This window comes from Nonomuraea sp. NPDC049419 (assembly GCF_040676995.1).
In the GTDB taxonomy this organism is placed as follows: Bacteria; Actinomycetota; Actinomycetes; order Streptosporangiales; family Streptosporangiaceae; genus Nonomuraea; species Nonomuraea salmonea.
This window is the reverse complement of the sequence record NZ_JBFAQB010000003.1, coordinates 1-57181: the sequence shown is the minus strand read 5'-3', so window position 1 is coordinate 57181 and position 57181 is coordinate 1. Positions and strand designations below refer to the sequence as shown.

Sequence of the window (57181 nt, the reverse complement as noted above, 5' to 3'; positions counted from 1 at the left end):
GCCCGGCACGCTCTGCGGCAGGTCCGGGGCACGGCCGACCCACGCGATGCGGTCGTTGTGCACCAGGATGGCGGCGTTGCTGAGAACCTCGTTGCCGGTCCAGAGACGGCCGATGTTGGTCAGCAGTCGAACGGTCACCGCATCACCACCCCGCACGACCCCTCGTACGGGTGCAGAGCACAGCGCACGGCCGGCGCCGCGCCCACTGAGTCCGCTCCGGGTCCGGACGACATGGGGGGTCTCCTGCTCTCATCCGCATCGAGTAGTGCGGTGACCGTATCGCCGGACGCATGATCCAGCGATTTCAGTTCAGTTACGTTATTTCACATGTCGGGCCGCTGTACAGGGTTATTCGGAAGAAAGACCATTCATCCCAACCGTCACGCAGCCCTGCCTCGTCCCCATGGCCCCCGCTGACGACGTGAACACTCGCAGTCATCATCCGAAACCTAGAACCCGAACCCAAAAACCAGACCAACGTTAGGTCTGGCTAATCCTAGCAACCTCAGGGGGGTGGGGACCACTGCCGCTTTTGGGGAGGTCTGCACGCTTTGTGGAGAGTGTCGCCCAACCATGGGGATGGGTACGGCCTCGCGCGTTTTAGCAGCGTATGCATATCGCAGGACCGGTCTATCACGGGACCGTTATACGGCATGTGCACGCAGCGCCACCACCCCGCCGCCACACCCACCGGACCGACCCCACACGAAGGCCCGGCCCGCGCACGGGGAGGGAGGAGTCTCGGGCCCCCGAAGGCCACCGGCGACAGGGCTCCGAGGCCCCGAGACGCCCCGCAGGAGCCGGAGCCCGCCATCGGGCCCCAGGGCCACGACAGAGCGCCGCAAGGGGTCTCAAGGCACGCGGGGAGCCAGAGAGGAGGTACCTCGCCTGCGAGGCGGGGCCTCCCCGATCAAGACGTAGCCGCAAGGGCCGGCCATGAGGCCGACAAACGGGGCCGCAAGAGCGCGAGGCCCCAGGGCCGCAAGCGAAGGCGGGGCGCAAGGGCGCAAGGGGGCGGGACTGCAAGGGAGTGGGGCCGCGAGGGCGCAGGGCCGCAAGAAGGCAGGACCGCAAGGGAAGGGGACCGCACGGGGTGGTGGGGTTACGGGGTGGGGCGGAGTTGGCGATGACCGTACGGGACTCCCCGTCGGTCGGGCTCAGTTCGCCGACCGGCGTGCCCAGGTTGCAGTCGCCGCGACAGCCGGTCTCCTCGACCGAGGAACGCGCGGTGGCGGCCCTCCTGGACGGCCCTGGAGGGTCGGGCAGGACGTTCGCGTTCGCGTTCACCTCGGGCACCGGCGTGGTGATCCGCCGCACCGAGGCCGTGGCCAGGGACCTGGGCCGCGACACGCGCAGCCTGACCCCGGACGAGCACCCGCAGCGGACGCCGAGCGCTGATGGCCCACTGACCGACCCGGAGTGCCGCAGACAGGAGTGCGTGAGCGCCTCTCACAGGGAGAAGCGCCCATCCAGGAAAAGAGCGTGAGCGCCTCTCACGCGGAAAGGCGCTCACAAACGTCCGCTCACATGGAGGCGCGCGGAGGTCCTCTCACGTGGAGAGGCGCTCACGAAGCCCCTCCCACGTGAAGAGACGCTCACGAAGGCGTCAGATGGCGTGCTCCACCGGCTTGCCCACGCGCTCCAGCTCCTGCGACAAGCTGGGCAGGACCCGGGCGTGCAGGATGGTGCCGTCCTCGACGTGGTCCACCGAGAGGACCTCGCCCTCCTTGTGGGCCCGCGAGATCAGGTCACCCCTGTCGTAGGGCACCAGCAGGTGGACCTCGTGGTCGAGGCGCGGCAGCCGCTCCTCGATGAGCTCCATCAGCTCGGGAATGCCGGCCCCGGTGCGGGCCGAGACGACGATGCTGTCGCGCTCGCGGCGGGCGATGCGGTCGAGCACCTCCGGGTCGGCCGCGTCGGCCTTGTTGATCACCACGATCTCGGGCACGTCGGGGGCGCCCTCGATGTCGGCGAACACCTCGCGGACGGCCGCGAGCTGCCCCTCGGGGTCGGGGTGCGAGCCGTCGACCACGTGGAGGATCAGGTCGGCGTCGGCGACCTCCTCCAGGGTGGAGCGGAACGCCTCGACGAGCTGGTGGGGCAGGTGGCGCACGAAGCCGACGGTGTCGGCGATCGTGAACAGCCGACCTTCGGACGTGCGGGCCCTGCGCACGGTCGGGTCGAGGGTGGCGAACAGCGCGTCCTCGACCAGCACACCCGCGCCGGTGACGCGGTTGAGCAGCGAGGACTTGCCGGCGTTGGTGTAGCCGGCGATGGCCACGGCGGGCACCTCGCGACGCTGGCGCCGGTGGCGCATGGTGTCGCGCGAGGTGGACATGCCGCTGATCTGGCGGCGGAGCTTGGACATGCGCTCGCGGATGCGGCGCCGGTCGAGCTCGATCTTCGTCTCACCGGGGCCGCGGCCGCCGATGCCGACGCCGCCGGCGGCGCGGCCGCCGACCTGGCGCGACAGGTTGCCGCCCCAGCCGCGCAGGCGGGGCAGCAGGTAGGACAGCTGGGCCAGCTCGACCTGGGCCTTGCCCTCGCGGCTCTTGGCGTGCTGGGCGAAGATGTCGAGGATGAGCGCCGTGCGGTCGATGACCTTGACCTTGACCGTCTCCTCCAGCTGGCGGAGCTGACCGGGGGTCAGCTCGCCGTCGCAGATCACGGTGTCGGCGCCGGTCGATTCGACGACGTCGCGCAGCTCCAGGGCCTTGCCGGAGCCGATGTAGGTGGCCGGGTCCGGCTTCTGACGCCGCTGGATGAGCCCGTCGAGCACCTGTGACCCGGCGGTCTCGGCCAGGAGCTTGAGCTCCAGGAGAGAGTTCTCGGCGTCTTCCGCCGTGCCGTTGGTCCAGACGCCGACGAGGACGACCCGCTCGAGCCGCAGCTGCCGGTATTCGACTTCGGTGACGTCTTGAAGTTCGGTGGACAGGCCCGCCACGCGGCGCAGAGCCTGACGGTCCTCAAGGTCCAGGTCGCCGGTCTCGATCGGGTCGAGCGCGGGAAATTCGTGCATACGTGTCATCTCTATGAGGGAACGTCTGGACACCTCGATGTCTTCCCACGATGGTGGCACGACACCCACGGCGCGAGCACCTGGTTATCAGGCTGACGCCACAGACTGTCAAGAGGGCGAGACGGTGATGTCGCCGGAGCCCGCGGTGACGGAGAGCTTGTTCGGGGCGCCCTTGTCCTGCTTGACGTCGAGGGCGAGGTCGCCGGAGCCGACTTCGCTGTCCACCGCGTACGCCTGGTCGGGGACGTGCAGCCGGATGTCGCCCGAGCCGGTCTTGAGCCTGACGTCCTCGGGTGCGGCGGCGTACTTGAGCTCGATGTTGCCGGAGCCCAGCTCGGCGATGAGCTTCTTGCCGGTCAGCCCGGCCGCGTCCACGTCACCTGAGCCGGCGTTCAGGTCGATCTCGCCGGTGCTGTCCCTGAGGGTGAGGTTGCCGGAGCCCGCCTCCAGATTGAGCCGCAGGCCCTTGGGCACCTCGATCTTGTAGTCGACGCTGCAGCTCCCCCACTCCGACGGGCAGTCATAGGTGACGAACAACTCCTGGCCGTCCACCTTGTGCTCCGGCTTCGGCTTGTCGTCGCCACGCCAGTGAAGGGTCTCGACGACGCGGATGCCGCTGCCGCCGGTCTCGGTGACGACGGCGTCGCCCGACCTGGAGACCAGCCTCAGCGTGGCGACCTTGTCGGTCACCTCGTACGACACCGTGTCCTCATTGTTGGGACCGGCGAGGCTCCCCAGCCCGCAACCGGCCAGCAGCAAGGTCGAGGCCAGCAGCCCGCCAGCGATCGCAATCGTCTTCATGGAGAGGATCCTCCCCTCGCGGGCAGGGGTTCAGCATCGGGGATGACCCCTGGTTGATCCCGGGGACACCCCGACCTTTGACCCGCTGCGCACGTGAGAGTAGTTTCACTTCCACAATCCAGAATTCACTTTCCACCATATGGAAAAGGAAGAGGCCCATGGAGATCACCGGCCCGATGCTCGACCGGTTCGACGAGATCCTCACGCCGGAGGCGCTCGCGTTCGTGGCGACTCTCCAGCGGGAGTTCGGCGCGCGGCGGCTGGAGCTGCTGGAGGCCCGCCAGGCCAGGCAGGCGGAGCTGTCGGCGGGCGGCACGCTCGACTTCCTGCTGGAGACCAAGGAGATCAGGGAGGGCGAGTGGCGGGTCGCGCCGCCGGCGCCCGGCCTGGAGGACCGCCGCGTCGAGATCACCGGGCCGGTCGACAAGAAGATGACCATCAACGCGCTCAACTCGGGCGCGAAGGTGTGGCTGGCCGACTTCGAGGACGCCAACTCCCCGCTGTGGGAGAACTGCGTGGCCGGTCACCTCAACCTGCGTGACGCGCTCGACCGCACGATCGACTTCGAGACCGGCGGCAAGACGTACGCGCTCAAGCCCGACGACGAGCTGGCCACGGTGGTCGTGCGCCCGCGCGGCTGGCACCTCGACGAGAAGCACGCCCTGGTCGACGGGAAGCCGGTGTCGGGGTCGCTGTTCGACTTCGGGCTCTACTTCTTCCACTGCGCGCAGCGGCAGATCGACAAGGGCAAGGGCCCCTACTTCTACCTGCCGAAGATCGAGTCGCACCTGGAGGCGCGGCTCTGGAACGACGTGTTCGTCAGGGCGCAGGAGCTGCTCGGCATCCCGCGGGGCACGATCAGGGCGACGGTGCTCATCGAGACGTACCCGGCGGCGTTCGAGATGGAGGAGATCCTCTACGAGCTGCGCGAGCACTCGGCGGGGCTCAACGCGGGGCGCTGGGACTACCTGTTCAGCGTGATCAAGAAGTTCCGCACGCGGGGGCGGGAGTTCCTGCTGCCCGAGCGCAACGCGGTGACGATGACGGCGCCGTTCATGCGCGCGTACACCGAGCTGCTGGTGCGCACCTGCCACAAGCGGGGCGCGCACGCGATCGGCGGGATGGCGGCGTTCATCCCCTCGCGGCGTGACCCCGAGGTCAACGCGGTGGCGCTGGAGAAGGTGCGGGCCGACAAGACGCGCGAGTCCAACGACGGCTTCGACGGCTCGTGGGTGGCCCACCCCGACCTGGTGCCGATCTGCCGCGAGGTGTTCGACGGGGTGCTCGGCTCGCGGCCCAACCAGCTCGACCGGCTGCGCGAGGACGTCAGCGTCTCGGCGGCCGAGCTGCTCGCGGTGTCGGACACGCCGGGCGAGATCACCGAGGCGGGCCTGCGCAACAACGTGGACGTCGGCCTGCGCTACCTCGCCGCCTGGATGGGCGGGCAGGGCGCGGCGGCCATCCACAACCTCATGGAGGACGCCGCCACCGCCGAGATCTCGCGCTCGCAGATCTGGCAGTGGATCCACAACGACATCACGCTGGCCGACTCGGGCGAGCAGGTGACGAAGGAGCTCGTGGAGCGGATCATCGGGGAGGAGCTGGCCAGGATCTCCGGGGAGCCGGGCTACGACGAAGGGCTGTTCCGGCAGGCGACGGAGCTGTTCAAGCAGGTGGCGCTGGACGACGACTTCGCGGAGTTCCTGACCCTTCCGGCCTATGCTCAAATGCCATAAAGAAGCGTATAAAGGGGGATCGGTGATGGAGACGCTGATCGCGGCGCTGCGCTCGCTGCTGCCTCACGACGCGGTGATCACCGATCCCGTACGCCTGCGCACGTACGAGTGCGACGGCCTGACCTACCACCGCGCCACCCCCGGCGTGGTGGTGCTGCCGGAGACCGCCGAGCAGGTCGCCGCCGTGGTGCGCCTGTGCAACGAGCACGCCGTGCCCTTCGTGGCCCGCGGCTCGGGCACCGGCCTGTCGGGCGGCGCGCTCCCCCGCGAGGACGGCGTGCTCATCGTCACCTCGAAGATGCGCGCGATCCTGGAGATCGACCTGCCCGACCGCAGGGCCGTGGTGGAGCCGGGCGTGACGAACCTGGCCATCACCGAGGCCGTGCGCGCCCAGGGCTACTACTACGCCCCCGACCCCTCCAGCCAGCAGGTCTGCTCGATCGGCGGCAACGTGGCGGAGAACTCGGGCGGCGCCCACTGCCTCAAATACGGCTTCACGGTCAACCACGTCGAGGCGTGCGAGATCGTCACCCCCGACGGCGACCTGGTCACGCTCGACCGCATGGACCCCGGCTACGACCTGCTGGGCGCGTTCATCGGGTCGGAGGGCACGCTGGGCATCGCCACCAAGATCACCGTACGGCTGAGCCGCGCGCCGGAGGCGGTGACCACGGTGCTGGCCGCGTTCGACAGCATCGAGCAGGGCGGCAGGGCGGTGTCGGCGATCATCGGGGCGGGCATCGTGCCCGCCGCGATCGAGATGATGGACGCCCTCGCCATCGAGGCGGCCGAGGCCGCGGTGGCCTGCTCCTATCCCGAGGGCGCGGGCGCGGTGCTGATCGTCGAGCTGGACGGGCCTGCGGCCGAGGTCGAGCGGCAGTTCGCGCGGCTGCGGGAGATCTGCTCCGAGGCGTTCGAGCTGCGGGTGGCGGCCGACCCGGCGGAGCGCGCGGCGATCTGGAAGGGCCGCAAGTCGGCGTTCGCCGCCGTGGGGCGCATCAGCCCGGCGTACATCGTGCAGGACGGCGTGGTCCCCCGCACGTCGCTGCCGGCCGTGCTGGCGGCCATCGACCGGCTGTCGGAGGAGCACGACATCAGGGTGGCCAACGTCTTCCACGCCGGCGACGGCAACCTGCATCCGCTGGTGCTGTTCGACGACGGCGACCCCGGCGCGGGTGAGCGGGCCGAGGTGGTGTCGGGGGCGATCCTCGACCTGTGCATCGAGCACGGCGGCTCGATCACCGGCGAGCACGGGGTGGGGGTGGACAAGTCGCGGTACATGCCGAAGATGTTCAGCGCCGACGACCTCGACACCATGCAGCTGGTCCGCTGCGCGTTCGACCCCGAGGGGCTGGCGAACCCGGGCAAGGTGTTCCCCACCCCGCGCCTGTGCGGCGAGGTGCCGGGGAAGCGCAAGGGCGTGCACCCGCTGGTCGAGTCGGGGAAGGCGGAGCAGTTTTGAGCGACACGATCGGCGGAGTCACGACCCGGCAAGCTGGGCCGGACGACGCGGTGGCCGGGGTGCGGCCCCGCTGGGTGGTGCTGCCGGAGAGCGTCGAGGAGATCGCGGCCGTGCTGCGGGCCTGCGCGGAGCGGGACCTCGCGGTGGTGCCCGCCGGCGGTGGCACGAAGCTGCACTGGGCGCCGCCGCCCGAGCGCTGCGACGTGCTGCTCGACATGTGCTGCATGAACGAGGTGCTGGAACACGCGGCAGGCGACCTGGTGGTGCGCGCGCAGGCCGGGGTGACGATGGCTGCGCTGTCCGGCGTGCTCGCGGGCGAGGGTCAGGAGCTGGCGCTCGACGTGCCGTTCGCCGGGGACGCCACGGTCGGCGGCACGCTGGCCACCGGAGGGCCGGCAGGCCCGCGCGCCTTCCGCTACGGCACCGCCCGCGACCTGCTCATCGGCATCACGGTGGTGCTGCCCGACGGCACGATCGCCCGCTCGGGCGGCAAGGTCGTCAAGAACGTCGCGGGCTACGACCTGGGCAAGCTGTTCACCGGCTCGTACGGCACGCTCGGCGTCATCGCCGAGGCCACGTTCCGCCTGCACCCGCTGCCGCCCGGCCGCCGCTGGGTGGTCGCCCGCCTCGGCGACATCGCGAAGGACGACGTCGCGAAGGCGGCGGAGCTGGCGGCGGAGCTGGCGGCCTCGCAGGCCGAGCCGAGCGCGGTCGAGATCGACAGGCCCGCCCCTGACGCGCCGATCACGCTCGCCGCGCTGGTCGAGGGCACGGCGGCGGCCGGCAGGGCGGCGGCGCTGCGCGATCTGATCAGCGCGGGGGAGATCACCGAGGAGCCGCCGCCGTGGTGGGGGCGCATCCTCGCCGACGAGGTGCTGATCGAGCTGCGGTTCCCGCCGGCGGCGACGGCCGCGGTGCTCGACGCGGCCGGCCCTACCGGCATGGCGCTGCGCGGCTCGCCGGTGCGCGGGCGGCTGCTGCTGGAGTCGGCGCAGGCGATGGAGGAGGGCGAGCTGGCCGCCGCCGTGGCGCGGCTGCGGGCCGAGGTCGAAGCGGCCGGCGGGCGGGTGCACGTCCTCGCGGCGCCGTACGCGAAGCTCGACAGGTGGGGGCAGGTGGGTTCGCTGCCGTTGATGCGGCGGGTCAAGGAACGGTTCGATCCCGGTCGCAGGATGTCTCCAGGCCGGTACGTGGGAGGCGTGTGACGTGGACCCGGAGCTGATCAACGACTGCGTGCACTGCGGGTTCTGCCTGCCGACGTGCCCGACGTACGCGCTGTGGGGCGAGGAGATGGACTCGCCGCGCGGCCGCATCCACCTGATGAAGCAGCACGTCGAGGGGACCCCCGTCACGCCCGAGATGGCCGGGCACTTCGACGCCTGCCTGGGCTGCATGGCCTGCGTGACGGCGTGCCCCTCGGGGGTGCGCTACGACCGGCTGATCGAGCAGACCAGGGTGGAGGTGGAGCGTCAGCACGTACGCGAGCCGCAGGAGCGCGCCGTGCGCGGCATCGTCTTCACCCTGTTCCCTTACCCGCGCAGGCTGCGCCTGCTGCGCCCGACGATGTGGCTGGCCAGGCGGATGGCGCCGTTCCTCGAGCGGGCGAACCCGAGCCTGGGCGCCATGGCGGCGCTGGCGCCCCGCGTCGAGCGGCGGCAGCGCCTGCCGCGCCTGGTGAGGGCCAGGGGCGAGCGCCGCGCCACGGTGGGGATGCTCACCGGGTGTGTGCAGCGGGAGTTCTTCCCGCAGGTCAATGCGGCCACCGCGCGGGTGCTCGCGCTGGAGGGCTGCGACGTCGTGGTGCCGCCGGAGCAGGGCTGCTGCGGGGCGCTCAGCGTGCACTCGGGGCTCGACCGGCAGGCGGGGCGGCTGGCGCGCAGGACGGTCGAGGTGTTCGAGCGGGCCGGGGTCGACACGGTCGTGGTCAACGCGGCGGGCTGCGGCTCCGCCATGAAGGAGTACGCCGAGCTGCTCGGCCGCGAGCCGGGCTTCCGGGTCATGGACCTGTCGGAATATCTGGCCGAGCTGGGCCCGGTGGCCAAGCGGCACCCGCTGCCGCTCACGGTGGCCTACCACGACGCCTGCCATCTGGCCCACGCCCAGGGCGTGCGGGCGCAGCCGCGCGAGCTGCTGGCCGGCATCCCCGGCCTGGAGGTGCGCGAGATCCCCGAGTCGGCGATCTGCTGCGGCTCGGCGGGCACGTACAACCTGCTGCGGCCGCAGGCCGCGCGCGACCTCGGCGACAGGAAGGCGGCCTCGGTGCGCACGACGGGGGCCGAGCTGCTGGTGTCGGCCAACCCGGGGTGCACGATGCAGATCGCCGCGGCGATGAAGCGGGCGGGCGCCGACATCAGGGTCGCCCACACCGCGGAAGTGCTCGACGCCTCCCTGCGCGGGGTCACGCTGTGAGCGTCCAGTCCGTGGAGCGGGCGCTCGACGTGCTGGAGGCGCTGGCCGAGCACGGGGGCGAGGCGGGGCTCTCGGAGATCGCGGCGCGCACGGGCCTGCCGTACGGCACGATCCACCGGCTGCTGCAGACGCTGCTGTCGCGCGGCTACGTCCGGCAGGAGTCCGACCGCCGGTACGCGCTCGGCGGCGGGCTGGTCCGGCTGGGCGGCATCGCGGAGAGCATGGTCGGGGTGTGGGCGCAGCCGTACCTGGCGAAGATGGTCGAGCTGTCCGGCGAGACCGCGAACCTGGCCGTGCTGGAGGGCGACTTCGTCGTCTACGTCGCGCAGGTGCCCTCGCCGCGCAGGCTGCGGATGTTCGCCGAGGTGGGCAGGCGGGTGCTGCCGCACAGCACGGCGGTGGGCAAGGTGCTGCTGGCCGGGCGGCCGGCGGCGGAGGCGCTGGCGGTGTTCGAGCGCACCGGCATGCCGCGCCGCACGCCCAACACGATCACCGAGCTGCGTGCGATGCAGGCGGAGCTGGAGGCCGTCGGCAGCCGGGGCTATGCGCTCGACCTGGGCGAGGAGGAGCTGGGCGTGCACTGTCTCGCGGTGCCGGTGCGGGACGGGAGCCGGGTGGTCGCGGCCATGTCCGTCTCGGGCCCCGCCGAGCGGATCGACGCCCTTGACCGCGACGAGCTGGCCGCGGCCATGCGGGAGATCGCATCGCAGTTCGGTGACGAGCTGGGACCGATCGCCGACTGAACGATATTCTGTTGCGCTATGAGCAACAGCACGTCGGTCCAGTCGGTCGATCGTGCCATCGCGATCTTGGAGATCCTCGCCCGCGACGGCGCCAGCCGGGTCACGGACCTGGCGACCGAGCTGGACGTACACAAATCCACCGCCTTCCGCCTGCTATCGGCCCTCGAACAGGGCGGGCTCGTCGAACAGAGCGGCGATCGCGGGCGCTACCGGCTCGGGTTCGGCGTCGTGCGGCTGGCCGGCGCGGCCACCGCCCGCCTCGACCTGTCGGGCGAGAGCCGCCCCGTCTGCCTGCGCCTCGCCGAGGAGATCGGCGAGACCGTCAGCGTGGCGGTGCCGCGCAACGGCGACGCGGTCAACATCACGCAGGTGCGCGGCCCCGCCGCCATCAGCGGCCACAACTGGGTCGGCCAGCGCACCCCCTCGCACGCCACCTCCAGCGGCAAGGTGCTGCTCGCCTTCGGCGCGCTGCGGCCGCCCGCCGAGCTGGAACGCTACACGCCCAACACCATCACATCGGCCGACGAGCTGGGGCTGGAGGAGATCAAGGAGCGCGGCTGGGCCACCGCCGTCGAGGAGCTGGAAGTGGGGCTCAACGCCGTCGCCGCGCCGATCAGGGGCTCCGACGAGTCGGTGGTGGCGGCCGTCAGCGCGTCGGGCCCGTCGTACCGGCTGACGCAGGAACGGCTGCCCGAGGTGGGGGCGACCCTGGTGGCGGGCGCGAACGAGATCAGCCAGCGCATCGGCTATTACGGTTGAGACATGTGTAGAAGCATCAAGACCCTCCGCCCGCCGTACACCGAGAGCGTGACAGAGGAGGACGTGCGGGCGGCCGCGCTGCAGTACGTCAGGAAGATCTCCGGCTTCCGCGCGCCCGCGGCGCACAACGCGGAGGCGTTCGACCGCGCGGTCGAGGCGATCACCAGGGCGTCGGAGGACCTGCTCGGCGCGCTGCAGGTCCGCGGGAGCCGTTGACAGGTCCTGCCCACGGGATCAGTGTCCCGGTATGACCCCTTAGCGTTCCCAGGAGCTCCCATGATCAGCGGGTTGTACGAGGGACAGGACGGCGACTCGCGGCTGGCGCTCCGCGTCGACGTCGACGGGCCGCGGCCGGCCGGGCGGGTGAGCGGTGACCTGTTCACCGTGGCGGGCGCGACCACCTCCTACGCGGGCTCGTTCGTGGTGCACGCCCCCGACGTGCGCGACGGGCTCATCCACGGGCGCGGCGACTTCACCTTCGACGTGCCCGACCGTGACGTGCGGGTCGAGCTCGCCGACGGGGCGGGCAGCGCGGTGGTGGCGGGGCGGGCGTACCCGGTGGTGTTCGCCTCCCCCTACTTCCGCAGCGTGCTGCTCGAACAGGACTCCGTGGTCGGCTCCGTGCCGTTCGCGTCGTACCGGACCGGCACGCTGCCGGGGCCGGCCGCATCGCCCGACAGGGAGCTGACGGTGGCGGGCGCGTACGCGGAGGCCGGCGTCGAGCTGCGGGTGGCCGAGCCCGAGGTGATCCCGGTCGAGGGCTCGGGCGCCGACCTGGCGTGGGACGACGCCGAGCTGCACCACGCGATGACCCGGCACTTCGGCGCGTTCGGCGACGCGCCCGCCTGGCGGGTGTGGCTGCTGGTGGCCAGCAAGCACGTCGGCGGCTACCGGGGCATCATGTTCGACTACGACGACGCCCACCAGCGGCAGGGCTCCGCGGTCTTCTACGACGCGATCAAGGGGGACACGCCGGAGTCGCGGCGGGCGCAGCTGCGCACGTACGTGCACGAGCTCGGCCACGCCTTCAACCTGCTGCACTCCTGGCAGAAGAACCTCGCCACCCCGCCCCAGCCGCTCGGCCCCGACGGCGGCTTCGGCGACCTGTCGTGGATGAACTACGCGTGGAACTACCGTCCCGGCGGCGAGCCCGCGTACTGGGCGGCCTTCCCGTTCCAGTTCACCGACGCCGAGCTGGTGCACCTGCGGCACGGCTTCTACCGCGACGTCGCCATGGGCGCGAACGCCTTCGGCCGGGGCGCCGCCGAGATCGACCCCTTCGAGCGGCCGGTCGAGGACCACTCCGGGCTGCGGCTGGAGCTGCGCGCCAAGGAGTCGTTCGAGCTGGGCGAGCCTGTCGTGGTCGAGCTGAAGCTGTCGTGCGCGGGCGAGCCGGTGACCACGCACGGCCACCTGCACCCCGACACCGAGTTCACCCAGGTGTCGATCACCCGGCCGGACGGCTCGACCGTGCTGTACCGGCCGATGATGCGGCACTGCGTGGACGGCTCGACGGACGTCAGGCTCGATGCGGGCAACCCGGCGATGTACCGCAGCGCGTACGTCGGGCACGGCCGCGACGGCCACTACTTCCAGCAGCCAGGCGAATACCAGGTGCGGGCCCGGTACATAGCCGCCGACGGCTCCCGCATCGTCTCCCCCGCCTGCCCGGTCAGGGTGCGCCTCCCGGTGAGCCGCGCCGACCACGAGGTGGCCGAGCTGATGCTGGGCGAGGAGCAGGGCAAGCTGTTCTCGCTGCTCGGCTCCGACGCGCCCGAGCTGCGCGCCGGCAACCTGGCGCTGGACGAGCTCATCAACCGGCACGGCGGCCACCCGCTGGCCGTCTACGCCCGGCTGGTCAAGGGGCTCAACGCCGAGCGGGAGTTCAAGGAGCTGACGCCGGGCGGGCTGCGGGTCCGGCCGCCCGACCCCAAGCAGGGCATCGAGCACCTCGGCCAGGTCGTCCGCGCGGGCGGCATCGACAACATCACGCTCAACCTGGCGATGCGCCGCCTGGCCAGGGCCGAGGCGCGGCAGGGCGACCTGGGCCGGGCGAACGCCGTCATGGACGCGATGGTCGCCACGTTCCAGGCGAAGGGCGTCAACCCCATCGTCATGGGACAGATCCGCCGTCAGGCCGAGCTGACGAAGTCGGCGCTCAGCGCCGAGGCGCCCTGACACCGGCGGTCAAGCCGCCCGCAAGGTGATCTCCCTATCGTGGCCGTGTTCCCCGGCTTCTGACATGGGAGGACCGAGTGCTTTCACCTCAGCGGCGTGCCGCCCTCAACGTGCTGCTGCCGTGGCTCTTCGCCAGACAGGTGTTCAAACCCAAGGTCGGCACGGGGAAGAAGGACCGGCTGCTGGACCGGCTCGCGTTCTGGCGGTCGGCGACCGGCCTGGTGATGATCGTGATCGCGACGTCGAATTACCAGCACATCGTGTTCGTCTCGGGCAACCTCGGGCTGAAGGTCGTGCAGAGCGGCGTGGTCGCGCTGCTCCTGCCGCCGCTGGCGTTCGTCGTCCTGCTGCTCGTGACCCGGCCCGGCCTGCGCGGCACGCTCATGCCCGGCGCGCGGCGGCTGCTCGCCCGCGCGGGGCTCGCGGTGGCGGTCGTCGTGCTGCCGTTCGTCACCTGGTCCTTGCTGGCGGCCGCCGGCGACGGCACCGTCACGATCTCGCTCCCGGACGCCGGGGTGGGGACGTTGTTCCTCATCCTGCTGTCCCCGCTGCTCTTCCTCTGGTTCTGGTGCTTCTGGGGCTGCACGCTCTACTGGGCGGCGCGCACCGGGCTGTGGAGCGCCGAGCTGCACCCGCTGCTCGCGCCGGTCGGCACGACGGCCGTCATGCTGCTGGTCACCAGTCTGGAGCTGAGCGAGGGCGACGCGAAGGGCGTGCCGTTCTGGCTGTGGCTGACACTCAACCTGTGCGGGGTCGTCTCGTCCCTGACGCTGGCCGTGCTGGAGTACCGGCACCTGCGCAAGGCCGGTCACCGGTGGCGCGAGGGGCCCGATCAGTGCTCGCGTACGACGGGGGCGCCGCCCGAGCAGACGATCGTCAGCTCGACCTCCTCGCCCTCGTCCGGCTCGAACTCCACCTTCGCCTCGCCCGCAGGCCCCGGCTCGACGCCGTCCACCTTGTAATCCTGGGCGGGACTCCACGAGCGCAGCGTGACCAGGCCGCCGTCGCAGGAGGCGATCACCGTGCCGCCCGCGCTGCGGATCAGCCGGCTCTGCCCGGTCTGCGTCGCCGCGGGGGACGGGGTGGCGGCGCTGCGGGTGGTGGCCGTGGCCAGCTCCGCGCGCACCTCCTCGGGGCCGAGCACATGGCTGTCGGAGCCGGTCAGTCCGTTGCCGAGCAGGCCGAGCACCGCCACGGCCGCACCGGTGGCGGCGATCGCGGTGGCGGCCCAGGCCACGACTAGTCTCTTCATCCCGATCAGGTTCTCCCCTGTCCGGCTAACGCCAGGTTAAGGCGACGCTAAGGCTGCTCTATGCAGGGCCGGAAAGCGTCTACGTTCTTCGTATGGCAGACATCCTGCTCATCGAGGACGACGTGGCGATCCGTACGGCGCTGAGCCGGGGGCTGCGGGAGCTCGGCCATGCCGTCTCCTCCTCCCCCACCGCCATGGACGGGCTGCGGCTGGCCGTCCAGGACCGGCCCGACCTGATCGTGCTCGACCTCGGGCTGCCCGACCTCGACGGCGTGGAGCTGCTGCGCATGCTGCGGGCGGTCAGCCGGGTGCCGGTCATCGTGGCCACCGCCCGTGACGGCGACGCCGAGATGGTGCCCGTGCTCGACGCGGGCGCCGACGACTACGTGGTCAAGCCGTACAGCGCGGCGCAGCTCGACGCCCGGGTGCGGGCCGTGCTGCGGCGCGCGGGCGGCTCGGCCCCCGAACCGCTGGCGGTGGGCGCGCTGCGGGTCGATCCGCGGGCCCGTACGGCGACGCTCGACGGCACGCCGCTCGACCTGACGCCGCGCGAGTTCGACGTGCTGCACTACCTCGCGGCCCGGCCCGGCGAGGTGGTCACCAAGCGGGAGCTGCTGACCGAGGTGTGGCAGCTGCCGTACGGGGGCGCCGACAAGACCGTGGACGTGCACCTGTCGTGGCTGCGCAGGAAGCTGGGCGAGACGGCGGCCGAGCCACGCTACCTGCACACCGTGCGCGGTGTCGGCGTCAAGCTGGTCGAGCCGTCGTGAGGCGCTGGCTGGCGTTGCTCGTCGCGGCCACCACCTCGCTCGTGCTCATCGCGCTGCTGGTGCCGATGGCGCTGCTGATCCGCGCCGTGGCCGAGAACGGCGCGATGAGCAGGGCCACCGCCGCCGCCGAGTCGGTCGCCGTCGCGGTCGGCACGCCCGACCTGCCGCTGACGGTCGAGCAGGTGTCGCGGCCCGTGACCGTGTTCCTGCCCGACGGCACCACTGTCGGCTCGCCGGCCCGCCGCTCCGACGCGGTCCGCCTGGCCGCGACCGGCCGCAGCGTCACCGCCGCCGCGCCCGGCGGCAGGGAGGTGCTGGTCTCGGCGCAGTCGCCCGGCGGGACGGCGGTGATCAGGGTGTTCGTGCCGGACGACGAGCTGGGGCGCGGCGTGCGCGAGGCGTGGCTGGCGCTGCTGCTGATCGGGCTCGGTCTGGTGGTGCTCGGCATCGTGCTGGCCGACCGGCTGGCGCTGGCCGTCACCCGGCCCGTGGACGGCCTGGCCAGGGTCTCCCACCGGCTCGCGGGCGGCGATCTGACCGCGCGGGCCGAGCCGGGCGGGCCGCCCGAGGTGCGTTCGGTCGCGCTCGCGCTCAACCACCTCGCCGGACGCATCGACGAGCTGCTGGCCGCCGAGCGGGAGTCCGTGGCCGACCTGTCGCACCGGCTCCGCACGCCCCTGACGGGCCTGCGGCTGGACGCCGAGTCGCTGCGCGACCCGGAGGAGGCGGCCCGCGTCCAGGCCCGCGTGGACGCGCTGGAGCGCGCGGTGAGCGCCGTCATCACCGAGGCCCGCCGCCGCACCGCAGGCCGCGAGTCGTGCGACGCGGCAGACGTGGTGGGTGAGCGGGTGCGCTTCTGGTCGGTGCTGGCCGAGGACCAGGGACGCGAGGTCACGGTCACGCTGCCGGACGGCCCGCTGCCGGTGGCGGTGGGCGCCGAGGAGCTGGCCGCGTGCGTGGACGCCCTGCTCGGCAACGTCTTCGCCCACACCCCTGAGGGCGTCGCGATGTCCGTACGCCTGCGCCCGCACCCGCCCGGCGCCCTGCTCACCGTCGAGGACACGGGACCCGGCTTCGAACCGGCCCTCCTTGAGCGCGGCACCAGCGGCGCCGGCTCGACGGGCCTGGGCCTCGACATCGCCCGCCGCACCGCGGAGTCATCAGGCGGCGGCCTGACCGTCGCCACCGGGGACCGCGGCGGCGCCCGCGTCGACCTGCTCCTCGGCGCCCCCTGAAGCGTCTTCTCGCCGCCTTAACCACCGTTTAGCGCGCGGTTACCGGGGGTCGCGGTTTCGTAGGGGCATGCGAATCACAAAGAAGCTTCTCGTGGCCGGTGCCGGTGTCGTCTCCCTGATCGCGTGCGGTGGCGCGGCGTACGCCACCGCCGCGACCGCGGCCGAGGCCGCCGCGCCCGCCGCACCCAAGGTCACCGCCGAGCAGGCCATCGAGATCGCGCACCAGCAGGTGCCGGGCGCCTGGGTCAGCGAGCTCGACTTCGACCGCAACGGCACCGCCGCCGACGTCTGGGAGCTGGAGCTGGTCAAGGGCTCCCAGCGGCACGAGGTGAAGGTGGACGCCGCCTCGGGCAAGGTCACCAAGTCCGAGGCGGACAACAACGACGACCGGGACGACAACGACGACGACGACTGATCCTTCGCACCTTCCTGTGGCGCCGGCTCACCCCCACGGTGGGCCGGCGCGTTCATGCGGTCAGCAGGAGTCCAGGATGCCCTTCATGGCGTCCTTCTCCGCCGAGGTCACCCACACCCCGTATTTGGCCTTCACGTCGATCTGGCGGGCGATGTAGGCGCACCGGTACGCCTTGCGCGGCGGCAGCCAGGTGGCCGCGTCGGAGTCGCTCTTCTGGCCGTTCAGCGGGCCGTCCACGGCGAGCAGGTTCAGCGGGTCGTTGGCGAACTCCTTGCGCTTGGTCGCCGACCACTGCTGGGCGCCTTTCTGCCAGGCGTCCGACAGCGGCACGAGGTGGTCGATCTGGACGGCGCTGCTGGTGGTCTGGCCGCGCTTGAACGTGATGGTCTTGCCGCTGTAGGGGTCCTCCAGGGTGCCGGTCAGCACGATGCAGTCGTGGGTGCCCGCCTTGAACGTCTCGTCCTCCATGTCGCGCTTGAGGATGTCGTTGCGGGTGTCACAGCCGTTGCGGTCGACGTCGGACCAGGCCGGGCCGAACTTGTCGCGGTCGAAGCCGGTCTTGGGCGCGCGGCCCTTGACCTCCAGCTCTCCGAGCTTCTTCTTCGCGTCGGCGACCGCGGCGGAGTCGGGCTTCGCGTCCGAGGCCCCGCCGCTCGACCGGGCCTCCAGTCCGCCGCACCCGGCCAGCATCGTCACCGTGGCCAGGCCGGCCATGAACGCCCGTACGCGCACGCTTGCTCCCCAGACTTCGCTCAAAAATCTCGTAAAGTCTAGGTAATTCCCCAGTATGTCGTTATAACGCCTCTACGGCATCGACCAGCCACTCCGCCAGATAGCTGGTGAAAGACGACCTCACGTAGATCCGGTACGTTTCGGGCGCCCGCCGCTCCAGGATGACCGGCGCCTTGCCCAGCAGGGTCTGGGCGTGCCCGGGGAAGGCCGACGGGTGCAGGTCGATCGGGCAGCCGGTGATCAGCACCTCATCGGCCGCCGGGCCCGCCAGCTCCAGCACCGTACGCTGCCCCGACACGTCCACCCAGGCGGGTCCCGGCGTCGCGTCCCCCGCCACGAGCCACCAGGACGGCCCCAGCCGCAACCCCGTCCCCGGGTCCGCGCCCCTGACCTCCCACATCGGCTCGAACGCCACCTCGCGCAGCCGCACCCGCGTCCCGCTCGCCGCCGCGAACCGCGCGGCGAAGGCGGCGGCCGGGCTCTCCGCCCGCGCCCGGGTGAGCGGCGTGACCGTGCCGGCCGGCAGCGGCTCGCCGTCGCGGCGGGCGTTGCCGGGGTCGTAGAAGACCGGCTCCACGACCGTCACGGGCAGCGCCGCACCCCCTGACACCGCCGTCAGCCGGTCGCCCGGCGCCGCCTCCCTGGCCAGCGCCAGGCAGAAGGTACGCCCGAGCGCCTCACTGTGATAGCTGGAGGTGACGTGGCCGAGCATCGGCACCACGCCGTCCGGCGCACGCCCGGCCGCCACGAGCTGCGCGCCCTCGTCCACCCGCGCCGTGGGGTCGTCGGGCAGCAGGCCGACCAGGCGCTTGCGGTCCCGCCGCGCGGTGTCGGGCCTGGCGTGCGAGCGCTTGCCGACGAAGTCGGGCTTGCGCTTGGAGACGATCCACGACATGCCGAGGTCCTGCGGAGTGACCGTGCCGTCGGTCTCCTGGCCGACGATCGCGAAGCCCTTCTCGGCGCGCAGCACGTGCATGGTCTCGGTCCCGTACGGGACCGCCCCCAGCTCCAGCACCGCCTCCCACAGCGCCCGCCCGTACGCCCACGGCACGTTCACCTCGTACGCCAGCTCGCCCGAGAAGCTGATCCTGAACACCCGCCCCGGCACGCCCAGCACCTCGACCGCCGCGTACCGCATGAACGCCAGGTCCACCGCCTCCGGCGCGACGGCCGCGAGCACCCGCCTGGCGTGCGGCCCGGCCACGGCGACCGTCGCCCAGTGGTCGGTGACCGAGGTGAACGACACGTCCAGGTCAGGCCACTCCGTCTGGTGCCACTCCTCCAGCCAGTCGAACACCGCGGCGGCGTTGCCCGTCGTCGTGGTCATCAGGTAGTGGTCGTCGGCGAGCCTGGTGGTGGTGCCGTCGTCGACCACCATGCCGTCGGCCCGGCACATCAGGCCGTAGCGGCAGGCGCCGACCGGGAGGGTCGAGAACATGTTGGTGTAGACGCGGTCGAGGAACGTCCCGGCGTCCGCGCCCCTGATGTCGATCTTGCCGAGGGTGGAGGCGTCCATGGCGGCCACGTCCGTGCGGGCCGCCCGGCACTCGCGCCGCACGGCGTCCTCCATCGGCTCGCCGTCGTGGGGGAAGTACCAGGGGCGCTTCCACTGGCCGACGTCCTCGAACACGGCGCCGCGCGCCACGTGCGCGCCGTGCATGGCGGTGGTCCTGACCGGGTCGGACAGCTCGCCCCTGTCGCGTCCCGCCAGCGTGGCGAACGACACCGGCGTGTACGGCGGGCGGAACGTGGTCGTGCCCACCTGGCCGGGCGCGGCGCCGAGCAGCGCCGACATGACGCCCACCACGACCGCGCCCGACGTCTTGCCCTGGTCGGCGCCGGTGCCCGCGGTGGTGTAGCGCTTGACGTGCTCGACCGAGCGCATGCCGGTGCCGGTGGCCCTGGCGAGGTCGGCCACGGTCACGTCGCGATGCAGGTCCGCGAACGCCGGCTCGCCGCCGTCGCCCTCGACCAGCCACAGGGCGGCCGGCGGCGCGATCGGCCGCTCGTCGCACTCAGGAACCCGCAACTCTTCACGGCCGCCGCCCCGCCTGCCCGCGCCGAGCCCGCCCGCGCCGAGCCTGCCCGCGCCGAGCCCGCCCGCGTCCTGCCCGCGCGCCTCGGTCCGGCTCGCGCCGAACCCGCTCGCGCGGTCGCCGCGGCTGCCGGCGAGGGCCAGTTGCGCCGCTTCCGTGCCCGCCGCGTGGCCGTCGGCGATGGCGTCGCGGGTGCCGTACAGGCCCCTGCACGCCCCCGCCGACCGTTCGGCCTGCGCGGACGTGCCCGGCACGAACGCCTGCAGCTCCTCGTCGAACCTGACCCGCCCCTGCGACTGGCTGAACAGATGCACGGCCGGGTTCCAGCCGCCCGCCACGGCCAGCAGGTCCGCCTCGACCTGCCGGGAGCCGATCAGCACACCATTGAGCACGCCTTCTGCGTCGCCGGTCGTGCCGGTCACCACCTGCCCGTCGCGGCGGGGATCGACGACCTCGACGACCTCCACCCCGGCCGCCGCCAGGTCGGCCGCCGCCCCGTGGCCGGAGTCGGCGCAGGCGAAGACGACCGCCCGCCGCCAGGGCGCGACCCCGTACCGGTTGGCGTAGGCACGGGCCGCCGAGGCGAGCATCACCCCGGGACGGTCGTTGCCGGGGAAGGCGACCGAGCGCTCGTGCGCGCCCGTGGCCAGCACCACCCGGCGGGCCCTGATGTGCCACAGCCGCTCGCCGCGCGCCCGCCGCTCCACCGCCACCACGTAGTTGTGGTCGTAGTAGCCGACGGCGGTCGTACGCGTGAGCACCCGGCCCGGCAGGTCGAGCCCGGCCACCCAGTCGAGCGCGGGAGCGCCGTCGAGCAGCAGCCGCCCGTTGAGCAGGTCGCCGCCGAGGCGCGGCTGGTCGTCCACCAGGATCACCCGCGCGCCCAGCCGTCCCGCGGCGCTCGCGGCGGCGAGCCCGGCGGGACCGCCGCCCACCACGAGCACGTCGCAGTGCAGGTAGCCCTTGTCGCAGCGGCGTTCGTCCACGGCGTGCGGGTCCACCCGGCCCTTGCCGCGCAGGCTCCACGCCTCCAGGCCGTCGTACAGCTCGACCGTGGTGGCGGCCAGCATCGGGTCGGGGCCGACGCGGACGAGCGCGTTCGGCTCCTCGGGGCCGGCGGTGAAGACGCCGCGCGGCCGGCCGAGGGTCACGCTGCGGCCCACCACCCGTACGTCGTTGCGCAGCAGGGCGGCGGCCAGCGTGTCACCCGGCTCGCCCCGCAGCGGGCGGCCGTCGAAGGTGAACCTCATCAGCGCTTCCTGATCTCGTGGGTGACGGTGTGCCGCTCGACGTCGAACCAGGTCCGGCAGCCGTGCACGTGGAACCAGCGCTCCCGGAACCAGCCCTTGGGGTTGTCACGGAAGAAGACGTAGTCGGCCCACTCGGCGTCGGACGTCTCGCCGGCCGGGTAGGCGACGCCGGCCTGGCCGCCGTAGTGGAACTCGGTCTCGTCGCGGGGGCCGCAGTGCGGGCAGTCGATGAGCAGCATCAGTGCGCCACCGCCGCCGCGCCGTGCTCGTCGATGAGCGCCCCCGTCGTGAACCTCTCCAGCGCGAACGGCTCCGCCAGCGGGTGCGGGCGGTCGTTGGCGAGCGTGTCGGCGTAGACCCAGCCGGAGCCGGGGGTGGCCTTGAAGCCGCCGGTGCCCCAGCCGGCGTTGACGTACAGACCCTCTATGGGCGTGCGGCCGATGATCGGGGAGGCGTCGGGCGAGACGTCCACGATGCCGGCCCAGGTGCGCAGCACGCGCACCCGGCTGAAGATGGGGAACAGCTCCAGGGCCGCCGCCATCTGCGCCTCGATCACGTGGACGCCGCCGCGCTGCCCGTACGAGGTGTACGCGTCGATCCCCGCTCCCATGACCAGCTCGCCCTTGTGGGCCTGGCTGACGTACACGTGCACCGCGTTCGACATCACCACGCAGTCGAGCACCGGCTCCAGCAGCTCCGACACGAGCGCCTGGAGCGGATGCGACTGCAGCGGCAGCCGCAGCCCGGCCCGCGCGGCGAGCACCGAGGTGTGCCCGGCGGCGGCCAGCGCGACCTTGCCCGCGGCGATCCTGCCGCGCGAGGTCTCGACGCCGACGACCCGGCCACCGGTGATCTCGAACCCGGTGACCTCGCAGCCCTGGATCAGGTCCACGCCGTACGCGTCCGCCTTGCGGGCCAGCGCCCAGGCCACGTGGTCGTGCTTGGCGATGCCGCCGCGCCGCTGCAGCGTGGCCCCCATGACGGGGTAGCGGGCCCGCTGGGAGACGTTGATGATCGGGCAGAACTTCTTGACCTCGTCGGGGTCGAGCCATTCGGCGTCCACGCCGTTGAGCCGGTTGGCGTTGACCCGGCGCCGGCCCTCGCGCACGTCGCCCTGGTTGTGCGCGAGGTTGAGCACGCCGCGCTGGCTGAACCGCAGGTCGTAGTCCAGCTCCGCGCTCAGCCCCTCCCACAGCTTGAGCGAGTGCTCGTAGATGGCGGCGCTCTCGTCCCACAGGTAGTTGGAGCGGATGATCGTGGTGTTGCGCGCCATGTTGCCGCCGGCCAGCCAGCCGCGCTCCAGGACGGCGACGTTCGTCAGGCCGTGGTTCCTGGCCAGGTAGTACGCGGTGGCCAGGCCGTGGCCGCCGCCGCCGACGATGACGACGTCGTAGGCGGGTTCGGGGTCGGGGTTGCGCCAGAGGAAGTCGGGGTGGGTCAACGTCGGATCTTCTCCATCCCGGGGTCGTACAGGGGCTCGGCGGCGACCTCCGCGGGGACGCGGCGGCCGAAGTAGGAAATTTCCACCCGTGTCCCGGGGTGGGCCAGTTCCGCGGGCAGCCAGGCGTAGGCGATGGGACGCTCGATCGTGTGGCCGTAGGCGGCACTGGTGACGTAGCCGACCGTGCGGCCGTCGTGCCTGACCGGCTCCTTGCCCATGACGACCTCGGCGCTGAGCAGCGGCACCAGCTTGCGGGTGACGTCGGTGGCGAGGGCATCGCGGCCGATGAACTCCTTGTCCGTCTTGACCGCGAACCCCAGCCCCGCCTCGTACGGGGTGTGCTCGCTCGTCATGTCCACGCCCCACAGCCGGTAGCCCTTCTCCAGCCGCAGGCTGTTGAACGCGGCCCGGCCCCCCGCCACCGCGAGACCGGGCGCCCACAGCGTGTCCCAGAGCTTCAGCCCCATGTCGGCGCTGGTGTAGAGCTCCCAGCCCAGCTCCCCCACGTACGACACGCGCAGCGCCAGCACCGGCACGTGCCCGATGTGGCCCTGGCGGCAGCCGAAGTAGCGCAGGCCCTCGTGCGAGAGGTCCATGTCGGTCAGCGGCTGCACCAGCTCCCTGGCGCGCGGCCCCCACACGCCGACGCAGCAGGTGCCCGGCGTCAGGTCGCGCACGCGTACGCCGCCCGGCGCGTGCCTGGTCAGCCATTCGAGGTCGAGGTTGCCGTTGGCGCCGACCTGGAAGGTGTGCTCGTCGAGCCTGGCCACGGTGAGGTCGGAGCGGATGCCGCCCTTGGCGTCGAGCAGCAGCGTGTACGTGACGGAGCCGGGCTTCCTGTCCACGTTGTTCGTGGTCATGCGCTGCAGGAACGCCGCCGAGCCGGGCCCGCTGACCTCGATGCGCTTGAGCGGCGTCATGTCGTACAGCGCGACACCCTCCCTGGTGGCCAGCGACTCGCCCGCCGCGATCGGCGACCAGTAGCGGCTCGCCCACGCGTCCCGCTGTTCGGCGCCGGTGGCCGCCCTGGGCAGGTCCTCGTTGGCCGCGAACCAGTGCGGCCGCTCCCACCCCGCCGCCTCCAGGAAGAACGCGCCCAGCTCCCGCTGCCGCGGGTGGAACGGGCTCGTCCGCAGCGGGCGCGGCGACTCCATCGGCTGGAGGGGGTGGATGACGTCGTATACCTCGACGAAGTTCTGCTTGCCTCGCTCCTCGACGAAGGCCGGCGACAGCTGCGCCTGCTCGAACCTGCCCAGCTCGCACTCGTGCAGATCGACCTCGCTGCGCCCGCTCACCAGCACCTCGGCCACCGCCCGCGCGACGCCGGCCGAGTGGGTCACCCAGACGGCCTCGGCCAGCCAGAACCCGTCGAGGTGCGGCGCCTCGCCGATCAGCGGGAAGCCGTCGGGGGTGAAGGAGAAGACGCCGTTGATGCCGTCCTCGTACTTGGACTCGGCCAGGGCGGGCAGCAGCTCGACGGCGTCGCGCCAGGCGGGGTCGAAGTCCTCCTCGGTGAACGCCTGCACCGACGGCATCGTGGTGCCTCGCGGGCCGATCTCGGCCTGGGTGACCGGCATCGGGCGGTGGGAGTAGGAGCCGATGCCGATGCGGTCGCCGTGCTGCCGGAAGTAGAGGTCGCGGTCCTGGTGGCGGAGGATCGGGCCAGGTCGCAGGGCGCCGAGGGAGCCCGACTTCGCGTACTGGTGGGCCAGTGGCAGCAGCGGCACGTTCAGCCCGGCCAGCGCGCCGACCGTCGGCCCCCAGAAGCCCGCCGCGCACACCACCACGTCGGCGGGGATCGTCCGGTGCTCGCCCGCCACCACGACGGCGACGCCGGTCACCCGGCCGCCGCGCTGATCGATGCCCACCACCGTGTGCCCGCCCAGGAACCTGGCGCCGCGCTCGGTGGCCCGCGCCGCCTGCCGCTCGCCGCACGCGACCGCCGTCGCGAGCCCGTCGGAGGGCACGTGGAAGCCGCCGAGCACCTTGTCCGCGTCGAGCAGCGGCCACAGCGCAGCGCACTCGCCGGGGTCGAGCAGCCGCGCCTCGACGCCCCACGACTCGGCCCAGCCGAGCTTGCGGTGCAGGTCGGCCCAGCGCTCGGGGGTGGTGGCCAGCTCCAGGCCGCCGACCTGGCGGAAGCAGTCCGCGCCGAGCGCGGTGTACTTCCTGACCGTGTAGGCGGCGAACTCGGTCATCGTCTTCGACGGGTTGGTCTGGAAGACCAGGCCGGGGGCGTGGGAGCTGGAGCCGCCCGCGGCGAAGAGCGGGCCCTGATCGACCACGGTGACGTCCGTCCACCCCCGCTCGGTGAGCTCGTCGGCGAGGGCGCAGCCGACGATGCCCGCTCCCACGATCACCGTACGCGGTCGGCTCATGGTGCCTCCGGTTGTTCCTTATGACGCAACACGCACCGCACTACGCAACGACCATAGATTCCAGGGACCGCCGGAACAAGAGTCACTTCGGTGCGCAACGGCCGCATCCGGACTGTGCCCGCGTGGGGAGATCGAGCGGGGCGGCGTACCAGTACGCTGACCTCGGATCATCGCACGGGAGGGGGCGTCACGGCACCATGGCGCAGCGGCGCTTACTCGAAGGGCTCGGTGTCACGGCGGCCGAGGAGACGGCCTACCGCGCCCTGCTGCGGCACGGCCCCGCCACGCTGAGCGAGCTGGCCACCGAGACCGGCTCGTCCGCCGCCGCCATCCGCCGCATGCTGCCCAGGCTGGAGGACCTCGGCCTCATCTCCCGCGTCGCCGGCCGCCCGCTCCGCCTCGTCGCGACGCCGCCGACCATCGCCATCGACATCCTCGTCGCGCGCCGCCAGGAGGAGCTGACCCACAGCAGGGCCGCCGCCGCGCTGCTGGCCACCGAGGTCGCCGAGCGCGGGGGGCCGCATCCCGAGGAGGTGCTCGAGGTGGTGACGGGGCGCGACGCCGTCGCCCGGCGCTACCTCCAGCTCGAACGCAACGCCACCAGGGAGCTGCTGGTGCTGGTGCATCCGCCGTACGCGGTGGACGTCAGCGACGACCAGGAGAACCTCCGCCGCGCCGCCCGCGGCGGAGCCCCCGTGACGCGCGGCATCTACAGCCCGCTCGCCTTCGAACAGCCCGGCATGCTCGACCACACCCGCCGCGCCGTCGCGGACGGCGAGCAGGCCAGGCTCGGCCCGGTGCCCGTCAAGCTCGCCGTCGCCGACGCCCGCACGGCCATCCTCCCGCTGGTCTCCGACACGGACAAAGCCGTAGAAAGCGCCCTGGTCGTCCACCCGTCGGCCCTGCTGGACGCCCTCGTTGGCCTCTTCGAGACCCTGTGGCGCGCGGCCGTCCCGCTCCGCCTCGCGACCGACGGCCTCGAACCAGAATCCTGGCCCTCACCCGCGGACACGGAGGTGTTGGCTCTGCTGGCGGCCGGCCTGAAGGACGACGCCATAGCCCGCCAGCTCGCCCTCAGCCCCCGCACGGTACAACGCCGCGTCCAGATGCTCGCCGAACGCCTCGGCGCCCGCACCCGCTTCCACGCCGGCTACCTGGCCGCCCAGCACAACCTCCTCCCCAAGGACCCGTGACCAGGATGAGTCGTCGGTGAAGGTGCCGGTCGGGCCGTCCGGGCCGAGAGTCGCCATGCGGACGGCGATCGCGGCACCCTCCTCGGCGGTACGGTCGCCGGTGAACCCGTTGCCCTCCGTCGCTGTGTGCCGTGGGCAGACGGCGTTGACGAGGATCCCGTACGGGCGCAGGTGCTTGGCGTACTGAAGGGTGACGGCGTTGACCGCGGCCTTGCTCGGCGGGTAGCCCAGCAGCGGCGGCAGGCCGGCGAGCTCTCCGTCCGGTATGGCCATGGCGGTCAGCGAGCCGCCCCGCCCTGACACGTTCACCACCCTCCCGGCCGGCGAGCGCAGCAGCAGGGGCAGCATCGCCTCGGTCACCGCGATCACGCCGAAGAAGTTCGTCTCGAACACCCGCCGGACCTCGGCCGGCACGTCCGTGCCGGCGCCCGGGATCTGCCGTTTGTCCCCGGTGATCCCGGCGTTGTTGACCAGGACGTCCAGCCGGCCGTGCCGGGTCGCGATCTCGTCGGCGGCCGCCGCGGCGGTGTCGGCCGCCGCGACGTCAAGGGCGATCCCGCGGGCATCGCCTCCGGCGGCACGCAACCGTTCGACCGCCGCCTCCCTGCGCCGTGCCTCGCGCGCGCCGACGTACACCGTCATTCCCCTGCCGGCCAGCCCCGGCCGCGATGGCCTGGCCTATGCCCTTGCTCGCACCGGTGACCAGGGCGATCGTCTTCATGTCTGTCATGGCGCCTGGCCCGAGGAACGCCGCGACCGCGCGCTCGCCGCGTTCGTCCGCACCGCCGCCGACCTCGCCGCCGACCACTGAGCCGACTCAGGACTCGCTCGTCTAGACTCCGGCGCCGCTGCCTGGACCGCGGGGTGTTCTGCTCCGTCGAGCACCTCACGACCGCGCTCCACGACTGGATCGCCGCCTGGAACGACAACCCCCGCCCGTTCATCTGGCGCAAAACCGCCGACCAGATCATCGGCCGCATCTGCCACTACTGCTCACGAATTTCCGGACCAGCTCACTATGTGATCAGGAGCCCGCCGTCCACGGGGAGGGTCACGCCGGTGATGTACGAGGAGGCGTCGCTGGACAGGAAGACGGCCGCGGTGACGAGTTCGGCGGGGTCGCCGGGCCGGCCCATGATGACGCGGGACTCCGTCATGCGTTCCAGATAGCCCGGTTTGTACTGCTCGGTCATCTCCGAGGCGAAGAAGCCGGGCTCCAGGCAGTTGACCCGGATGCCGCGCCGGCCGGTCCACTGCTGGGCCAGGTCGCGGGTGAGGCCCACGACGCCGGCCTTCGAAGCACTGTAGGCGGCCTGGGGCAGGCCGGCGGTGGTCTCGCCGAGGACGCTGCCGATGTTGACGATCGACGAGCCCGGCCGCATCACCCGCGCACACGCCTGCGCCATCCAGTAGGTGCCGTGCAGGTTGATGTCGATGACCTGGCGGAACTCCTCGGGCGTCTCGCGCAGCGCGGGCACGGCGGTGCCGACCCCTGCGTTGTTGATGAGCACGTCGACCGCGCCCATGCCTTCGACGGCGGCGGCCACCAGCGCGTCGCAGTCGTCCGGCTTGGAGACGTCGGTCGGGACGGCCAGGCACCGGCGGCCGGTCTCCTCGACCAGCCGCCGGGTCTCGGCGAGACGATCGGCGCGGCGCGCGGCGATCACCACGTCGGCGCCGGCCTCCGCGAGGCCGCGGGCGAAGGCGACGCCGAGGCCCGCGGACGCGCCCGTGACGATCGCCACCTTGCCGTCGAGCCGGAACCGCTCCAGCACCACCGACCGCCCTCCGCCCGTTCCTGAGCCCTGTGCAGAGCCCGATGTGAAGCCCGGGGCTTAGAGCCCGTATTCCTTGACGATGCGCTCGTGCCGCTCGACCTCGACGTCGATCTCGCGCGCCAGGTCGAGCCAGGCCAGCGGGTGCACCCAGCGCTCGGTGGCGTCGTCGAGCAGCGCGTCGACCTCGGCGGCCGAGACGTCGGGCGGCACCGCGACCCAGCCGAAGACACCGGGCAGCGACTCGCCGGTGGAGGGGTGGGTGATGGTGTAGTTTTCGTCGCTGTAGACCCACATCGGCCAGCCGCGCTCGGCCATGACCTCGGTGAACTCCGCCCAGTCCTCCTCGCTCGGCGCGGCGCCGTCGAAGAAGTAGCTGGTGTAGCCGCCGGGCCGCAGGATGCGCACCGCGGCGAAGGGCGGCACGAAGTTCTGCTGCTCCTGGGGGTCTTCGGGCACCGGCTCAAGCAGCTGCGGGTCGAAGACGACGAGGTCGCCGGCGTTGTAGTCCATGCCGCGCGGCTGCGGCAGGGCGAGCCTGGCGGTGGCCGGGCCGGTGCGGATGGACAGCACCTGGCGCTGGCCGCCGTCGGGCGCGGGCAGGATGAGCCTGATGAGGCCCATCTCCTCCTCGATCGGCCCCTCGGCGGACTTGATCGGCATGCCGATCTTGGCCGCGCCCTTGCGCACGGTCTCCCAGTCCTCGGCCGAGGTGGCCATGACGATCATGCGCCAGGTGTCTTCCTCGGTGAGCTCGTCGAGCACCTCGAGCAGCACCTGGGCGCCTCTGGCGTTCTGGTCGATCTGCTGGGCGGCACCGGACAGCAGGCGGCGGGCGTCGATGCCGGCCCCCGCCGCGATGGCGTGCTCGCCCGTCTCGACCGCCTCGGTCCAGCGCTCGCGGGCGCTGTGGAGGCGGGTGAGCGCGAGGTATTGGGCCGCGTGGGGCAGCATGGCGGCCATCTGCTCGAGCCGCTCGTCCTGGCGGGCCTCGATGAGCAGCGTGGTGAGGTAGGCGACGTCGTCACCGTCGGCGGTGGCGATCTCGCCGGTGTCGACCAGCTTCTTCCAGTAGATGTCGGCGCCGGTGGCGGGGTAGCCGAGGAAGCCCAGCGTGGTGGTGTGACGGCGGGTGGCCTCGAGGTCGTCGCCGGACAGCGGGGCCAGCCAGCCCACCCACTTTTCGGGGTCGGCGTTGAAGCCGTCGGCGGCGTCGAACAGCCCGACGCGCTCCTCCAGCGGGCCGGGAGCGGCCGGCTCTTGCGTGCCGTCGGCGGCGGCGCGCAGCGCGGCGATGCGCTCGGCGAGGTCGCCGCTCTCGCGCAGCTCGGCGGTGCCGGACTCGGCGAGGTCGGCGAGCAGCCTGGCCTGCCACACGCCCTGCCGGCCGAGTGCCAGGTCGCCGGCGACCAGCGCCAGCTCGACGCGGGCGTGGTAGCCGCCCATCATGCCGAAGTAGTCGATCCACTGGCGCACGACGCGGCCGAGCTGCCAGGTGTTGGTGATCTGGGCGGAGCCGGCGAGCTTGCTGACCGCCTGGGTCCACTCGACCCACACGCGCGGGTGGTCGCCCACGACGTCGAGGTCGGGCAGCGCGTCGACGGACTCGGCGATGCGGCCGAGCGTGGCGAGGATGAGCGCCCTGCGCACGCCGTCGCGGTGCTCCTTGGCGACCGGGTCGTCGGGCTTGAACTCGGACGCCGCCTGCAGCGCGGTGAGCGCGTCGTCGGCGCGGCCCGCGGCCAGCAGCGCGCGGGCACTCTCGGCGCCCAGCTCCCAGCTCGCCTCGCGGCCCGCCGTGCGCAGCCGCTCGACGGCGGACTCTGCGTAGGTGACGGCCTCGCCCGCCTTGCCGGCGTCGATGAGGGCTGCGACGTATTGCGTCGTGAGGCCGGAGAAGGCCGGGTTTTCCGGGCTCATGCCCTCGAGGAAGGCGCCCACGGTCTCAAGCCGCTCGGTGGCGTGGCCGGGGCCGTCGGCGTTGGCCCACGCGATGGCCATCGCCTCGGCCGCCGCCGGAGTCGCCGGGCACTCGCGCACGTCTTCGCGCTGAGCGAACGCCAGCAGCTGCTTGGCGTCGTCGACCGCGACCGCGCCCTGGGCGCGGTCGCCGATGCGGCCGATCAGGTGCCAGTAGCGGGCGTAGAACTCGAGCCAGGGCAGCTCCAGAGCCTCCGCCTGCTGCGCGATGGCCGGAGCCATGACGTCGAGCTGCGGGTATCGGCCCTCGTAAGCCTGTGCGGGGAGGTCTCCCAGCGCCATGGCGAGGCCAACGTTGCCCGCCTCGGAAAGCTGCTGCTGGGTTTCGCCGACCCAGGCCCAGATGTCCACGTCCATGGGCAGTCAGTCTGCCAGGTCAACGAGCGTCCCCAAAACGCAGAAGCTCGATCAGCTCGTCCGATTCGGCGTCGGTGAGGACCGAGAACACCTCAGCCATGAGGTCGTCGGTGTTCTCCTCCACGGCCGCGCGGCGCTTCACGACCTCCGGGCCCGGCTTCTCGTACGGCTCGGGCCAGGTGAAGAAGCGCGCGATGTCCTCGCCCGACGAGCGTCCCAGCGGCAGCGCGTCGTGCTCGGCGGCCAGCGTCGCCTCCAGGGGGTGCAGCCCGGCCGCGATCACGGCGTTGGCGTGCAGGCCGCCGCGCAGCTCGCGTACGACGTGCATGAGCTGGACGGCCCGCGCGGGCGGGTCGTCGGGCAGGGGCACGGCGCGCCAGCCCGCGAACAGCGGCGCCCCCACGGGCGAGGCCTGGTCGACGACCGGCTCGAGCAGCTCGGCGATCCTGGCGCAGCCGTCGTGGCCGCCGAGCTTGCGCCGCCCCCACTCCTGGCAGGCGGCGGCGTACAGCTCGACGGCGCGGTCCGCGGCCAGCTTGCGTCCGCCGTTCCAGCTCGCCTCGACGTGCTCGGGCGGGAAGAAGACGGCGACCGACGTGACGACGTCGGCCGCGCACTCGCCGAGCACGCCGCAGCGGCCGCGGAAGTACGCCTCGCGCGGGCCGAGCCCGTACTCGTCGCAGATGGCCTTGACCTCGCGCGAGATCATCCATCCGCCGCCGAACTGCCCGATGGGCGTCTTGACCCGGGCCGCCGTGGTGCGTGGGTGCGCCATGTCCACCTCTCAGTTCAGGAAGTAGACCCAGCATCCCCTAGCAGAACATCATTCTGCAATAGTCAGTTCGCCGCTAGCGATGATCACCGCCGGTCCCGACAAGTAGCTGGTGTCCTCGTCGAGGATCACCGTCAGCGTGCCGCCCAGCACCTCGATCGTCCACGTGCCCGTGGTGTCGCCGGTCAGCGCCGCCGCCGCGACCGCCGTGGCCACCGCCCCCGTGCCGCAGGCCCTGGTCTCGCCGGAGCCGCGCTCGTAGACGCGCATCACCGCCCGGCTCGTGCCCACCGGGTTGAACAGCTCGATGTTGACCCCGGCGGGGAAGACGCCCGTGTCGAAACCGGGCTGGTGGTTGAGGTCGAGCTGCACGACCGGGTCGCCGATCGAGCAGGCCAGGTGCGGGTTGCCCATGTCGACGTGGAGGCCGGTGTACTCCTGGCCGCCCACCGACGCCGTGCTCTCGCCGTGGACGGAGGGCTTGCCCATGTCCACCGTGATGTCGCCGTTCGGCTCGACGCGCACCCTGCGTACGCCGCCCCTCGTCGCCACGCCGAACTCCGTGCCGTGCACGAGCCCGGCGTCCACCAGGTAGCGGGCGAACACCCGCACGCCGTTGCCGCACATCTCAGCCATGCTGCCGTCAGAGTTGCGATAGTCCATGAACCACTCGGCGGCGGCCGCCTGGTCCGCCACCTCCGGGCTCTGCTTCGTGGGCGCCACGCGGAGCACGCCGTCGGCGCCGATGCCGGCCCTCCTGTCACAGATCTTCGCGACGAGCGAAGCCGACAGATCGACCTCACCGCCGGGATCAGGCAGGATGACGAAATCATTCTCGGTGCCGTGCCCCTTGAGAAAGCGCATCTTAGGAGTTTATTCGTACGGGTGTCCGGCTATGAGGGCGAGGGATCGCTCAAGCAGGTCCGGGGCGTCGTACGGCAGCCACCGCACGCGCGGATCGCGGCGGAACCATGACTCCTGCCGGCGGGCGAAGCGCCTGGTCAGCCTGACCGTCTCGGCCTTCGCCTGCTCCTCGCTCCACTCCCCTTCGAGAAACTTGACGACCTGGGCGTAACCCAGCGCCCTGCTCGCCGTGCGGCCCTCGGCCAGGCCCTGGCCCAGCAGCGTGCGCACCTCGTCGACCAGCCCGGCCGACCACATGCGCTCGACCCGCAGCTCGATCCGCTCGTCGAGCACCGGCCGCGGCACCTCGATGCCGATCTGCACGCTCGGATAGACCGCGTCGTACGACGGCATGGTCGCCGAGAACGGCCGGCCGGACAGCTCGATCACCTCCAGCGCCCGCACGATGCGGCGGCCGTTGGTCGGCAGGATCGCGGCGGCGGCGGCCGGGTCCTGCTCGCGCAGCCGCTCGTAGAGCGGCGCAGGGCCGCGCTCGGCAAGCTCCGCCTCCAGCCTGGCCCTGATCTCCGGCTCGGTGCCGGGGAACTCCAGGTCGTCGATGGCCGCCCGCACATAGAGGCCGCTGCCACCGACCAGCACGGGCACCTCGACGGCGTCGAAGACGGCCCTGGCCAGCTTCTGGTACTCGGCCACACTGGCGGTGACCGTGACGTCCCAGATGTCCAGCAGGTGGTGGGGCACCCCGCGGCGCTCGGCCGGGGTGAGCTTGGCCGTGCCGATGTCCATGCCGCGGTAGAGCTGCATGGAGTCGGCGTTGACGCACTCACCCCCCAGCCGGAGGGCGAGGTCGACGGCGAGATCGGACTTTCCTGCCGCCGTGGGACCCACGACGGCGATCACTGGCTGCTGGCGCACGGCGACAAGTCTGCTAGAGATCCAGCAGGGTCGGCTGCAGGTAGCCCTCGTGGGTCAGCAGCCACCGCTTGGTCTCGACGCCCTCGCCGCCGCTGAACCCGCCCAGCCCGTTGCCCGCCGCCACCACCCTGTGGCAGGGGATCACGATCGGGATCGGGTTGGAGCCCATGATCGAGCCGATGCCTCTCGCGGGCACGCTGGAGCCCGCGAGCGCGGCCAGCTCGCCGTAGGTGACGGCGGCGCCGTACGGGACCTTGTGCAGCGCCTGGAGGACCCGCAGCCGCGAGCCCGACATCAGCCGCCAGTCGATCGGCGTCCCGAACGTCTTCAGCTCGCCCGCGAAATAGGCCTTCAGCTCGGCGACGGCGGAGGCCGTACGATCCGGGTCATGGACTTCAGCCAGATCGAGCCGGCCTGCCACCCTGGCGCGGGACCCCCAGCCCGACGCCACGAGGCCGTTCTCGGTCAGGGCCAGGGCGAACGTGCCCACCGGCGTGGGCACCTCGGCGATGGCGACCGTCTCCTCGCTAGGGGTCATCGTGTCCTCACGTGAGCTCGTGGTGCTGGGGACGTCCAGCGCGGTTCCTACCCGACACCGTAACCACAACGGCTACCTCCTGCGCTGGGACGGCCAGGGCTTCCTGTTCGACCCGGGAGAGGGCACGCAGCGCCAGATGACGTACGCGGGCGTGAGCGCCAACGACGTCCACTGGATCTGCCTGACCCACTTCCACGGCGACCACTGCCTCGGCGTGCCGGGCATCGTGCAGCGGATCGCCCGCGACAAAGTACGCCATCCCGTCCGCGCCGTCTTCCCCGCCTCCGGCGAGACGTACTGGCGCAGGCTCCGCCACGCCGCCGCCTTCGCCGACACCGCGGTCATCTCCGAGCATCCCGTCTCCGGCGACCAGGCCTCGGTCGGGCCGGTCATCGCACGCCGGCTGTCCCATCCCGTCGAGTCGTACGGCTACCGCGTCCAGGAGCCCCTCGGCCGCCGCATGCTGCCGGAGAAGCTGGCCGCCCACGGCATCCGCGGGCCGGAGGTGGGCGAGCTGCAGCGCACCGGTTCCGTACGCGGGGTCACGCTCGCCGAGTGCAGCGAGCCGAAACCGGGTCAGAGCGTGGCGTTCGTGATGGACACCCGGCTCTGCGACTCCGTCTTCGAGCTGGCCAACGGGGTCGACCTGCTGGTCATCGAGGCCACGTTCCTGTCATCGGAGGCGGCGCTGGCCAAGGAGTACGGGCACCTGACGGCGCTGGAGGCGGGGCTCGTGGCGGCCGACGCGGGGGTGCGGCGGCTGGTCCTCACCCACTTCTCCGAACGGTACGGCTTCGACGACGAGCCGGCGTTCGTCGAGGAGGTGCGCAGGCACTTCGACGGCGAGGTGGTGCCGGCCCGCGACCTGATGCGCGTCCCCGTCCCCAGACGCCGCCCCACCGCCTCCCAGGTCCGTCCAGGTCAGGCGAGCCAGGATCCGGCGAAATAGCCGACGCCGTAGGGGGCGGTGGCCATGAGCAGCCGGCCCCCATACGCGAGCGCGCCCGCCGCCCCGGCCAGCACCTGGAGCGCGGCCCTGCCGCTCACCCACAGCCGGTCGGCCAGGGCGGGGTCGAGGGCGGCCAGCGGCGCGGGGTCTCCGGTGGCGATGGCGCCGGCGATCCGGTCGTTGAGCGGGCCCGCCGCCTCGTCGTACCGGCCTGGCGCGCGGGGGCTCAGGCACGCCGAGCCGTCGGCCATGACGAGCAGCGCCACCCGGTCGCCGCCACCGGCCAGCTTCTCCCCCAGCGCCAGGCACTCCGCCGGCCCTGCGTCGAACGCCACCGACCGCAGGGCGTCCGGCGTGCGGTCGCCGAGCAGCAGCCGGGCGACGGTCAGCGACAGCGGCAGCACCGGCTCGCCGCCGCCCGGGGTCACCAGGTCCACGCCCCAGGGGCGCAGGGTGCCCGCGGCGGCGCCGTCGTAGGAGGCCGTGATCTCGGCCCCGCCCACCACGATCAGCGTGTCAGGACGGGCCTCGGCCAGCCCGGCGATGGCGGCGTGGCAGGCGGAGCGGAGGTCGGGCATATCGAGCACGACCAGCGGGGTTGGCGGGCAGACGGCCGCGGCGACAAGCACGCCCGCAAGAGTACTCAGTACGGGCCACGGCTCTCGGCGACGGCTTCCACCGGCCCTTCGCGTACGTACTCAGTACGGGTGGCGGCCCTCGGCGACCGCCGCCAGCAGCCCCTTCGTGTACGCCTGGGTCGCCTGGTGCAGCCCGCTGCCGAAGCTCACCCTCGCCACGCCCAGCTCGCTCAGCCGCCCGAGCGGCGGCACCCCGGGGGCGGACAGCACGTTGACCGGCCCGCCCAGCTCGCTCACCAGCGCCCTGATCTCGTCCTCACCGGCGGCGCCGATCGGGTACACGCAGTCGGCACCCGCCTCCAGGTACCGCCGGCCCCGGCGCACGGCCTCCTCGCGTGACGGCCGCCCGGTGAGGTAGACGTCCACCCTGGCGTTGATCACCAGCCCGGGGCCCGCCGCCGCCCGCACCTCGGCGAGGAACTCCGCCTGCTCCCCCGGATCGACCAGCTCACCGCTGTCCGGCAGGGAGTCCTCCAGGTTGCAGCCCACGGCTCCGGTGGCGAGCAGCCGTTCGGCCAGCTCGGCGGGCTTGAGCCGGTAGCCGCGCTCGAAGTCGGCCGTCACGGGGACGTCCACGGCCGCCGCCACCCTGGCCACGGCGGCCAGCATCTCCGCGGCGGGCGTCCGCTCGCCGTCCTCGTAGCCGAGTGTGCGGGCCACGGCGGCGCTGCTGGTGGCCACCGCGGGGAACCCCGCCTCTCGTACGGCCCGCGCGGAGGCGGCGTCCCAGACGTTGGGCAACACCAGCGGGCGCCCGGGCACGTGCAGCGCCCGCAGCTCGGACGCTCTGTCAGTCATCATGCGCCGACCCTAGGCACCCGCCCATCGGGAGCCGAAGGTCCAGTACGCCCCAGAACCGCCGAGCCACTTCCCCAGCAGGCCGGCGGGAAGCCCTGGGGAGGGTCAGCAGCCGCTCTTCGAGCACTGGCCCGCGACCGTGCCCGCGGGGCCGTCGGCCGGGCTGTCGGAGGTGCCGCCGTTGCCCGAGGACTGCGGGGACTTCGCGGGGGACGAGACCGGCTTCTTGCCGTTGGTCGTCTTCTCCCCGGAGTCGCCGCGCGCGGCGTTGACGCCCTTCGAGCCGCTCTTGTCGGTGCCGGCCGGGTCGCCACCGCCGGTGCCCGGGTCCGCCACGTCGCCCACACCGCCGTCGTCCACGGGGGTGTCGGCGGGAGCGTCGGCGGCCTGGTCCTTGGCGCCGTCGCCGGGCTCGTCGGTGGTGACGTCGCCCATGGTCGCGTCGTCGTCGCCCTGGAGGTCGTCTCCCGCGCTCTGGGACGTCTGCGGCCCGGCGCCGCTCTGGGCGGCCTCACCGGTGTTCCCCGCCAGCAGGTAGCCGGCGCCACCGGCCGCCAGCAGCGCGACGAGCGCCGAAGCGGCGAGGATCGTCGCCTTCTTGTTGTTCTTGGTCGATCTGTTTCTCTGCGGTCTATTTCGCGGATCGAGCCGGGCGTCTCCCGGCCCGGACAGGATCTCCTGGCGATCCGCCTGGTTCGGATCTTGCATGGCGCTACAGCTCCCTGCGGTCGTATCGGGGAAAGCTCACCGGCTTCCGCGGGTGATGGACCACACTAGCCGCAACAGCCTAATGCTCGCACAACAATCACAAAGGAATCACGACTTGTCCCCCCTTAGATCCATTTCCCCAGGTGGCCGCGCCCACCTCGCGCCCATGGCCGGAGTCTTCGGGGTACTGGTCACCGCGATGCTAGGAATTTTCCTAGCATTCACCGACTCGCGGGAACCATCTTCCCAAAGACCGCAGGGATTCGATCGGGAAACCCCGCTTTCCGTAAGATCGAATTCGTCTGAATCGCCACTCTCGGCGTCGATCACACCACAAACAGCCACACCCGCAGCGAGGCGGTCGAATGGAGCGATCCACTCCTCATCGCCCCGCCCGGCGTCGATCAGGTTCGGCCCGCCGTCCCCACCCTGGATAGAACCGGTGCCGCCCTGGGACCCCGCCGCCGACCTCCTCCCGCCCTGGGACACCCCGGCCGGACGGCCACTCCCCTCGGCGGGCCCGCTGACGTCCCCGATCCCCCCGACGTACGGCAAGCCCATCCGCCCGATCCTGCCCACCCCGGAGGCACGCCCCCTCACACCACCGGGCAAGGGCGCCGGCCACCCCTGGCGAGGACGCCCGCACGGCTCACCGGCCCCTCAGGCACCACCGCAGCCCCCCACCCGGCCGGCCCCCGATCCCGCTCAGCCCGAAGGCACGCTCCCCCCTCAGCCTCCCCGTCCGGCCCCGGGACCAGGCATGCCCGACCCCTGCGCCACGTTCCACGACTTCCGCCGCGGTCCCTGCTACGACATGCTCAACCGCCTCACCCGCTGACGGCCCAGGACACGACGAAGGGCGGCACCGGAGAACCGGTACCGCCCTCGATGAAACGGATCAGTGCGCCGAGCAACCCCCCGTCGCGGCGGGCAGCGGAGCGGGACGGCCGATGGTCGGCATGCCGAGCAGCACCCCCGGCGACGGGACCCCGCCGCCCTGGCGAGCCTCCCAGGCGTCGCCGGCGCGGGTGCGCCGCACTCCGAGCACGGCCCCGTCGGCGACCAGGTGGTGCGGCGCCGCGTACGTCACCTCGACCGTCACCATGTCACCGGGCCGCGGCGTCTCGTCACCGACGGCGAAGTGCACGAGCCGGTTGTCCGCCGCGCGCCCGGACAGCCGCCTGGTGGCTTCGTCCTTGCGCCCCTCGCCCTCGGCGACCAGCACTTCGAGCGTGCGCCCGACCTGCTTCTTGTTCTCCTCCCACGAGATCTCCTCCTGCAGCGCGACCAGCCGCTCGTAGCGCTCCTGGACGACCTCCTTCGGCACCTGGCCGGGCATGGTGGCCGCCGGAGTGCCGGGGCGGATGGAGTATTGGAAGGTGAAGGCGTTGGCGAAGCGGCTCTGGCGTACGACGTCGAGGGTGGCCTGGAAGTCCTCCTCGGTCTCGCCGGGGAAGCCGACGATGATGTCGGTGGAGATGGCCGCGTCGGGCATGGCGGCGCGCACGCGCTCGATGATGCCGAGGTAGCGCTCGGCGCGGTAGGAGCGCCGCATGGCCCGCAGCACCCGGTCGGAGCCCGACTGCAGGGGCATGTGGAGCTGGTGCATCACGTTGGGCGTCTCGGCCATCGCGGCGATGACGTCGTCGGTGAAGGCGGCCGGGTGGGGCGAGGTGAAGCGCACCCGCTCAAGACCCTCGATGCCGCCGCACGAGCGCAGCAGCTTGCCGAAGGCCAGCCGGTCGCCGAACTCCACGCCGTAGGTGTTGACGTTCTGGCCCAGCAGCGTGACCTCGAGCACGCCCTGGCCGACCAGCGCCCGCACCTCGGCGAGGACGTCGCCGGGGCGGCGGTCCTTCTCCTTGCCGCGCAGCGAGGGCACGATGCAGAACGTGCAGGTGTTGTTGCAGCCGACGGAGATGGACACCCAGGCGGCGTAGGCCGACTCGCGCTTGGTGGGCAGCGTCGAGGGGAAGACCTCGAGCGACTCCTTCAGCTCGACCTGCGACTCGCCCTCGACGCGCGCCCGCTCCAGCAGCACCGGCAGCGAGCCGATGTTGTGGGTGCCGAACACGACGTCGACCCACGGCGCCCTACGGACGATCTCGCCCTGGTCCTTCTGCGCCAGGCAGCCCCCGACCGCGATCTGCATGCGGGGGTTGCCGGCCTTGGCCGGGCGGAGGTGGCCGAGGTTGCCGTAGAGGCGGTTGTCGGCGTTCTCCCGCACGGCGCACGTGTTGAACACGACCACGTCGGCCGTCTCGCCGTCGGGAGCGGGCACGTAGCCGGCCCCTTCCAGCAGACCGGACAGCCGCTCGGAGTCGTGGACGTTCATCTGGCACCCGTATGTGCGCACTTCGTATGTGCGGGCGCCCTCCTGGGTCACAGTCATGGCATGTTCAAGGGTAGTCGCAGTCCGCCTTGACAAGGGCCGTACGGTTCTAAAAGGCCAGCTTGACGGCATGATGTGATCGGATCGGTACCGCTCGGTTAGTGCACAGCGTTCTAATGCCCTCTACGTTTTACTCCATGACGGAGAACGGCGACGCCACTCCACTGGTCCAGTTGGAGAACGTCAACAAGCACTTCGGGGCGTTGCACGTCCTGAAGAACATCAACTTGACCGTCTCTCGTGGCGAGGTCCTGGTCGTCATCGGCCCATCGGGCGGCGGTAAGTCCACTTTGTGCCGCACGATGAACCGGCTGGAGACGATCAGCGACGGAAAGATCATTTTCGACGGTCAGGTCCTGCCCGAGGAGGGCAAGGGGCTGGCGCGGCTGCGTTCCGAAGTCGGCATGGTCTTCCAGTCGTTCAACTTGTTCGCGCACAAGACCATCAGGGAGAACGTCACTCTCGGCCCGGTCAAGGTGCGCGGAGTCGCCAAGGACGCCGCGAACAAGCGCGCGATGGAGTTGCTCGAACGGGTGGGCATCGCCGCGCAGGCGGACAAATATCCGGCCCAGCTTTCCGGCGGCCAGCAGCAGCGGGTCGCCATCGCCAGGGCGCTGGCCATGGACCCGAAGATGATCCTGTTCGACGAGCCGACCTCCGCCCTCGACCCCGAGATGGTGCAAGAGGTGCTCGATGTCATGGTCGGGCTGGCCCGTGACGGGATGACCATGGTGGTCGTCACGCACGAGATGGGATTCGCCCGGCGGGCGGCGAACCGGGTGGTGTTCATGGCCGACGGGCAGATCGTGGAGGAGAACACCCCCGACGAGTTCTTCACCAACGCGCAGACGGACCGGGCGCGTGACTTCCTTTCGAAGATTCTCACGCACTGACAACCAAGGCAGGGAACACATGCACATGCGTCGAATGGGAGCAGTGCTCTCGGTGCTGGCGATGGCCGCCGGCCTCGCGGCCTGCGGCGGCGAGAGCGGCGGCGGTGGCGGCGACTACGCCACCGTGGCCGACAAGATCGCCGGGGGTGGCACCATTGTGGTCGGCACCAAGTGGGACCAGCCGAGCCTGGGCCTGAAGACGGGCAGCGAGCCCGAGGGTTTCGACGTCGACGTGGCCAAGGCCGTACTGAAGGAAGTGGCCGGCGGCAAGGACGTGAAGGTCGAATGGAAGGAGTCCGCCTCCTCCAACCGTGAGCCGTTCCTGCAGAACGGCACGGTCGACATCATCTTCGCCACCTACTCCATCACCGAGGAGCGCAAGGGCAAGGTCACCTTCGGCGGCCCCTACGTCGTGGCGCACCAGGACGTGATGGTCCGCAAGGACGACACCTCCATCAACACCCCGCAGGACCTCAAGGGCAAGAAGATCTGCAAGGCCGCGGGCTCCAACTCGTACAAGCGGATCACCGACCCGCCGCCGGACGGTGAGCTCGACATCGACGCCACCACCGTCGACGCCGCCAACTACTCCGAGTGCGTGCAGAAGCTGAGCGGCAGCAACCTCGACGCGGTCACCACCGACGACCTCATCCTGGCGGGCTTCGCCAAGCAGGCCGGCGGCAACTTCAAGGTGCTCGGCCAGGGCTTCACCAACGAGAAGTACGGCGTCGGCCTGAAGAAGGGCGACACCAAGACGTGTGAGGCCGTGAACAAGGCGGTCAAGACGCTCTGGGACAACGGCACCATGAAGCAGCTGCTGGACAAGTGGTTCGGCGGCATCCAGGGCCTCAACCTCTCGACGGAGGCGCCGCCGGCCGAGGGCTGCGCCTGATCTCACCAATAGCGGCGGCCGGATGACCGGCCGCCGCTGCCTATGCGGTGGAGCACAATGGACGAACTCATCAAGTACGCCCCCGACCTCGGGCTGGGATTCCTGGAGAACGTCAAGCTCTCCCTCGTGTCCGCGGTCGCCTCCCTGATCCTCGGCACGATTCTGGTGGCGATGCGGGTCTCCCCCACCCCGGTCCTGCGTGCGGCCGGGACGATCTACGTCAACGTGGTGCGCAACACCCCGCTGACGCTGGTGCTGGCGTTCTCCGCGCTGGGCCTGAGCGACCAGCTCGGCCTGGTGTTCTCCGAGACGCCGACGACCAACTCGTTCTGGATCGTGTCGATGGGGCTGTCGGTCTACACCGCGGCCTTCGTCTGCGAGGCGCTGCGCGCCGGCGTGAACACGGTGCCGATGGGCCAGGCGGAGGCGGCCAGGGCGATCGGGCTGACGTTCATGCAGTCGCTGACGATGATCATCCTGCCTCAGGCGTTCCGCGCGGTCATCGCGCCGCTGGGCAGCGTGATGATCGCCATGATCAAGAACACCACGGTCGCGACGGCCGGTGGTTTCCTCCTCGACTCTGCGGCGGTCATGAAGATCACCTTTGACCAGACCGGCGCGTCGATCCCGATCTTCCTCGGCATCATCGTCGCGTTCATGGCACTGACCATGCCGATCGGCTTCTTCACCGGTTGGCTGTCGCGGCGGCTGGCGGTGGTCCGATGAGCACCTCCGTACTCTTCGACGCCCCAGGGCCGCGCGGGCGGCTGCGCAACCACGGGCTGACCGTGATCAGCGTCATCGCGGTGCTCGCCGTCCTGTACGGCGTCTACCGCGGCTTCGACGCCAAGGGCCAGTTCGAGGGGAAGATCTGGCAGCCGTTCCTGGAGTGGAACACCTGGCAGGTCTACATCATCCCCGGCCTGATCGGCACGCTGCGCGCGGCGGCCGTGGCGGCGGTGCTGGCGCTGGCGTTCGGCGCGATCTTCGGTCTGGCCCGGCTCTCCGACCACGCCTGGATCAGGATCCCGGCCGGCGTGGTGGTCGAGGTCTTCCGTGCGATCCCGCTGCTGCTGCTGATCTTCTTCATCTTCTACCTGGCGCCCACGCTGCTGGGCGGCGGCGACTACGCGTTCGCGGCCGTCGTGCTCGGCCTCACGCTCTACAACGGCTCGGTGCTCGCCGAGGTCGTCAGGGCGGGCGTGCACGCGGTGCCCAAGGGGCAGTCGGAGGCGGCGTACGCGGTCGGCATGCGCAAGAACCAGGTGCTGCGGCTGGTGCTGCTGCCGCAGGCCATCACGGCGATGATGCCGGCGATCGTCAGCCAGCTCGTGGTGCTGCTGAAGGACACCGCGCTCGGCTACATCATCGCCTACGTCGACCTGCTCAACACCGGCTTCAAGATCCTGCCTGCCGCGTTCTTCGGCTCGCTGATCCCGGCGGCGATCGTCATCGGCATCATCTACGTGGCGCTCAACCTGGCGCTCAGCTATCTGGCCACTTGGCTGGAGCGGCGCAGCCGGCGCAGCAAGAAGACGGCGGCGCGGCCCGTCGCGGCGCCCGGCTCCGCCGAGGTGGGCGTGGCCGCGGGTCAGGGCACCGAAGGCGGTGGCCTGGCACCCGACCGTCCCGTGGAATGACCCTGTCGACGAAGCCCCGGCGAATCCCTCGCCGGGGCTCCGTCGCTTTACCCAGAGATGTCCCACGCCGAGTTACCGCTGCGCCCTTCTGGTTAGCCGTAGACCATGCGTGGGGTGGTGCTCGCGGGAGCGGCCGTGACGCTGGGCCTGGCCGCGTGCGGCGGCGTGGGACGGCCGCCGACCGTCGTCGACAAGATCAAGGACACCGGCACGGTCGTCGTCGGCACCAAATGGGACCAGCCCGGCCTCGCCCTGCGCACCGGCAGCGGCGACCCGCAGGGCTTCGACGTGGACGTCGCCCGCTACCTCGTCCGCCACCTGTCCGGCGGCGCCAAGGTCGCCATCACCTGGCGCGAGTCGCCGTCGTCCACCCGCGAGTCGCTGCTGCAGAACGGCACCGTGGACCTGATCGTGGCGTCGTACTCGATCACCGAGTCCCGCAAGCCCAAGGTGACGTTCGGCGGGCCGTACGTGATCGTCAGCCAGGACACCATGGTCCGCGCCGGCGACACCCGCATCCGCCACGTGAGCGACCTGCGCGGCAAGCGGATCTGCCTGGCCGAGGGGTCGAACTCGTACCGGCGGATCGTGGACCCGCCGCCCGACGGCAAGCTCGACCTGCCCGCGCAGCTCGTGCCCGCCGTCAACTACTCCGCCTGCGTGCGCAAACTCGCCGACAACCTGCTCGACGCCGTCAGCACCGAGAACCTCGCCCTGGCCGGGTACGTCGAGCGCGAACCAGGCCGGTTCCGGCTGCTCAACGAGCCGATCAGCGACGAGCAGTGGGGGGTGGGGCTGAAGCAGGGCGACGCCGAGACCTGCGCGGCCGTCAACCGGGCCATCACCGCCATGTGGCGGGACGGGACGGCCGACCGGCTGCTGCGCAAATGGTTCGGCCGCTCCCACCTGACACTCCCACAAGGCCCACCCCGCTCCGCCGGCTGCCCCTGACCGCCTGTGAGGTCGTCCCCTCGCTCTGGGCCCGCGCCTCCATGCGCGCGTGCCGCGAGCTCACCTTGGGCTCCCGGTCTGGGTGATCTCGGGGAACGGGCGCTGAACTGTGAGGACCGGCCCGCACTCCCGGCGATCTTCCGGCAGGATGCGGGTATGCCTTTCTGGCCCTCCCCCATTTCGACCAGAGACGTGGCCGCTTCGGGCGTACGTCCCGGCTGGCCCACGGCCCTCGACGGCCGGGTGTGGTGGACCGAGGACCGCCCCGACGAGGGCGGGCGCACCACGATCGTGCGCCGCGACGCCGACGGCACCCGCCGTGACCTGCTGCCCGCGCCGTGGTGCGCGCGCACCCGGGTCCACGAGTACGGCGGCCGCCCCTATGCGCTGACCCCGTCGGGCGACGTCGTGTTCGCCAACCTCAAGGACCAGCGCCTCTACGTTCTGGGCGAAAACGGCGAACCGAAACCCCTCACGGAGGAGGACGGCCGCTACGCCGACCTGGTGGTGCGCGACGGCCAGGTGTGGTGCGTACGCGAGCGGCACGCCGAGGACGGCAAGGTCACCAGGGCCGTCGTCGCGATCCCGCTCGACGGCGGCGACGTGCGCGAATGGGCCACCGGGAGCGACTTCTACGCATCCCCCACCTTGTCCCCCGACGGGCGGCATCTCGCCTACATCTGCTGGAACCACCCCCGCATGCCCTGGCACGGCACCGAGCTGCGCGTCACCCGCCTCGACGACGGCGAGACCTGGACCGTGCGCGGCGGCGCCGACGAGTCCGTGCTGTCGCCCTGCTGGAAGGACGGCTCCCGGCTCTACCTCGTCTCCGACGCCTCCGGCTGGTGGAACCTCTACGAGATCGGCCTGCGCGGCGAAGGAGCGCGGGCGTTGTGCCCGGCCGACGAGGAGTTCGCGCTGCCGCCGTGGCGGCTCGGCGGCATGCCGTACGCCGTGCTCGGTGACGGCCGGCTCGCGGTCCTGCACGGGCGCGGCGACCTGCGGCTCGCCCTGCTCGACCCGGCGCACGGCACGCTCACCGACCTGGAGACGCCCTGCACCGGCTGGGACGCGGCCCTGACCGCCGACGGCTCCGCCGTGACCGGCATCGGCTACGCCGCCACGACGCCCCGCTCGGTCCTCACCGTCGACACCGCGACGGGCGCTCACACGCGGCTCACCGGCGACTCCGCCGCCCTGCCCGACCCCGCCTACCTGCCGCTGCCCCGGGCCGTGCGCGTGGGGGGCGACGTCCACGCCTACCTCTACCCGCCGCACGCCGAAGCCGCGGGCGACGGCCCGTCCCCCTACGTGATCTTCGTGCACGGTGGCCCGACCGCTCACGCCGACACCGGGCTCGACCTGGAGAAGGCGTTCCTGACCTCGCGCGGCATCGGCGTCCTCGACGTCAACTACGGCGGCTCGACCGGCTACGGCAGGGCCTACCGCGACCGGCTCAAGGGGCAGTGGGGGCTCGTCGACGTCGCCGACACGGTCGCCGCCGCCGAATGGCTGGCCGCCGAGGGCCTGGCCGACCCGCGCAAGATCGCCGTACGCGGCGGCAGCGCGGGCGGCTGGACCGTGATGGCCGCGTGCTGCCGGTCGGACGTGTTCGCGGGCGGGGTGTCGTACTACGGGGTCAGCGCGCTCGGCCCGCTCAACGCCCACACGCACGACTTCGAGTCACGGTACGTGGAGTGGCTGGTGGGCCCGGAGGACCCCGAAGTCTACGCCGGCCGCGAACCCCTCGCCCTCGTCGACGGCGTCACCTGCCCCATGCTGCTCCTCCAGGGCCTCGACGACCCCGTCGTGCCGCCCCAGCAGTCGACGGCCTTCGCCGACGCCCTGTCCGAGCGCGGGGTGCCGTGCACGTACCTCGCGTTCGAGGGCGAGTCGCACGGCTTCCGCCGCACCGAGACCCGCGTCGCCGCGCTCGCCGCCGAGCTGGCCTTCTACCAGCAGCTCTTCGCCTGAGGGGTCAGCGCGCGAACTCGGTCGCGCGCGACTCCCGCACCACGGTGATGCGGATCTGCCCCGGGTACGTCAGCTCCTCCTCCACCTGCTTGGCCACGTCGCGGGCGATCACCTGGGCCTGGATGTCGTCGATGGCGTCGGGCTTGACCATGACCCGGATCTCCCGCCCGGCCTGCATGGCGAACACCTTCTCCACGCCCTCATACGACTGCGCGATCTCCTCCAGCCGCTCCAGCCGCTTCACGTACGCCTCCAGCGACTCCCGCCTGGCGCCGGGGCGGCTGCCGCTGATCGCGTCGGCGGCCTGGGTCAGCACCGCCTCGACCGTCCGGACCTCGACCTCGTTGTGGTGCGCCTCGATGGCGTGCACCACGTCCTCCTCCTCGCCGTAGCGGCGGGCGATCTCGGCCCCGATCAGCGCGTGGCTGCCCTCGACCTCATGGGTGAGCGCCTTGCCGATGTCGTGGAGCAGGGCGCAGCGCTTCATCAGCGTCTGGTTCATCTTCAGCTCGGCCGCCATGATGCCGGCGATGTGGGCCGACTCGATGAGGTGCTTGAGCACGTTCTGGCCGTAGGAGGTGCGGTAGCGCAGCTGCCCGAGCAGCAGCGTCAGCTCCGGGTGCATGTCGGTGATGCCCAGCTCGACCAGGGCGTCCTCACCCGCCCGCGCGCACAGGTCCTGGACCTCCTGGCGGCTGCGGTCGTGCGCCTCCTCGATGCGCTGCGGGTGGATGCGGCCGTCGAGCACCAGCTTCTCCAGCGTCAGCCGCGCCGTCTCCCGCCTGACCGGGTCGAAGCACGACAGCAGCACCGCTTCTGGCGTGTCGTCGATGATCAGGTTGACTCCGGTCGTGGACTCGAACGCGCGGATGTTACGCCCCTCGCGCCCGATGATCCGGCCCTTCATCTCGTCGCCCGGCAGATGCAGCACGCTCACGACCGACTCGGCCGTCTGCTCCGCCGCCAGCCGCTGCACGGCCAGCGTGACGATCTTCGTGGCCCGCTTCTCGCCCTCTTTGCGGGCCTCGCCCTCGATCTCCCTGACGATCAGCGCCGCCTCGCGCTTGGCCTGGTTCTCGATCTCCTTGACCAGCTCGGCCTTGGCCTGCTCGCCGGTCAGCCCGGCCACCCGCTCCAGGATGACCCGGCGTTCCTCCTCGACCCGCAGCAGTTCCTCGCGGCGGTCGGCCAGCTCGATCTCCGTCTCGGCCAGCTTCCTGTCGCGCTCGGCCTGCCGCCTGGCCTCCTCGTCCAGCCGCTGCTCCCGCTCGGCCAGCCGGGCCTCCCTGCGCTCGAGGTCGGCGCGCAGCTCCTTGAGCTCGGACTTGAGTATCCGGCTCTCCTCCTCGACCTCGCGCCGCATCTGCGCGGCGCTCTCGGCCGCCGCCTCCGACCTGCGCAGGATGTCCTCGGCGTCGCTCTCCGCCTTGGTGCGGATCTCCCGCGCCTCCTCGCGCGCCTGCTCCAGCTCCTCGTGCACGGTCTGCAGCTGCTCCGGATCCGGCTTACCGGCGCGCGGCACACCGCCGGACGTGCGCCGTACGACGACGAGGAGCGCCCCTATCATGCCGAACGCGAGCACGAGCACCGCCACCATCAGCACCACGACCAGCGGCCCCATGTGCGCCCCGCCCTCCTCGCGTCGTCAAGAACTCATAACGCGGCCACAATGTAGGAGGGGTCACAGGCGCGCCGCGGATCGCCGGGTCGGCATGATCGCCACGATCGAGATCAAGCCACGACCGACCGGGCGTCGACCGCCAAAGCCGACACCTCGCCTGCCTCGATCAACCAAGCCCATTCGTCCGTCGTTCACCGGTATGGCAATCCGCGCTGCGCGGAGTAACTCCTCACTGCCGTCGAGGTTATGCGTCGAACAGGTCACGAGCAAGCAAACGCGGTATCAAGCGTGTCTTACGTGCGCGCATCTCCCCACCCAACCCCAAATCCCCCATTGCCACTGAATTGCCCACCTCACGCCCTCCGGCCGCTTTTGGGCCCCCACCCCGCCACACCAACACACGGAGCCCTGACGCAGGCAGCACGGAGGCAGCACGGAGGCAGCACGGCGCCGGCACGGAGGCAGGGCAGCGAACCTCAAGGGCGGGGATCCTCCCACCGCGCTGGGGCGCGGGACCCGCTGAGGCGCGGCACCCACTACAGGTCTCCTACGAGAAGTCTTCGTCCATCTCGATGCCCTCCTGTTCGAGGGCCTCGCGGATGACGCGGAAGGCGAGGCCGGAGGGGTAGCCCTTGCGGGCCAGCATGCCGGCCAGCCGGCGGGTGCGCTTCTGCGGGTCGAGGGAGCGGGTGGCGGCGAGCTTGCGCTCGACGAGCCGCCGGGCCGTCTCCTCCTCCTGGTCGGGGTCGAGCCGCTCCACGGCCTCGCTGACCGTCTCACTGTCCACACCCCGATGGCGCAGCTCGGCCGCCAGCGCCCGCTTGGCCAGCCCGCGACCGTGATGACGTGAGTCGACCCAGGCCGCCGCGAACGCCTCGTCATTGATCAGCCCCAGCTCTGAGAACCGGCTGAGCACCGCCTCCGCAGCCTCCTCCGGCACGTCCCGCTTACGCAGGGCCTCCGCGAGCTGAGCGCGGGTCTTGGGCGCCATGGTGAGCAGACGCAGACAGATGGCCCGAGCCACCGACTCCGGATCCGCCTGGGGTGCAGCGCCGGCCGGGCTGTCGTCATCGGGCCCGTCAGGCAGCCATCCCCGGCCCTGAGCGCCACCCTTACGCGACTTCTTCCCGTACCGGCCCCCCTTGCGCCCCCGCCGCCCGGCCCCCTCACCGAACGCCTCTCTCTCCCCGCTGGAACCCCCGGCTCCGCCATCGAACGGCCCGGCACCCTCACCGGCCGCCCCGGTTCCTCCACCGAACACCCCAGCATCGTCGCGGGACGGCCCGGCTTCGGCGCCAAGCGGCTCAACGCCGTCATCAGAGAGCCCTGTTGCCGCACCGAAACCGGCGCCCAGTTTCCCCCGCGAGGAGCCGCGGCCGCCGCCAAGTGAGTCTCGTCCTCCCCCGAACGCCCTACGCCCCTCATCCGACGAGTCCGGCCCTCCGGCGAGCCAGTCGGGTGCGTCATCAAAGGCGTCTTGTCCGGCACCGGTCGGCCCGGTGTCGGCGGATGGCTGGCTGCGGCCCTTGCGCGATCGGCTTCGCGCTGAGGCCCCCGCGGACGTCGTACCGGATCGGTTTGAGCGTGAAGCGCCGCTGCGGCGTGATCGGCCAGGTCGGCCGGAGTCACTCTCTTCAGGAGCAGGGGCGAACCAGCTGGGACCGGGGAGGACCTCCGAGTGCCATTCGTCACCCGGGCGGCGCTGCGGCGAAGCATCCGAGCGGGTGTCGTCGCCGTCCTGCGCCGCTACGAAGCCCTCTCTGTCCTCACGCGCGAAGAAGGGGTGTTGAGCACCGCGAGGCGGCTCTGGTGGGGTGCCGCCATCGGCCGGTGAGAATCCCGCAGGCGGGAGCCCGACGGCTGGCGAGGTGACAACCGCCGGTGGGGTCCAGCTGGTCTCGGAGCCCCACCAAGCACCGTTTCCGCCGCCCTCAGGCGCGCCTTCCCCTGCCGCCGGTGCGGAGGCTCCCTCAGCGAGGTCCCCTGCCGCCACGACCTCAGCGGTGGTGTCTTCCGCCACGGTCGGTGCGGAGGTGTCTTCGGGGTGGGCCCCTGCCGCTGTGGTTTCAGGGGCGGTGTCTCCTGCTGTGGTCTTTTTCTCTTCGTCTTCCGCGAGGCTTCCTGCTGGTGTTGCAGGGGAGCCTTCGGCTGAGGCTTCCTGGGCGGCTGTGTCGGGGGAGCCTTCGGCGGGGGTTTCCTCGGCGGCGCGTTGGCGGGTGCGTTGGGCGCGCCACTCGGACACCGACGGCCAGCCGTCCGTGGCTGAGCGGGCCAGGTCGCGGCGGCGGGTGGAGGGATCGGGCCAGGCGCCCCGCTCCGGTGTACGGGGCACCTGTGGCCGGTCGGTGTTGCTCATGCGGCCGACGCTCAGACGTCACCCGGCTTGGGGGTGGACTTGGAGCCGCGGCCCGAGGAGGTGGCGGCCGGAGCAGGGGCAGCGGCGGCGGCCTCGGCGGGAGCGTCGAGACGCGGGCCCACGCCCAGCTTGTCCTTGATCTTCTTCTCGATCTCGTTGGCCATGTCGGGGTGGTTGCGCAGGAAGTTACGCGCGTTTTCCTTGCCCTGGCCGAGCTGGTCGCCCTCGTACGTGTACCAGGCGCCGGACTTGCGGACGAAGCCGTGCTCCACACCCATGTCGATGAGGCCGCCCTCGCGGGAGATGCCCACGCCGTAGAGGATGTCGAAGTCGGCGACCCGGAAGGGCGGGGCCATCTTGTTCTTGACGATCTTGACCCGGGTGCGGTTGCCGACCGCCTCCGTGCCGTCCTTGAGGGTCTCGATGCGCCGGATGTCCATGCGGACCGAGGCGTAGAACTTCAGCGCCTTACCACCGGTCGTGGTCTCGGGGCTGCCGAACATGACGCCGATCTTCTCGCGGAGCTGGTTGATGAAGATGGCGGTGGTGCCGGTGCTGCTGAGGGCGCCGGCGATCTTGCGCAGCGCCTGGGACATGAGGCGGGCCTGGAGGCCGACGTGGCTGTCGCCCATCTCGCCCTCGATCTCGGCCTTGGGCACCAGGGCCGCCACCGAGTCGACGACGATGATGTCGACGGCGCCCGACCTGATCAGCATGTCGGCGATCTCAAGCGCCTGCTCACCCGTGTCGGGCTGGGAGACCAGCAGGGCGTCGGTGTCGACCCCGAGCTTCTTGGCGTATTCGGGGTCGAGGGCGTGCTCGGCGTCGATGAACGCGGCGATGCCGCCGGCGCGCTGGGCGTTGGCCACCGCGTGCAGGGCGATCGTCGTCTTACCCGAGGACTCGGGGCCGTAGATCTCCACGATGCGCCCGCGCGGCAGGCCGCCGATGCCGAGGGCGACGTCCAGGGAGATGGAGCCGGTGGGGATCACCTCGATGGGAGCTCGGGCGTCGTCGCCCAGCCTCATGACGGAGCCCTTGCCGAACTGCCGCTCGATCTGAGCGAGCGCGGTCTCGAGGGCCTTCTCGCGGTCGTTGATAGCCATGGGAACTCCCCCTGGAGGGTCGTGGTCCGATCAGTCGAGTGAAAGCTACGGCCTGCCACCGACAATTTCTGCCGCAGTCGGGGAAGACGTGGCCCGGCTTGGTCCATCGTAGCCGAACGGCTGTTCGATCACAGCAGGAACACGCAGGTAGCCATTGATCATCGCCATCCCGCGTGTCACAGGTACGCCCAGTGCTCCCCTGTCCCGGGCCGGAACGGGGCGGGCGTCCTGAAAAGGCCGGCCGGTTCAGCGGTCGGTGACGTCGCGATCACGCGCCGCCGACCGTTGCCGTTCACCCTCGCCCGGCGTGTTGGCCGAGGTCTGAGCTGGGGAGACTCACTGCAACGGCGACGCTTGGAGGCGCACGTGGTGAGCGGCTACACCGGGGAACGGCGCGCCCTTCTCGAGGCGCTCGCCGCTTTGCTGCCCGCGCACGGGCTCGTCAGCAGGACGGTCGGGGGCGACGATCCTGTGTTGTGGGTGTGGCATCCGCGTACGAGCCGCCAGACCCTCGTCTTCGCCACCCCGGCGAACGACGGCTGGCAGTTCCTGTGGTCGCCGCGCGGACAGGGGGCGGCCGACGATCTGGAGGGCACGTGCGCGGCGCTGCGCCGTACGCTCGACGGGCCCGCCGCGGGGTGAGCGCGGTCAGCGGAGCTTCGGCGAGACGTCCTCCACCTGGCAGACCGCCCGCCACACCGTCTTGGCGCTCTCGCCGTCGGCCAGCGCCTGGACGACGGTGCGACCGCCCAGCGGGGCGAGGACATAGTCGCGGGCCCACGACTCGGCGTAGGTCTCGCCGAAATGGGCGTTCATCCGTCTCCAGAACTCGGTCAGGCGCATCACCCAAGTATGGAAGCGCCCCGGGGGTGGGTAGGACAACCGCATGCCAAAGACCCCCAAGTCTTCACCCCCGAAGACCGCCAAGACGAAGGCCAACAGGGCCAGACGCCGTCACCTCTTAGCCCTGCTGCGGCAGGCCGTGAAGAAGGAGAAGGCCGAGCGCGCCGAGCGGCACGCCGGCATCAGGCAGGCGCCGCGGGCGGGCAAGCCGCGCACGCGCAGGGCGTCGCGGCGCTAGTCACATCACCCGCGTGCCGTACATCTCACCGAGATGGTCGGCGAGCAGCTCCAGCCGGGCGCCGTCGGGGTCCCTGAAGTAAATGGAGGCGCCGCTCTCTATCTGGTGCGGCACGCCGGCCATCTCCAGCTTCCCGCGCAGCCGTTCCCACGTGGCGGGGTCGACGGAGATCGCGACGTGGTGCAGCCCGCCGAGCACCTCCTGGTACGGCCCAAGGTCGAGCCCGGGGAAGTCGAAGAAGGCCAGCAGGTTGCCGTTGCCGATGTCGAAGAAGAAGTGGTTGGAGCCCTTGTAGTCGCGATTCTCGAAGATCTCGGTGAGCGGGAACTCCAGGAGCTCCTGGTAGAACTTGATGGTCCGTTCGACGTCGGACGAGAGCAGCGCCATGTGGTGCAGTCCTCGCGCGCTGCTGGAGGGCCGGTGCGCTAACACGTAGCGCTCGCGTATTTCCGCACGGCGGGCTTCGATGGCCGCGTAGTCGATGGTCACGGTCGCTGTATGTCCGCCAGGGCGGCCGCTCAACCGTCCCGCCACGGGGGCGAATGCGTTTTCTGTCGGTGGCGCGAGGCAGTATGTGCTGGTGAGCTCGCTAGCCCAGTTCAGCCAGGTGACCAGGGAATGGTTCGCCGGAGCCTTCCAGGCCCCCACCGCCGCTCAGGAGGGGGCGTGGGAGTCGATCTCGCGCGGTGACAACACGCTGGTCGTGGCGCCGACGGGGTCGGGCAAGACGCTGGCGGCGTTCCTGTGGTCGCTCGACAGGCTCGCGGCCCGCGACCTCCGCGAGCCCTCCGCCACGACGGATGCGCCGGAGGGCGCGGAAGACGCGCCGGAGAGCGCGGAAGGGCGCGGGTCAGCGGCGCGAGGGCGCGCGAAAACGACGGAGCAGGCGAAAGCGACGCAGCGGGCGAAGGCGACGCAGCAGGCCAAGACGACAGAGCGGCCGATGGGCACGCGGGTCGTGTACGTGTCGCCGCTCAAGGCGCTGGCCGTCGACGTCGAGCGCAACCTGCGCGCCCCGCTGGCCGGCCTGAAGCAGACGGCGAGACGGCTGGGCCTGCCGGTGCCGGACATCTCGGTGGCGATCCGCTCGGGCGACACCCCGGCGGAAGACCGCAGGCGGTTCGCGTCGCGGCCGTCCGACATCCTCATCACCACGCCCGAGTCGTTGTTCCTGCTGCTGACGAGCCAGGCGCGCGAGGCGCTGCGCGGCGTCGAGACGGTGATCGTCGACGAGGTGCACGCGGTCGCGGCCACCAAGCGCGGCGCCCACCTCGCGCTGACGCTTGAGCGGCTCGACGCGCTGCTCGACAAGCCGGCCCAGCGGGTGGGGCTGTCGGCGACCGTACGCCCGGTGAGCGAGGTCGCGGCGTTCCTGGGCGGCACGCGCCCCGCCACGGTGGTGCAGCCGCCGTCGGACAAGCGCATCGAGGTCGAGGTCGTCGTCCCCGTCGAGGACATGACGGAGATGGAGGGCCGGCCGAGCCAGGGGGGCGAGGAGGGCGAGGAGTTCGCGCCGGAGCCGGGCAACCGGTCGATCTGGCCCCACGTAGAGGACCGGTTGTTCGACCTGATCGGGTCCCACAGCTCCACGATCGTGTTCGCCAACTCGCGGCGGCTGGCCGAGCGGCTGTGCACCCGGCTCAACGAGCTGGCCTACGAGCGCGAGCACGGCGCCGAGACCATCGACCTGTCGATCTGGGAGACACCCCCCGCGGGCCCCGAGCCGCCCAAGCGCATGCCTGCCGACCTGATGGCGCAGGCGGGGGCGAGCAAGGGGGTGGTGACGGAGATCGTCCGCGCCCACCACGGCTCGGTCTCCAAGGAGGAGCGGGCGCAGATCGAGGAGGCGCTGAAGTCGGGCCGGCTGCCTGCCGTGGTCGCCACGTCCAGTCTCGAGCTGGGCATCGACATGGGCTCCGTCGACCTGGTCGCGTGCGTGGAGGCGCCGCCGAGCGTGGCCAGCGGCCTGCAGCGCATCGGCCGGGCGGGCCACCAGGTGGGCGCGGTGTCGAAGGGCGTCATCTTCCCCAAATACCGCGGCGATCTCGTACAGACGGCGGTGGTCGCGGAGCGGATGAAGAGCGGCCTCATCGAGGAGCTGCGCTATCCGCGTAACCCGCTCGACGTGCTGGCGCAGCAGATCGTGGCGATGACCGCGCTCGACGAGTGGACGGTCGACGAGCTGGAGAGCGTGGTCAAGCGGGCCGCCCCCTACGCGACGCTGCCGCGCAGCGCGCTTGAGGCCACCCTCGACATGCTGGCCGGGCGCTACCCGAGCGAGGAGTTCGCCGAGCTGCGCCCCCGCATCGTCTGGGACCGCGTCACCGGCACCCTCCAGGGGCGGCCTGGCGCGCAGCGGCTGGCGGTCACCAACGGCGGCACGATCCCCGATCGCGGCCTGTTCGGCGTGTTCCTGGTGGGCGAGCGCGCCTCCCGGGTGGGCGAGCTCGACGAGGAGATGGTCTACGAGTCGCGGGTCGGCGACGTGTTCGTGCTGGGCGCGACCTCCTGGCGCATCGAGGACATCACCGCCGACCGGGTGCTGGTCTCGCCGGCACCGGGGCAGCCGGGCAAGCTGCCGTTCTGGCACGGCGACGCGCCGGGGCGGCCGGCCGAGCTGGGCAAGGCGATCGGGCAGTTCCTGCGCGAACAAGCGAAACAGGACTCCACCGAACGCATGCAGGCGGCCGGGCTCGACGAATACGCCTCGGGCAATCTGCTGGCCTACCTGCGCGAGCAGCGCGAGGCCACCGGCTACGTCCCCGACGACCGCACCCTGCTGGTCGAGCGCTTCCACGACGAGCTGGGCGACTGGCGGGTGGTGATCCACTCCCCCTACGGCGCCCGCGTGCACGCCCCGTGGGCGCTGGCGATCAACCGGCGGCTGCGCGAGCGCTACGGCATCGACGTCCAGGCCGTGCACTCCGACGACGGCATCGTGCTGCGCATCCCCGACACGCTGGCCGAGCCGCCGACCGACGTCGCGGCCTTCGACGCCGACGAGATCGAGCAGATCGTCACCGAGGAGCTGGGCGGTTCCGCCATGTTCGCCTCCCGGTTCAGGGAGTGCGCGGGCCGTGCGCTGCTGCTGCCGCGCCGCACGCCGGGCCGGCGCAGCCCGCTGTGGCAGCAGCGGCAGCGGGCCGCCCATCTGCTGGGCGTGGCCTCACAATACGCCTCGTTCCCGATCGTGCTGGAGACCATGCGCGAGTGCCTCCAGGACGTCTTCGACGTGCCTGGCCTGGTGCAGCTCATGCGCGACATCGCCGCCCGCAGGGTGCGGGTGGTGGAGGTGGAGACCTCGCAGGCCTCGCCGTTCGCCGCGGCACTGCTGTTCCACTACGTGGGCGCGTTCATGTACGAGGGCGACGCGCCGCTCGCCGAACGCCGCGCGCAGGCCCTGGCGCTCGACACCACGCTGCTCGCGGAGTTGCTCGGCCAGGCCGACCTGCGCGAGCTGCTCGACCCCGACGTCATCTCCGACACCGAACGCGAGCTGGCCAGGCTCGACCGGCCGCTGCGCGACGTGGAGGACCTCGCCGACCTGCTGCGCTCCCACGGGCCGCTGCTGGCGCCCGACGTGAGCGTGCGCGGCGGCGATCCGGCCTGGCTGGAGGAGCTCGAGCGGACCAGGCGGGCGATCAGGGTGCGGGTGGCTGGCGAGGAGCAGTGGGCCGCCATCGAGGACGCCGGCCGCATGCGCGACGCGCTCGGCGTCCCGCCGCCCGTCGGGGTGCCGCACGCGTTCCTCGATCCGGTGGCCGACCCGCTGGCCGACCTGGTGGCCAGGCACGCCCGCACGCGCGGGCCCTTCCACGCCGGTACGGCCGCCGCCAGGTTCGGGCTCGGCGTGGCCGTGGTGACCGACGCGCTGCGGCGGCTGGCCGCGTCGGGGCGGGTCGTGAACGGTGAGTTCCGGCCCGGCGGGCGGGGCGAGGAGTGGTGCGACGCGGGCGTGCTGCGGATGTTGCGCCGCAGGTCGCTGGCCCGGCTGCGTAAAGAGGTGGAGCCGGTCACGCCCGAGACGCTCGCCAGGTTCCTGCCCGCCTGGCACGGCATCACCGCCGCCGAGGTCTCTCCTGGCGCGATCGGGTCGGCTCGTGCGATGGACGCGCTCGTACGCTCCATCGAACAACTCCAGGGCGCCGCCGTCCCGGCCTCCGCGCTGGAGACGCTGGTGCTGCCGTCGCGGGTGCCCGGCTACCATCCCGCGCTGCTCGACGAGCTGACCTCGTCGGGCGACGTGATGTGGGTCGGCCAGGGGTCGCTGCCCGGCGGCGACGGCTGGCTGTCCCTCTACTTCGCCGACACCGCGCCGCTGCTGATGCCCGAGCCCGCCGAGATCACCATGACGCCGGTCCACGAGCAGATTCTCGAGCTGCTCGGCGGAGGCGGCGCGCTGTTCTTCCGCGGCATCTCCGACCAGCTCGGCTCCCTCGACGACGCCACGCTCGTGTCCGCTCTGTGGGACCTCGTGTGGGCCGGGCGCGTCTCGGGTGACACGCTGGCGCCGCTGCGGGCCACGCTCGGCACTGGGCGGCCCGCCCACCGGCCCGCCACCACGCGGCGGCGCCGTGCCGTGCTGCCGAGCCGCAGCGGGCCGCCGACCGTGGCGGCGCGGTGGTGGCTGCTGCCCGAGCCGGCCGCCGACGCCACGCAGCGGGCCCACGCGCAGGCCGAGGTCCTGCTTGAGCGGCATGGTGTGGTGACGCGGGGGGCGGTGACCTCCGAACGGCTGCCCGGCGGGTTCACGCCCGTCTACCAGGTGTTGCGGGCGTACGAAGAGAGCGGGCGGTGCCGGCGCGGCTACTTCGTCGAGGGGCTCGGCGGCGCCCAGTTCGCGCTGCCCGGGGCGGTCGACCGCATGCGCGCCATGTCCCCCAGCGCCGCCCCGCCCCCCGGCCCGGGCTTCAGCACCACGGCACCCGACGACGTGCCCGGCTTCGGGGGGCGGTCGGGCAGAGGCGCGGACGGTGGTTCAGGAGGGCCGGGGCGGCGCGCCGTGGTGCTGGCGGCGGCCGACCCGGCCAGCCCGTACGGCGCCGCGCTGCCCTGGCCGCAGCATCCCGGCGAGGTGGGTCACAAGCCGGGCAGGAAGGCCGGTTCGCTGGTCGTGCTCGTGGACGGGCACCTGGTGCTCTACGTCGAGCGTGGCGGCAAGACGCTGCTGTCGTTCACCGACGGCGACCGGCTGCGGCCGGCGGTCGACGCGCTTGCTCTGGCCGTACGCGACGGCGCTCTGGGCAAGCTGACCGTCGAACGCGCCGACGGCGCCAGCATCGTCGACTCGCCCCTGGCGGCGGCCCTGGAAGCAGCCGGCTTCCACCCCACCCCTCGCGGCCTCCGCCTGCGCGCCTGACCACACCGCTCGGGCGACGAGCGACTTTGCCACGCTGAGCGCAGCCCTTCCGAGCCGTGGGTCCCACGTCTGTCGTGCACCGCGGGAGGTCGCAGGCCGCGCGCCTCCGCAGGCGTGGACGCACGGCCGGCCCCGCCGCCGACGTGTTCTGGGCACGGATGGAGCGGTTGCGGGAGGACCATCACGGATGGCTTGCGGGCGTGGTGCGGACTCCCCGTATTTATCGATTCTGCTGTCCCGATATGGGACTGAAGTGATAAATGATGGGGATTCGATGATCACGGTAAGGCGGCGTTGATCTGAGGGCGGCGATGACATCTCAAGAGCATTGGCGGTTGCTGGAGCAGCTCGTGAAGGAGGTCAACGAGCAGGCCGAGCAGCTCAAACAGGCGCAGGAGAAGATGCGCGACCTGACGGCGACCGCCAAGTCCCGCGACGGGATGGTCACCGTCACCGTCGGCCCTCGAGGCGATGTGCAGGCCATCGAGTTCGATCCGCGGGTCTACCGCAAGCTGTCACCGTCGGAGCTGTCCGACTCCATCATGGCCCAGATCAGGGACGCCACCCGGCAGGTGTCCGGCGAGATGCGGGAGCTGATGGAGCCCTTCACCCCTGCCCTCCCCTTCGAGGACCTGTTCGGGCCCGAGGCCGGCGCCGATCTGTTCTTCCCGGCTTCTGATCTGCCGCGGACGGAGAAGAAGTAAATGCCGCTCGATCTGAACCTGGTGCCCGACATCGTCAAGCCGCTGGCCAAGCCGCTGGCGGGCGGGGCGGTCCCCGAGGCCGACGTGCCCACCCTGATCAGCGAGGCGA

General features: G+C 71.8%; 48 protein-coding genes and 1 pseudogene (1 of these 49 cut by a window edge). 25 read left to right on the top strand and 24 right to left on the bottom strand.

What is annotated here, in order from left to right; genetic code table 11:
- On the bottom strand, positions 1–138 hold the 5' end (the start) of the coding sequence (hutI, locus tag AB0K12_RS10365; protein ID WP_345399018.1) for an imidazolonepropionase. 1071 nt of this gene lie to the left of the window's left edge; only the first 138 of its 1209 coding nucleotides appear in the window; the start codon lies at positions 136–138; the stop codon falls past the left edge of the window.
- Between the two features lie 988 nt (positions 139–1126).
- Between hutI and AB0K12_RS10360 the strand changes: the two genes are divergently transcribed.
- A complete protein-coding gene (locus tag AB0K12_RS10360; RefSeq protein ID WP_364557953.1) occupies positions 1127–1486 on the top strand; it encodes a hypothetical protein in 360 nt (119 codons plus the stop codon).
- Positions 1487–1606: 120 nt separating this feature from the next.
- On the opposite strand, the gene hflX is transcribed toward AB0K12_RS10360, so the two are convergent.
- Positions 1607–3019: a GTPase HflX gene (gene hflX, locus AB0K12_RS10355; RefSeq protein ID WP_364557950.1), complete on the bottom strand. Its 1413-nt coding sequence runs from the start codon at positions 3017–3019 to the stop codon at positions 1607–1609.
- A gap of 108 nt (positions 3020–3127) precedes the next feature.
- Complete coding sequence (locus AB0K12_RS10350) at positions 3128–3820, bottom strand: DUF4097 family beta strand repeat-containing protein (RefSeq protein WP_364557947.1); 693 nt, start codon at positions 3818–3820, stop codon at positions 3128–3130.
- Positions 3821–3978: 158 nt separating this feature from the next.
- Here AB0K12_RS10350 and aceB point away from each other — a divergent pair, with 158 nt between their 5' ends.
- From aceB to AB0K12_RS10290, 12 genes are all read left to right on the top strand, one after another.
- The gene (gene aceB / locus AB0K12_RS10345) at positions 3979–5556 is read left to right on the top strand and encodes a malate synthase A (protein ID WP_364557944.1); all 1578 of its coding nucleotides are present in this window, start codon (positions 3979–3981) and stop codon (positions 5554–5556) included.
- 25 nt (positions 5557–5581) lie between these two features.
- Positions 5582–7018, top strand: coding sequence for an FAD-linked oxidase C-terminal domain-containing protein (locus AB0K12_RS10340; RefSeq protein ID WP_364557941.1), 1437 nt, complete (start codon positions 5582–5584; stop codon positions 7016–7018).
- Positions 7015–8223, top strand: coding sequence for an FAD-binding oxidoreductase (locus AB0K12_RS10335; protein WP_364557938.1), 1209 nt, complete (start codon positions 7015–7017; stop codon positions 8221–8223). The genes AB0K12_RS10340 and AB0K12_RS10335 overlap by 4 nt, the downstream gene beginning before the upstream one ends.
- 1 nt (position 8224) lies before the next feature.
- On the top strand, positions 8225–9427 hold the full coding sequence (locus tag AB0K12_RS10330) for a heterodisulfide reductase-related iron-sulfur binding cluster (RefSeq protein ID WP_364557935.1): 1203 nt from the start codon (positions 8225–8227) through the stop codon (positions 9425–9427).
- A complete protein-coding gene (locus AB0K12_RS10325; protein WP_364557932.1) occupies positions 9424–10170 on the top strand; it encodes an IclR family transcriptional regulator in 747 nt (248 codons plus the stop codon). Before AB0K12_RS10330 ends, AB0K12_RS10325 begins: the two co-directional genes overlap by 4 nt.
- Positions 10171–10188: 18 nt before the next feature.
- The gene (locus tag AB0K12_RS10320; RefSeq protein WP_364377784.1) at positions 10189–10929 is read left to right on the top strand and encodes an IclR family transcriptional regulator; all 741 of its coding nucleotides are present in this window, start codon (positions 10189–10191) and stop codon (positions 10927–10929) included.
- A 3-nt stretch (positions 10930–10932) separates the two neighbouring features.
- On the top strand, positions 10933–11145 hold the full coding sequence (locus AB0K12_RS10315; RefSeq protein ID WP_364557928.1) for a DUF2277 domain-containing protein: 213 nt from the start codon (positions 10933–10935) through the stop codon (positions 11143–11145).
- A 60-nt stretch (positions 11146–11205) separates the two neighbouring features.
- Positions 11206–13107 carry a hypothetical protein gene (locus tag AB0K12_RS10310; protein WP_364557925.1) on the top strand — a complete coding sequence of 634 codons (1902 nt, stop codon included), beginning with the start codon at positions 11206–11208 and terminating at the stop codon, positions 13105–13107.
- Between the two features lie 77 nt (positions 13108–13184).
- On the top strand, positions 13185–14069 hold the full coding sequence (locus AB0K12_RS10305; RefSeq protein ID WP_364557922.1) for a hypothetical protein: 885 nt from the start codon (positions 13185–13187) through the stop codon (positions 14067–14069).
- Between the two features lie 382 nt (positions 14070–14451).
- Positions 14452–15129 carry a response regulator transcription factor gene (locus tag AB0K12_RS10300; protein ID WP_364557919.1) on the top strand — a complete coding sequence of 226 codons (678 nt, stop codon included), beginning with the start codon at positions 14452–14454 and terminating at the stop codon, positions 15127–15129.
- On the top strand, positions 15126–16364 hold the full coding sequence (locus AB0K12_RS10295) for a HAMP domain-containing sensor histidine kinase (RefSeq protein ID WP_364557912.1): 1239 nt from the start codon (positions 15126–15128) through the stop codon (positions 16362–16364). The genes AB0K12_RS10300 and AB0K12_RS10295 overlap by 4 nt, the downstream gene beginning before the upstream one ends.
- 91 nt (positions 16365–16455) lie before the next feature.
- Positions 16456–16779: a PepSY domain-containing protein gene (locus tag AB0K12_RS10290; protein ID WP_364557909.1), complete on the top strand. Its 324-nt coding sequence runs from the start codon at positions 16456–16458 to the stop codon at positions 16777–16779.
- Positions 16780–16839: 60 nt separating this feature from the next.
- Here AB0K12_RS10290 and AB0K12_RS10285 read toward each other — a convergent pair whose 3' ends face one another.
- The 5 genes from AB0K12_RS10285 to AB0K12_RS10265 all read right to left on the bottom strand — a co-directional run bounded on the left by AB0K12_RS10285 (position 16840) and on the right by AB0K12_RS10265 (position 24616).
- On the bottom strand, positions 16840–17511 hold the full coding sequence (locus AB0K12_RS10285; RefSeq protein ID WP_364557906.1) for an HNH endonuclease family protein: 672 nt from the start codon (positions 17509–17511) through the stop codon (positions 16840–16842).
- Between the two features lie 61 nt (positions 17512–17572).
- Positions 17573–20797 (bottom strand): 2Fe-2S iron-sulfur cluster-binding protein, encoded by a 3225-nt coding sequence (locus tag AB0K12_RS10280; protein WP_364557904.1) that lies wholly within the window; start codon positions 20795–20797, stop codon positions 17573–17575.
- A complete protein-coding gene (locus AB0K12_RS10275; protein WP_364557901.1) occupies positions 20797–21036 on the bottom strand; it encodes a sarcosine oxidase subunit delta in 240 nt (79 codons plus the stop codon). Before AB0K12_RS10275 ends, AB0K12_RS10280 begins: the two co-directional genes overlap by 1 nt.
- Positions 21036–22238, bottom strand: coding sequence for a sarcosine oxidase subunit beta family protein (locus tag AB0K12_RS10270; RefSeq protein WP_364557898.1), 1203 nt, complete (start codon positions 22236–22238; stop codon positions 21036–21038). The genes AB0K12_RS10275 and AB0K12_RS10270 overlap by 1 nt, the downstream gene beginning before the upstream one ends.
- Positions 22235–24616 carry an FAD-dependent oxidoreductase gene (locus AB0K12_RS10265; protein ID WP_364557895.1) on the bottom strand — a complete coding sequence of 794 codons (2382 nt, stop codon included), beginning with the start codon at positions 24614–24616 and terminating at the stop codon, positions 22235–22237. The genes AB0K12_RS10270 and AB0K12_RS10265 overlap by 4 nt, the downstream gene beginning before the upstream one ends.
- A gap of 197 nt (positions 24617–24813) precedes the next feature.
- Here AB0K12_RS10265 and AB0K12_RS10260 point away from each other — a divergent pair, with 197 nt between their 5' ends.
- Positions 24814–25809 (top strand): helix-turn-helix domain-containing protein, encoded by a 996-nt coding sequence (locus AB0K12_RS10260; RefSeq protein ID WP_364557892.1) that lies wholly within the window; start codon positions 24814–24816, stop codon positions 25807–25809.
- 156 nt (positions 25810–25965) lie between these two features.
- Here AB0K12_RS10260 and AB0K12_RS10255 read toward each other — a convergent pair.
- The 7 genes and pseudogenes from AB0K12_RS10255 to AB0K12_RS10225 all read right to left on the bottom strand — a co-directional run.
- Positions 25966–26451: pseudogene (locus AB0K12_RS10255) on the bottom strand (SDR family NAD(P)-dependent oxidoreductase); the annotation flags it as partial.
- Positions 26452–26825: 374 nt separating this feature from the next.
- The gene (locus AB0K12_RS10250; RefSeq protein ID WP_364557889.1) at positions 26826–27587 is read right to left on the bottom strand and encodes an SDR family oxidoreductase; all 762 of its coding nucleotides are present in this window, start codon (positions 27585–27587) and stop codon (positions 26826–26828) included.
- Between the two features lie 57 nt (positions 27588–27644).
- Positions 27645–29921, bottom strand: coding sequence for a tetratricopeptide repeat protein (locus AB0K12_RS10245; RefSeq protein ID WP_364557886.1), 2277 nt, complete (start codon positions 29919–29921; stop codon positions 27645–27647).
- 19 nt (positions 29922–29940) lie between these two features.
- Positions 29941–30696 carry a hypothetical protein gene (locus tag AB0K12_RS10240; RefSeq protein ID WP_364557883.1) on the bottom strand — a complete coding sequence of 252 codons (756 nt, stop codon included), beginning with the start codon at positions 30694–30696 and terminating at the stop codon, positions 29941–29943.
- 48 nt (positions 30697–30744) lie between these two features.
- Positions 30745–31557 carry a diaminopimelate epimerase gene (dapF, locus tag AB0K12_RS10235; RefSeq protein WP_364557880.1) on the bottom strand — a complete coding sequence of 271 codons (813 nt, stop codon included), beginning with the start codon at positions 31555–31557 and terminating at the stop codon, positions 30745–30747.
- A 9-nt stretch (positions 31558–31566) separates the two neighbouring features.
- Positions 31567–32472 (bottom strand): tRNA (adenosine(37)-N6)-dimethylallyltransferase MiaA, encoded by a 906-nt coding sequence (gene miaA / locus AB0K12_RS10230; protein WP_364557877.1) that lies wholly within the window; start codon positions 32470–32472, stop codon positions 31567–31569.
- Between the two features lie 13 nt (positions 32473–32485).
- Positions 32486–33010, bottom strand: coding sequence for a methylated-DNA--[protein]-cysteine S-methyltransferase (locus tag AB0K12_RS10225; RefSeq protein WP_364557874.1), 525 nt, complete (start codon positions 33008–33010; stop codon positions 32486–32488).
- A gap of 1 nt (position 33011) precedes the next feature.
- Between AB0K12_RS10225 and AB0K12_RS10220 the strand changes: the two genes are divergently transcribed.
- A complete protein-coding gene (locus AB0K12_RS10220) occupies positions 33012–33959 on the top strand; it encodes a ribonuclease Z (RefSeq protein WP_364557871.1) in 948 nt (315 codons plus the stop codon).
- Here the strand turns inward: AB0K12_RS10220 and AB0K12_RS10215 are convergent.
- The 4 genes from AB0K12_RS10215 to miaB all read right to left on the bottom strand — a co-directional run bounded on the left by AB0K12_RS10215 (position 33932) and on the right by miaB (position 38495).
- Positions 33932–34588: a hypothetical protein gene (locus AB0K12_RS10215; protein ID WP_364557867.1), complete on the bottom strand. Its 657-nt coding sequence runs from the start codon at positions 34586–34588 to the stop codon at positions 33932–33934. The two genes, AB0K12_RS10220 and AB0K12_RS10215, sit on opposite strands and share 28 nt — an antisense overlap.
- Positions 34589–34657: 69 nt before the next feature.
- Positions 34658–35398 carry an isocitrate lyase/phosphoenolpyruvate mutase family protein gene (locus tag AB0K12_RS10210; RefSeq protein WP_364557865.1) on the bottom strand — a complete coding sequence of 247 codons (741 nt, stop codon included), beginning with the start codon at positions 35396–35398 and terminating at the stop codon, positions 34658–34660.
- 102 nt (positions 35399–35500) lie between these two features.
- A complete protein-coding gene (locus AB0K12_RS10205; protein WP_364557863.1) occupies positions 35501–36103 on the bottom strand; it encodes a hypothetical protein in 603 nt (200 codons plus the stop codon).
- Between the two features lie 898 nt (positions 36104–37001).
- Positions 37002–38495: a tRNA (N6-isopentenyl adenosine(37)-C2)-methylthiotransferase MiaB gene (gene miaB / locus AB0K12_RS10200; RefSeq protein WP_364557861.1), complete on the bottom strand. Its 1494-nt coding sequence runs from the start codon at positions 38493–38495 to the stop codon at positions 37002–37004.
- Positions 38496–38632: 137 nt separating this feature from the next.
- Between miaB and AB0K12_RS10195 the strand changes: the two genes are divergently transcribed.
- The 6 genes from AB0K12_RS10195 to AB0K12_RS10170 all read left to right on the top strand — a co-directional run bounded on the left by AB0K12_RS10195 (position 38633) and on the right by AB0K12_RS10170 (position 44845).
- Positions 38633–39388: an amino acid ABC transporter ATP-binding protein gene (locus AB0K12_RS10195; protein ID WP_355431948.1), complete on the top strand. Its 756-nt coding sequence runs from the start codon at positions 38633–38635 to the stop codon at positions 39386–39388.
- A 34-nt stretch (positions 39389–39422) separates the two neighbouring features.
- Positions 39423–40280: a glutamate ABC transporter substrate-binding protein gene (locus tag AB0K12_RS10190; RefSeq protein WP_364557857.1), complete on the top strand. Its 858-nt coding sequence runs from the start codon at positions 39423–39425 to the stop codon at positions 40278–40280.
- Positions 40281–40337: 57 nt separating this feature from the next.
- Entirely contained in the window at positions 40338–41006 is a 669-nt protein-coding gene (locus AB0K12_RS10185; protein WP_355431942.1) for an amino acid ABC transporter permease, read from the top strand.
- Entirely contained in the window at positions 41003–41920 is a 918-nt protein-coding gene (locus AB0K12_RS10180; protein WP_364557854.1) for an amino acid ABC transporter permease, read from the top strand. Before AB0K12_RS10185 ends, AB0K12_RS10180 begins: the two co-directional genes overlap by 4 nt.
- A 105-nt stretch (positions 41921–42025) precedes the next feature.
- Positions 42026–42871: a glutamate ABC transporter substrate-binding protein gene (locus AB0K12_RS10175; protein WP_364557851.1), complete on the top strand. Its 846-nt coding sequence runs from the start codon at positions 42026–42028 to the stop codon at positions 42869–42871.
- 156 nt (positions 42872–43027) lie between these two features.
- On the top strand, positions 43028–44845 hold the full coding sequence (locus AB0K12_RS10170; protein ID WP_364557849.1) for a prolyl oligopeptidase family serine peptidase: 1818 nt from the start codon (positions 43028–43030) through the stop codon (positions 44843–44845).
- Between the two features lie 4 nt (positions 44846–44849).
- Here AB0K12_RS10170 and rny read toward each other — a convergent pair whose 3' ends face one another.
- The 3 genes from rny to recA form a co-directional block, all read right to left on the bottom strand.
- The gene (gene rny / locus AB0K12_RS10165) at positions 44850–46466 is read right to left on the bottom strand and encodes a ribonuclease Y (RefSeq protein ID WP_364557846.1); all 1617 of its coding nucleotides are present in this window, start codon (positions 46464–46466) and stop codon (positions 44850–44852) included.
- A gap of 547 nt (positions 46467–47013) precedes the next feature.
- Positions 47014–48822: a RecX family transcriptional regulator gene (locus tag AB0K12_RS10160; protein ID WP_364557843.1), complete on the bottom strand. Its 1809-nt coding sequence runs from the start codon at positions 48820–48822 to the stop codon at positions 47014–47016.
- An 11-nt stretch (positions 48823–48833) separates the two neighbouring features.
- Positions 48834–49928: a recombinase RecA gene (gene recA, locus AB0K12_RS10155; protein WP_355431926.1), complete on the bottom strand. Its 1095-nt coding sequence runs from the start codon at positions 49926–49928 to the stop codon at positions 48834–48836.
- Between the two features lie 366 nt (positions 49929–50294).
- On the opposite strand from recA, the gene AB0K12_RS10150 reads away from it, so the two are divergent.
- On the top strand, positions 50295–50570 hold the full coding sequence (locus tag AB0K12_RS10150; protein WP_364557839.1) for a hypothetical protein: 276 nt from the start codon (positions 50295–50297) through the stop codon (positions 50568–50570).
- A 6-nt stretch (positions 50571–50576) separates the two neighbouring features.
- On the opposite strand, the gene AB0K12_RS10145 is transcribed toward AB0K12_RS10150, so the two are convergent.
- Entirely contained in the window at positions 50577–50771 is a 195-nt protein-coding gene (locus tag AB0K12_RS10145) for a DUF3046 domain-containing protein (protein WP_111184544.1), read from the bottom strand.
- 43 nt (positions 50772–50814) lie between these two features.
- On the opposite strand from AB0K12_RS10145, the gene AB0K12_RS10140 reads away from it, so the two are divergent.
- Positions 50815–51009, top strand: coding sequence for a hypothetical protein (locus AB0K12_RS10140; protein ID WP_355431920.1), 195 nt, complete (start codon positions 50815–50817; stop codon positions 51007–51009).
- Here AB0K12_RS10140 and AB0K12_RS10135 read toward each other — a convergent pair whose 3' ends face one another.
- Positions 51010–51498, bottom strand: coding sequence for a VOC family protein (locus AB0K12_RS10135; RefSeq protein ID WP_364557833.1), 489 nt, complete (start codon positions 51496–51498; stop codon positions 51010–51012).
- A gap of 91 nt (positions 51499–51589) precedes the next feature.
- Here AB0K12_RS10135 and AB0K12_RS10130 point away from each other — a divergent pair, with 91 nt between their 5' ends.
- Positions 51590–56368, top strand: coding sequence for an ATP-dependent helicase (locus tag AB0K12_RS10130; protein WP_364557830.1), 4779 nt, complete (start codon positions 51590–51592; stop codon positions 56366–56368).
- Between the two features lie 335 nt (positions 56369–56703).
- The gene (locus AB0K12_RS10125) at positions 56704–57072 is read left to right on the top strand and encodes a YbaB/EbfC family nucleoid-associated protein (RefSeq protein WP_364557827.1); all 369 of its coding nucleotides are present in this window, start codon (positions 56704–56706) and stop codon (positions 57070–57072) included.
- Positions 57073–57181 lie beyond the last annotated feature (109 nt).

Bases quoted from the DNA above. Each gene is read 5' to 3' on its own strand.
- AB0K12_RS10205 (WP_364557863.1), bottom strand. From the start codon at position 36,103: ATGCAAGATCCGAACCAGGCGGATCGCCAGGAGATCCTGTCCGGGCCG.
- hflX (WP_364557950.1), bottom strand. From the start codon at position 3,019: ATGCACGAATTTCCCGCGCTCGACCCGATCGAGACCGGCGACCTGGAC.
- AB0K12_RS10360 (WP_364557953.1), top strand. From the start codon at position 1,127: ATGACCGTACGGGACTCCCCGTCGGTCGGGCTCAGTTCGCCGACCGGC.
- AB0K12_RS10210 (WP_364557865.1), bottom strand. From the start codon at position 35,398: ATGATGACTGACAGAGCGTCCGAGCTGCGGGCGCTGCACGTGCCCGGG.
- recA (WP_355431926.1), bottom strand. From the start codon at position 49,928: ATGGCTATCAACGACCGCGAGAAGGCCCTCGAGACCGCGCTCGCTCAG.
- AB0K12_RS10175 (WP_364557851.1), top strand. From the start codon at position 42,026: ATGCGTGGGGTGGTGCTCGCGGGAGCGGCCGTGACGCTGGGCCTGGCC.
- AB0K12_RS10320 (WP_364377784.1), top strand. From the start codon at position 10,189: ATGAGCAACAGCACGTCGGTCCAGTCGGTCGATCGTGCCATCGCGATC.
- AB0K12_RS10245 (WP_364557886.1), bottom strand. From the start codon at position 29,921: ATGGACGTGGACATCTGGGCCTGGGTCGGCGAAACCCAGCAGCAGCTT.
- miaB (WP_364557861.1), bottom strand. From the start codon at position 38,495: ATGACTGTGACCCAGGAGGGCGCCCGCACATACGAAGTGCGCACATAC.
- rny (WP_364557846.1), bottom strand. From the start codon at position 46,466: ATGGGGCCGCTGGTCGTGGTGCTGATGGTGGCGGTGCTCGTGCTCGCG.
- AB0K12_RS10275 (WP_364557901.1), bottom strand. From the start codon at position 21,036: ATGCTGCTCATCGACTGCCCGCACTGCGGCCCCCGCGACGAGACCGAG.
- AB0K12_RS10190 (WP_364557857.1), top strand. From the start codon at position 39,423: ATGGGAGCAGTGCTCTCGGTGCTGGCGATGGCCGCCGGCCTCGCGGCC.
- AB0K12_RS10240 (WP_364557883.1), bottom strand. From the start codon at position 30,696: ATGGCGCACCCACGCACCACGGCGGCCCGGGTCAAGACGCCCATCGGG.
- AB0K12_RS10185 (WP_355431942.1), top strand. From the start codon at position 40,338: ATGGACGAACTCATCAAGTACGCCCCCGACCTCGGGCTGGGATTCCTG.
- AB0K12_RS10180 (WP_364557854.1), top strand. From the start codon at position 41,003: ATGAGCACCTCCGTACTCTTCGACGCCCCAGGGCCGCGCGGGCGGCTG.
- AB0K12_RS10140 (WP_355431920.1), top strand. From the start codon at position 50,815: ATGCCAAAGACCCCCAAGTCTTCACCCCCGAAGACCGCCAAGACGAAG.
- aceB (WP_364557944.1), top strand. From the start codon at position 3,979: ATGGAGATCACCGGCCCGATGCTCGACCGGTTCGACGAGATCCTCACG.
- AB0K12_RS10280 (WP_364557904.1), bottom strand. From the start codon at position 20,797: ATGAGGTTCACCTTCGACGGCCGCCCGCTGCGGGGCGAGCCGGGTGAC.
- AB0K12_RS10160 (WP_364557843.1), bottom strand. From the start codon at position 48,822: ATGAGCAACACCGACCGGCCACAGGTGCCCCGTACACCGGAGCGGGGC.
- AB0K12_RS10350 (WP_364557947.1), bottom strand. From the start codon at position 3,820: ATGAAGACGATTGCGATCGCTGGCGGGCTGCTGGCCTCGACCTTGCTG.
- AB0K12_RS10225 (WP_364557874.1), bottom strand. From the start codon at position 33,010: ATGACCCCTAGCGAGGAGACGGTCGCCATCGCCGAGGTGCCCACGCCG.
- AB0K12_RS10340 (WP_364557941.1), top strand. From the start codon at position 5,582: ATGGAGACGCTGATCGCGGCGCTGCGCTCGCTGCTGCCTCACGACGCG.
- AB0K12_RS10310 (WP_364557925.1), top strand. From the start codon at position 11,206: ATGATCAGCGGGTTGTACGAGGGACAGGACGGCGACTCGCGGCTGGCG.
- AB0K12_RS10170 (WP_364557849.1), top strand. From the start codon at position 43,028: ATGCCTTTCTGGCCCTCCCCCATTTCGACCAGAGACGTGGCCGCTTCG.
- AB0K12_RS10195 (WP_355431948.1), top strand. From the start codon at position 38,633: ATGACGGAGAACGGCGACGCCACTCCACTGGTCCAGTTGGAGAACGTC.
- AB0K12_RS10145 (WP_111184544.1), bottom strand. From the start codon at position 50,771: ATGCGCCTGACCGAGTTCTGGAGACGGATGAACGCCCATTTCGGCGAG.
- AB0K12_RS10300 (WP_364557919.1), top strand. From the start codon at position 14,452: ATGGCAGACATCCTGCTCATCGAGGACGACGTGGCGATCCGTACGGCG.
- AB0K12_RS10315 (WP_364557928.1), top strand. From the start codon at position 10,933: ATGTGTAGAAGCATCAAGACCCTCCGCCCGCCGTACACCGAGAGCGTG.
- AB0K12_RS10260 (WP_364557892.1), top strand. From the start codon at position 24,814: ATGGCGCAGCGGCGCTTACTCGAAGGGCTCGGTGTCACGGCGGCCGAG.
- AB0K12_RS10265 (WP_364557895.1), bottom strand. From the start codon at position 24,616: ATGAGCCGACCGCGTACGGTGATCGTGGGAGCGGGCATCGTCGGCTGC.
- dapF (WP_364557880.1), bottom strand. From the start codon at position 31,557: ATGCGCTTTCTCAAGGGGCACGGCACCGAGAATGATTTCGTCATCCTG.